Origin of the sequence: Bacillus thuringiensis, assembly GCF_001182785.1 — a bacterium.
Taxonomy (GTDB): Bacteria; Bacillota; Bacilli; order Bacillales; family Bacillaceae_G; genus Bacillus_A; species Bacillus_A thuringiensis_S.
Genome location: NZ_CP012099.1, coordinates 2,066,749 through 2,124,419 on the forward strand (window position 1 = coordinate 2,066,749; position 57,671 = coordinate 2,124,419).

Sequence of the window (57,671 nt, forward strand, 5' to 3'; positions counted from 1 at the left end):
CTGCACCAAACGTTGTAAAAGAGCGTAAATGGATAGAACAAAGTACACGTTACGGTAATTTTGAAGAAATCGGGAAAGAAGTGGTAGAAGAGATTGTTGCTGCTTATTCAGAAGAACGTGTAAATGAAACGGTTAAAGAATTATTAAATCAAGCAGGTGCTGTTGAAGTAACGGTTCAAAAGCGTGAGCCATATAAAGTAACAGAAGAGATGATGAAAGATGCTGACTGGAAAAAACGTTTTGCTGCATTAGAACAAATGGATCCTACTGAAGAAGATATTCCAGTGTTGAAGATGGCGTTAGATGATGAAAAAGTTTCGATCCGTCGTTTAGCAACAGCGTATTTAGGTATGGTAAAAGGTGATGGAGTATTGCCATTATTATATAAAGCGTTATTAGATCGTTCAGTAAGTGTTCGCCGTACAGCAGGCGATTGCTTATCAGACGTAGGTGATCCAGCAGCGATGTTCGTTATGATTAAATCTCTGAAAGATTCAAGTAAATTAGTACGCTGGCGTGCAGCGATGTTCTTATTTGAGCTTGGAGATGAAAGTGCGATTCCAGCATTAAAAGCAGCGCAAGATGATCCAGAGTTTGAAGTAGCGATGCAAGCGCGTCTAGCATTAGAGCGTATTGAAGGTGGAGAAGAAGCGAAAGGTTCTGTATGGAAACAAATGACGGAGTCTCGTAAAGGGGAATAATGTATGATTGTTTTCTATGATAGTTGGTGTCCGATGTGTACGACGGTTGCAGAACGTACGAAAAAATTAGATAAAAAAGGTAAGATGAAATTTGTTTCATTTCGAGATGAAGATGTAGTTGAGAAGTATGAGCTTTCTCAAGAACTACAAAGTAACATGGAACAAAGACTGTATATTTTTAAAAATAATAAGTGGTATGACGGCATTCAGAGCATAGATGTACTAGCAAAGGCCGTTCCATCTTATTGGTTTGCCGTTCCTTTTATAAAGCTATCTATCGTACTTGGTTTTGGGAGTAAAGTATACGATTATATCGCTAACAATAGAAAACTTGTTCCAGTGGGACATTGCCGCGGTGGGGTTTGTGAAATCCCTACAAAAAAATGAAATCAGCGTTATCTTTCTTTTGCACCTATTAATAGAGCGTGATATGATGAATTTGGAATGAAAGTTGAAGGAGAGATTACAAGATGTCAAATGCTTATGAAGAATACATGCGCCAAATGGTAATCCCAATGCGCCAAGAGTTAGTGCGTTCTGGGTTTGAAGAGTTAACTACAGAAGAAGCTGTAACAGAATTTATGGAAAATACATCAGGTACAACTTTAGTAGTTGTAAACTCTGTTTGTGGTTGTGCAGCTGGTTTAGCACGTCCATCAGCAGGTCAAGCGGTTGTTCGTGCTGAAAAACAACCTGATCATCTTGTAACTGTATTTGCAGGTCAAGATAAAGATGCTACTGCAAAAATGCGTGAATACTTCGGAGAAATTCCTCCATCTTCACCATCTATGGCATTATTAAAAGGAAAAGAAGTTGTTCACTTCATTCACCGTCATGAAATTGAAGGTGCAACTATGGACGAAATTATTACGAACTTAGAGCAAGCTTTCGAAAAGAATTGCTAAAAGAAGGGGGAGAGTAAATCTCCCTCTTTTCTTTATATAGAGGTGAAAGAATGATAGTAACAACAGCAGGAAGAACAAATAAAGAAATGACAGCATATGCAAAAAAGGTAGCGGAAGAATTAAATCGTTCTTTCATTTCACGTAATGATATACCAGTGCATAAATTACATGAGCAGTATGAACAAGATGTACTTGTCGTAGGAAAGAACCGATTAGCTATTTATCCGAAAGGTACGGAAGAATCATTTTTCTTTCATCCGAACTCAGCGATGTTTCGTGTAAAAAGGTTAATGCGTGGAGAGCACGATCCGTTTGTACAAGCTGCTAAATTAGAGAGCGGAATGACAGTGTTAGATTGTACGCTCGGCATGGCATCAGATAGTATTGTAGCTAGTTATGTTGTTGGTGAAAGTGGAACAGTAACAGGACTTGAAGGCAACGAATATATGGCTTATATCATGAGGAATGGTTTGAAAACATGGTCTTCATCCGTTTCTGAAATTGATGAGGCAATGCAACGAATTAATGTAAAGCAAACGGAGCATTTTTCATTTTTAGCGCAATGTAAAGACAATAGTTACGATGTCGTTTACCTTGATCCGATGTTTGAAGAAACTGTCATAGAATCTGACGGAATTAAAGGGTTAAAACATTTCGCTTTGTATCATGATATTACTGACGAAACAATTGCGGAGGCGAAGCGAGTGGCGAGAAAGCGTGTCGTATTAAAAGATCATTTCCGTAGTTCTAGATTTGAAAAACACAATTTTCACGTATACAAAAGAAAAAGTGCTAAGTTTCACTTTGGTGTAATTGGCCCTTGCTAATTGTTTGAAAAGATGTATAATAAGCAATAATTAATTAAATATACTGTCTGTGATGAAGAGAGTAATCTTTTTTAGAAGGAAAGCGAGCTAGGGATGGTGTGAGCCTAGTACGGAAGAAAAAGATGAAGCGCACTTCGGAGATGCTTCTTGAACGAATAGTAGAGAAAGCCGAGGCCCCCTGTCCTCGTTATAAACGGGAAAGTGGTTCGTAACGAACAACAAGGGTGGTACCACGGGTTCAAACTCGTCTCTTTTTTAGAGACGAGTTTTTTGTGTTTAAAAAATAAGGAGGTTGTAGTATGGAATATAAAACACAGTTTGCGAAAAGTTTATCGAATATTTTTGTAAATGAATTAACGCAAAATCAAATTTTAGATTTAATCGAAACACCGAAACAAGATGAATTTGGAGATGCAGCGTTCCCATGTTTTTCATTAGCGAAGCAATATAAAAAAGCACCAGCTATTATCGCAAAGGAAGTGGCGGAGAAGTTAAATGATCCGTTCTTTACAAAAGTAGAAGCCGTTGGTCCTTATGTAAATGTATTTTATAATCGTGAAACTGTAAGTGATGAAGTATTAAAGAAAATTTTAGCTGAGAAAGAAGAGTACGGTCAAAATCACTTTGGATGTGAAAAAACAGTAGTTATCGATTATTCTTCTCCTAATATCGCGAAACCTTTTTCAATGGGGCATTTACGTTCTACAATGATTGGAAATTCACTGAGACATATCGCTGAAAAATGTGGCTATGAAGTTGTAGGAATTAATTATATAGGGGATTGGGGAACACAGTTTGGAAAGTTAATTACGGCTTATAAAAAATGGGGAAATGAAGCAGTGGTGAAAGAGGATCCAATACGTGAGCTATTTAAGTTATATGTTCAGTTTCATGTAGAAGTAAAAGAGAATGATGAATTAGAAGAAGAAGGACGTGCTTGGTTTAAAAAGCTAGAAGAAGGCGATGAAGAAGCAGTTGAACTTTGGAATTGGTTCCGTCACGAATCATTAAAAGAATTTTCTCGTATTTATGAACTTCTCGGTGTGGAATTTACTAATTTTCAAGGCGAAGCTTTCTATAATGATAAAATGGAAGATTTTATTGGGATTTTAGAAGAACATGAGTTGCTTGAAGAATCAGAAGGGGCATTAGTCGTTAATTTAGAAGAAGAAGGAATGCCGCCTTGTTTAATTAGAAAATCAGATGGTGCGACGATTTATGCAACGCGTGACTTAACGGCTGCTTTATATCGTCAAAACACTTATGGATTTGATAAAGCGCTATATGTTGTTGGTCCAGAACAAAGCTTACATTTCAATCAATTTTTCACTGTATTAAAAAAACTTGGCTATACTTGGGTTGATGGTATGGAACACGTACCATTTGGCTTCATTTTAAAAGACGGCAAGAAAATGTCGACACGTAAAGGAAGAGTTATTTTACTTGAAGAAGTACTTGAGGAAGCAATCGACCTTGCAAAACAAAATATTGAAGAGAAAAATCCAAACTTAAAACAAAAAGAAGTAGTAGCAAAGCAAGTCGGTGTAGGGGCGGTTATTTTCCACGATTTAAAAAATGAGCGTATGCACAATATTGAATTCTCATTAGAAAACATGCTGAAATTTGAAGGAGAAACAGGCCCTTACGTACAGTACACACATGCACGTGCTTGCTCTATTTTAAGAAAAGAAAGTGTAGAATTTGAAACATGTACGTTTGCTTTAAAAGACGATCATAGCTGGAGTGTCGTAAAATTACTAAACAAATTCCCACAAGTAATTGAAGCAGCTTTCAATAAAAATGAGCCATCGATTATTTCGAAATATGTATTAGATGTAGCACAATCGTTCAATAAATATTACGGTAATGTTCGTATATTAGAAGAGAACGGAGAGAAAGACAGTAGACTGGCATTAGTGTATGCTGTGACAGTTGTATTAAAAGAAGGATTACGTCTACTTGGGGTGGATGCTCCTGAGGAGATGTAAAACAAATAGGTATACGTATCGTAGTAGATATGTATGCCTATTTATTTTCATAGAAAATGTGAAAGCAGAAGTTTTATTTTATTAAATCTAAACTTTTCTAGAGTTGTTTCAGGTGTAGGAATGTCCGTATTAAATGGAGAATTGTAATGTCATATATAAAAAGGAGGCGTTGAACTTGGAAACGTACGATTGGAACAGTAAACTAACGTATTTAAAAAACACAAGAGATTTAGATTACAACGACGATTATGTCCGCTTTTTAGTAAATATGGTTTGGAAGATTACTAAGCCCGTACATATTGTTGATTACGGTTGTGGGTATGGTTATTTAGGCTTATTATTAATGCCTTTACTTCCAAAAGGATCAAAGTATACAGGCATTGATAGTGGAGAAACATTATTAGCTGAAGCGAGAGAGTTGTTTCGTTTACTTCCGTACGAGTCAGAATTTCTGGAGGGAGATGCTATAGAAATTGAATTGAACGATACATACGATATAGCAATTTGTCATGCCTTCTTATTACATATGAGTTCACCAAAAACGATGCTACAAAAAATGATTCATTCAGTTAAAAGTGGCGGGAAAATAATCTGTTTTGAACCACATTGGATATCAAATATGTCTTCATACACTTTGGATGGAGAGAACCAATCGGAATTTATCCAGCTAGGCATTTTGCAGAATTTATTTGAAAGTGACACGCAGAGGAGTGGAAAAGATGGAAATATTGGTATGAAAATACCGATGTATTTAAGTGAATTAGGTGTGAAAAATATTGAGTGTAGAGTAAGTGATAAAGTGAACTTTTTAGATTCTAATATGCACCATAATGATAAACAAAGTTTGTATCATTCATTAAAAGAAGAGGGGATTGCAGGGAATCCAGGTGATAAGCAGCAATTTATAGAACGTTTAATAGACAGAGGATTAACATATGATAATGCGCTAACTCAATATGAAGCTGAACTACGATTTTATAAAATATTTCATGTGCATTCTTCTTTAGTGTATGCTCCGAATATGAAAATTACATTTGGTGATATAGTATGTTAAAAGATATGATATATAAGAATTGTTGTTTAATGTCGATAAATCGATATTCGACATATAATCGCTGATATATGTTAAGAATCGGTCGATATAATTTGAAAATCGCCGATAAAATGAAAGAATCGCTGATATATTTGAATTATCGCCAATATAATTTTATGTACTGATTTCAGCTTCTACAAGATAAAAACCGCATGTTACGTCATTCCATATAATTAAACAAAATACGGAGAAAAACAATCATTTTTACTATATTTTGTTATAAATTTGAATAATATTAATTAATACCATCCATTATAAGAGATTTTAGTTGAATACATACTATATGGTGTGTAAAATCTAAGCAAGTAGCAGTTTAAATATAAATTCGAGGTGAATGCATGCTAGATTTTAAGCAGTTAGAAGCGTGTTTGAAAGATAAGAGATTTGTAGACGGATTACAGGAAATAAATAATGAAATTGCATATATAAAAGAAACGAATACTTTATCCTATGTGAAGAAGTGGCTTGCTAATATTCCTTCGCATAAGGAGTTTGACATATTAATTCGTCTTACTGATGAAGGGCTTATGCACCAATACAGTTCATTCCTCATTCGCTACGCTTATAAAAAATTCCCAAATATGAGAACGCTCTCTTTATATTGTGATGAGTTAATTGATGAGCGGAAAATTCTTGAAGCAGAGCAGCTGTTAAAAGAAACTTTAGAAGAGAGTAATAAAGAAGAAATAGATGCCGATTTTTTAGCGAAAACATATTTTACGTTAGTACGATGTCTTTTAGAAATGAAAAGAAATGAAGAAGCGCTAATGTATATGCAAAAAGCAGAGGAGTACAGTACGCGCGTAGTGTTTGATAAATGGGGCTACGTTTATATGCATACAGGCGAATGGGAGAAAGCGGAAGAACAATTTATTGCTGGCATGCAGCATGAAGATTGTGAAGAGTTATCTACCTATTTATTATCACAATTGTATGCAAATAAAGGAGAACAAAAACGTGCGATACAGTTAATTAATGATGCGATTGTAAAGTTCCCACAAGTACCATATTTTCATTTTGAGAAGGTAAAGTATTTATTAGATTTAGAGCAATATGAAGAGATGTTAGCGGTAATAGATAACATAAATACTCAGCTGCCATATCATGCTTATAACACTTACTTTGTACATTTACGTGCAGAAGCGCTGTACAAAATGAATAAATTTGCAGATTTACAAAAGCTATTAAAAGAAGAAAAGAGTTTAAAAGAATCTTTATATCATAATTTAGAAAAAAATCCGGATGGAAAAAAGGTTCACTTGCCGATAGTTCCTATTGTACAAAAGGATAATTATTGTGTTCCGACAAGTTTAGAGATGATGTTGCGTATATGGGGAGAGACACGTACACAAGATGAAATAGCAGAGTTTATTTTTGATATGACAGGATCGAAGTTTTCAGATACTGTTTCTTATTTAGAAGAATTAGGTTATGAATATCGTTATTTTAAAGGGAATGAAGAGAATTATAAGAGACTGATTGATGAAGGAATTCCTGTTTTATTAAGTATAGATATTGAGCATGCTTCACACGTACAAGTTCTATCTGGATATGATGATACATTGCAAGCTTTCTATGTTCAAGATCCAAACTTTATAGAACCAGTTCTTGTGGAATATAGTAAATTACAAGAAAAATATCGTTATACAGGCTGTTTAGCAATCACGTTTGTTCCGAAAGAAAAGAAGGCGCAACTAGCGTTTCTAAGTGAGGAAGAAAATCGTTATTTTAAATCTATTTTTTCTCTTACGGATCATTTAGATGAACAGGATAAAGAGGGAATTAGTAACTTAGTACAATTTTTAAAAGAAACGAGCGATAATCCAAATACGTGGTTATATACGATAAAGCACTTAGATGTTGAAGTAGATAAAGAATTTATTTTATATTGTATCGATAAGTTAAAGGAAAAGTTTCCGAACTCGGACTTTGTTAAATTGCATGGTGCACAGTGTTTTATTCGTCTTCAGGAAGTAGAGAAAGCGGAGCAAATGCTGACAAGCGTTGAGAAGAAAAATAATCGTGCTTTATATCATTTAATAAACGGAAGATATGCTTTTGAGCAGGAAAGTTATATAGAAGCGATTTCAAGCTTTCGTTCATCGTTACAATTAGACGCAGATCAGCCTATTGCTTGGAGTTTTCTCGCTTTATCCTATATGTATATTGATCAATCTGAAAAAGCATTGCAATATTCACAAGTTGCGTTAGAGCGCAGTCCTGAAAGGTTCACTTTAACGAATCACGGTTTAATATTAATAGATTTAGAAAGATATGAAGAAGCATATGAAATCTTTAATGACTTGTTAAAAGAGTATAAATATGAAGCACATGTATGGTATGAACGAGCGAGATGTGCACATCAACTAGGGAAATTATATTTAGCAATAAAAGGGCTTAAAGTAGCGATTCATTTGGATAGTAATGCACCTTACATTTATACGAAACTTTCGGAAATATACGAATCTGATTTGAAGGATGAGGAAAGTACGAAAGAAATTTTATTAAACGGTATTGAGAACTGTGATGATAAAGCACCTCTTTACGTAAAATTAGGTGACTATCATTTTCAAAATGATAGCTTGGAAGAAGCAGAAGTATTGTATAAGCGTGCTTTAGAAGAAAACGATGAGGATGTTTATTCTCACTTCGGACTTACACAAGTGTATATGGCAAGAGAACAATACAAGGAAGCAAAAGAATACATTCTTGGTCTTGAGAAGCAAATTGAAAAGAGCCAAGATTTCCTCATGAATGCAGGAATGGTTTTATGGGATGCTGAACTTGAACTTGGTGGAAATGAAGAAGGGTTTAAAGTAGCGCTATCTAAGTTAGAAAATGGTATAAAGAAAAGCGATTATAATGTAGCAAGTGCGTTAGATGAATATGTGAATCGAATTAAAGGAACGGAATTTGTACAACGAGGTATAGCGTTTTTAAGAACTTTACACAAAGAAAGAAATGAAGTAAGTGAGTACGGTTGTTATGCAGGTATTTTATATGAATCTATTGGACAGTACGGCCAAGCGATGAAAAGATATAATAAGGAGATAGAACAAAAGGAAACGGCATTACCGTATTACCGAATTGGTGAAACACTTATGGCATTAGGGCAATTGACGGAAGCAAAACAAGCGTATGAAACATGTTTAGAGCTTGATGGAAATTTCGTAGGTGTACATTTACAGCTTGCGGAAATATACGAAAAAGAAGAAAACCGTTCTAAAGAACAAAGTCATATGGTTCAGGCGATGAAGGAAGAGCCGTTGCATATTAATATGGAATATTTGGCACAGCTTTCAGTAGATATGAATCTTCAGGAAGAATTGCTGACTGAACTAGAACAATTAGAGGAAGAAGTACCTGAAATATGGCGTTTAGATGCGATTGCATATGTGTACGGAGCGATGAATGAAATAGATAAAGAACAAGCACAGATTGAATACGCACTACAATTAGATGGTGAGCATATAGAAGTTCTATATCATTATGCAAAAGTATTAGTGAAAAAAAGAAATGTAAAAGCAATTGAAGTTGCAATGAAAGTAATACAAAAAGATTTTGATAATGAACGTATATTTGATGTTTATGTAAAAGCAGTAGAGCAACATAAAAAATTGTCTAACATACGAGATTTTCTTCATACGTTAAAGGTGAAAAAAGTAGAAAGAAGTACAGCATTCATGTATGCTGCAGCTGCGGTTACGGAAATATGGATTGAACGCCAGCTGCATGAACAGCCGAAACGATCTATCATTACGAGAGCTTTTTATCGTATGAAAAATCGTGCGAAAGAAATTTCAATGGTTACTATGATAATTGATTTATATGAAATCTCTTTAAAGTTAAATCCGAAAAATAGTATGGCAGCACAGCGATTTGCGCTATTTTATGAGAATGTAGAGATGAATAAAGAAGCGATAGAGATTCTGCACACGTCACTAGAAAATAAATGGGATTATGAAGTAGCGAAGCAACTTGTAAATCTTTTCGTTGAGTGCGAGGAAGAAGATATGTTAAGAGATGCTTTGGAATTAACGAAGCAAATGGTTCGAGAACTACCAGATGATTATGATACTCTTCTTCTGCAAGCACAAGTATTCTTTAAAGCAGGGGAAGAAAGAAAAGCAGAAAAGATTACCTTACAATTAACGGAGCAAACACCGTTCGTAAGTAGAGCATTTCTTGCTTTAGGAGAAATGTACCAAAGTCAAGAAAGGTTTGAAGAGGCAATTCAAGTATTAGAAAATGCTTCTATACATCATCGAAATGAAACAGTAATTCTTCTTTCTTTAGCGTCTTCATATCATGGGGCCGGCCAAACACTAAAGGCAGAAAAAATAGCAAATGAAGTATTAACAATGGATGCAAGTGATTTGTTAGCAAGATATGATCGTGCTTGTTATTTAGCACAGTTAAATAGAAATGAAGAGGCGAAGGAAGAGCTTGAAATTGTCCTTCGTGAGGATGAATCGGGATTCTTTGCTGAACTTATTGAGGATGATGAAAATTTAGCAGCATTGCGAGAATTTGAAAAGTAATTGTATAAGAATAGGGGATAAGGATAAGAATATATTTTGAATTAGTTGACAATTAGTTGTCAAATGGCATAAAATAACTTTTAATAAAGTATACAAATCTGAAGACGAGAAAGAGTAAAATAGTGAACTGTTCTCCAGAGAGCCGGTATATTGCTGAAAGCCGGTGGGCAGACGTTATTTGAAAATCATCTCCGAGGAGCCGAGGCTGAAAGTGAGTAAGCCCGGACGGATGTCTACCGTTACAAAGAACACGTATGATAGTACGTTGCTAAGCGCTATTAGTGAAAAGCTAATAGAATTAGGGTGGTAACGCGGGTAAACCCGTCCCTACTTCATAGGGGCGGGTTTTTTGTGTGCTTTTAAAACATTCAAAGGAGTGATTGTAGATGAAGAAAGTAGATGTAAAAGAGTCAGCTGTAGGGAGAGAAACACGTATTCGTAAGCAGTGGAACGAACAAAGCATTTTTGAACAATCAATTCAGAATCGAGAAGGCGCACAATCGTTTGTGTTTTATGAAGGACCACCAACGGCGAACGGTTTACCACACGTCGGCCATGCACTTGGTCGGGCAATTAAAGATTTAGTAGCAAGATATAAAACGATGGCTGGTTATAAAGTAGTAAGAAAAGCAGGATGGGATACACACGGTTTACCTGTAGAACTAGGTGTTGAGAAGCAACTTGGTATTTCTGGTAAACATGAGATCGAAGAATATGGCATTGAACCATTTATTCAAAAGTGTAAAGAGAGTGTTTTCACATATGAAAAGCAGTGGCGTGAATTCACTGAAAGTATTGGTTATTGGGTAGATATGGATGATCCATATGTAACTTTAGAGAATCCATATATTGAAAGTGTATGGCATATTTTGGGGACGATCCATGAAAAAGGATTGTTATATAAAGGACATAGAGTTTCACCATACTGCCCAAGCTGCCAAACTTCATTGAGCTCACATGAGGTTGCACAAGGGTATAAAACAGTAAAAGATTTAAGTGCAACTGTGAAGTTTAAAGTGAAAGATAGTGAAAATGAGTATTTCTTAGGCTGGACAACAACGCCTTGGACACTTCCAGCAAACGTAGCGCTTGCTGTACATCCAAATATGGAATATGTTAAAGCAAAACAAGAAGGTCATGTATACATTGTTGCGAAAGAACGTGTACAAGAAGTATTAAAAGAAAACTATGAAGTATTATCTGTTCATAAAGGCGAAGAATTATTAAACATATCTTATACAGCGCCATTTCCGATGAAAGAAGTTACAAATGGTTACCGCGTTATCGCAGCAGAGTTTGTAACGGCAGATAGTGGTACAGGACTTGTTCATATTGCTCCAGCATATGGAGAGGACGATTATAGAGTTGTTCAAAGTGAAGGATTGTCATTCTTGCACGTTGTAGATGAAAAAGGTGAGTATACAGAAGCGGTACCATTTTTGAAAGGTAAATTTGTAAAAGATTGTGACGTTGACATTGTTCGTTATTTAGCTAAGGAAGGTTTACTGTATCATAAAGAAAAATATGAACATAGCTATCCGCATTGCTGGCGTTGTGATTCACCACTACTTTATTATGCAGGAGAAAGTTGGTTAATTCGAACAACTGCAATTAAAGATACCTTTTTACAAAATAATGATTCTGTTACTTGGTATCCGGATCATATGAAACATGGACGTTTTGGTAAGTTTTTAGAAAATATGGTGGACTGGAATATTAGCCGAAATAGATATTGGGGAACGCCATTAAACGTATGGGAATGTGAAAGTTGTGATCATCAGTTTGCGCCGAAAAGCATTGCCGAATTAAGAAAGCATAGTACGAAAGAAACACCGGAAGATTTAGAATTGCATAAGCCTTATGTAGATGAAGTTCAAGTCTGCTGCGAAAAATGCGGAGGCACAATGAATCGTACACCAGAAGTAATTGATGTTTGGTTTGATAGTGGTTCCATGCCATTTGCACAATATCATTACCCATTTGAAAATAAAGAGTTATTTGAAAAGCAGTTTCCAGCTGATGTTATTGCAGAAGGAATTGATCAAACACGCGGCTGGTTTTATAGTTTATTAGCAGTCTCAGCACTGTATACAGGAAAAGTACCGTATAAACGAGTGTTATCACTAGGGCATGTTTTAGATGAAGAAGGGCAGAAAATGTCTAAAAGTAAAGGGAATGCACTAGATCCAGTTGATTTAGTAGATAAGTTTGGTGCAGATGCGCTAAGATGGGCTTTACTTGTTGATAGTGCTCCGTGGAATGCGAAGCGTTTTTCTGAAAGAACCGTACTGGAAGCGAAATCTAAATTTGTAGATACATTAGTCAATGTGTATAGCTTCTACGTTTTATATGCAAATTTAGATGAGTATAACCCGAAAGAAACGTATGATGTAAAGCGTACGAAATTGGATGAATGGGTATTATCAAGATTGCATAGTACAACGAAAAAAGTGAGAACAGCACTTGATGATTATCAATTTACGAATGCAGCTCGTGAAATTGCAGCACTTGTAGATGAAGTGAGTAACTGGTATGTAAGACGCTCACGTAATCGTTTCTGGGAATCTGGTATGAACGCTGAAAAAGCTGCTGCGTATGAGACACTTCATGAAGTACTTGTAACAATTAGTAAATTAATTGCACCATTCACACCGTTTGTCGCGGAAGACATTCATCTTAATTTAGAAGGAAGTAGTGTTCATTTAGCTGATTATCCAGTTGTAAATGAATCACTACTTCAGCCGAAATTAGAAGCGGAAATGGATGCTGTTTTACAAGTTGTTGAACTTGGAAGAAGTAACCGTAATCAGCATTCTTTAAAAGTAAAACAGCCGCTAGCAGAACTTGTATTACTTGAGCATAACGAGAATGATATGGATTGGGAATCTTATCGTGATATCGTTATGGATGAGTTAAATGTAAAAGCGTTCCATGTTGAACTCGATGAAACAAAATACACATCATATCAATTGAAGCTCAATTTTAAAACAGCAGGGCCGAAATTCGGTAAAAATGTGAATGCAGTGAATGGTTGGCTAAAACAATTATCACAAGAAGATGTACAAAACTTTGTATCAACAGAAAGAGCAGTTTACGAAGCAACACCAGGAGAAGAAGTAGTTGTAACTGCTGAAGATGTGTTAGTTGAAAAAGTTGCAAAATCAGGATTCTCTAATACGACTAACGGACAATATACGGTTATGTTAGATACGAATGTAACGGAAGAATTGTTACAAGAAGGAGTAGCGCGTGAATTCATTCGTGCGGTTCAAGAATATCGTAAACAGTTGAATTTACCAGTTAATTTACGAGTCGATGTTATTCTCGATACAGAAGAAGAACTACAACGAACGTTAACGAACCATAAAGATTTATTGGAAGAAAACTTACTCGTTAAACAATTTACATTTGGTCACTTAACGAACGAAGACGATGAACTTTCTTTAGGTGAAACAAAACTTAGAATTAAATTAAGTGCAGCTAATTAAAGGAAAAAGGAAGTTGGAATGATTCCAACTTCCTTTTTCGTATGGAGGTAAATTAACTAGCTAATTTCCTCATAATCCATTCAATAGGTCCTCTAGAAAATTTCTTTCTCCATAATACGCTAAACAAAATACTGAAAATGAAAAATACAGTAGCAAATAATAAAACGAAAAGTAGTGTTTGATGTTCCATTCTATTGAATAGAATTAATGTCCCAATCCCGATAAATACATGACTTACATAATGAGTTAATGTTAATTGACCTGTTTGTATAATGGAAGTAACAAACCAATTATTTTCATATTTTTCAGTGATATAGAGGCAAAGTATTAATATAGCAATAGCGGATCCTGTAGCTGATAAAATATATAATATATTTGGTAAAATGGGTCCTGTATTAAACAAAAATGTAGCAGCTTCTTTGCCAATGTGTGGAATGAAGTAGTATGTGAGCCCTTTTGATAAAAGTTCTATCAGTATGGTGAATGTAATACCGAGCAAGAGCAACCTATCTCTAATCTTTTTATTATGAAGATCTAATCTGCCAATTATCATACCGATTAAGAAGAACGAAAACCATGGGAAAAAAGGGTGATAACCATTAAAGAATAAATTGCGAAGAAAACCGTTTATTGTCCAGAAGTCTACATAGTTTATAAATGGAGTAGGGCCTCCCCAACCTTCGAAAGTATTGAAAGTAAGCTGAAGAGATTGTGCCAAGAGTAGGATAATAATAGATAACAAGAGTAATGCTTTTTTTCGGACTGTAATGAGTAATGCAGCAACGAAAAGGTAAACACCGTAGTAGTGTAATATATCCCCAGTCCACTCCATTACGTATAAAAATAATCCTAAAATAAATAAGAATAGTGCCCGTTTCCAGATGATTTTTCGGCTATTAGAAATTTTTATTTTTTCATTGCTAGCAACAGATGATCTAGTCATTAAAGATATGCCAATTCCAGCAAGTATAACAAACAAGGCAGAAGCTCTACCTTCAAAAAGTGACATGAAAGTTATTAAAAATGGGGGACCATTTCCTTCTGCACCTGTTATCACCATAAAATTAACAAGCAGCATACCAAACATCGCCAAGGCCCTAGCAAAGTCTAAGCCGATAATTCGTTTTTTAGTATTCAATTCAATCCCTTCTTTCAAAAATACTGTTTACAGCTTCCATCCATATTTGTCTATAATCTATATCCACATGTAACATCATAAAATTCCCGACATTATCAAGCACTAATGCTAACATATGAGCTTTTGAAACTAGATTTTTATTTTCAATCAATTGAAGCTCATTTGCTTTTGTAAGGAGGGATTCAAATCCTTGTAAATATTCTGTTTGCACAGTTAGTAATCGATCTTTGTACATATCATTTCTTGAAGATAGTAATACATATTCTTGCAACACACGATTAAAATAAGGATCGTTCTGCTGTTCATCAATTATTTTGAATCCAATTTCAATGCATTTCTCAATAAAATTTTCTTTCGTAAACTCTTCTGTATGGAAGAAGGAAGAAAACTGCATCGCAGCACATAATTCTGTGAAAATACATTCGATTAATGCATCTTTAGATTTAAAGTAATAATAAATGGACGGTTTAGCAATTCCGACTTCTTCAGCAATCATTGAATAAGTCGTTTTGGTAATACCATGTCCGGCAAACAGTCGATAGCTTGCTTCCATAATTGAAGAGAGTGTTTCTTCACTTTTGCTCATAATAAAGCCTCCTAAAAAAAGGTTATATAAATCGTATCATTCATTAATATTTTTTTCAACCTACCGTTAGGTAAAAAGTAGCCTATTTTTTACAAAGTCATTTAAAAAGTTTAAGAGTTAAGGAATTGCTTTAGAAATATATTTCTAAAGTATTGTGTTCACTTTACACATAAATATTGAGAAAATTTCACTTACCCTAAATGAAAAGGTAATAGAAGTGTTTATAGAGAATTACTCGTAGATTCAATTTTTATCCCCCCATTTTGTGGGGAATGATTGCCTAGTGGTAATGGGATAAGGTTGAGCTACTTTATTAGGGGGAGTGGTTCTATGTTTAATAAAAAAATGGTGGCAATGGCAATGACTGTACCGTTAGTAATGGGGACGATTTCTACGGTTTCGGCATTGGAAAAACAACAGCAAGTAAAGTTAGAAGCTTATTCGCCACAGAAAAAAGCAACTGAATATTTAAAAGAAAATGCTGCGCAGTATGGATTGAAAACAGACCTTTCAGACTTGCAATATATTTCTACAACAGAAACGTCAGTAGCTTCATATGTTAGGTTCCAACAAGTTGTTAATGGTGCACCTGTATTTTCAAAACAAATAACAGTTACGCTTAACGGAGAGGGAAAGGGAGTACTCGCTGTTTCTGATTATCAGCCTGTTACAGGTGTGAAGGAAGTAACGACAAAAATTAGTGAAAAAGATGCAATACAAAAATCAATGGCGTATGTTGGAGAAGCAAGTGAGCAAAATTTATGGGCTCCTACAGATAAAGAGTTCGGATATATTGTTGAAGAAGGAATTGCTCGTCCAGTATATAAAGTTGTAGTCCATTCTAATAATCCATTTGGTGCATGGGAAACATTTATTGATGCAGAAAATGGAAAGTTAATTAAAAAGGTTGATATAAACCGAAAAGCTGAAGGGTCAGGAAAAGTATTTTTACCTAACCCAGTCGTATCTAGCGGTAGTAAAGTAGGCTTAAAAGATAATAACGATGCAGATTCAACAGCTCTAACGAACCAACTGAAAACTGTTACGTTAAAAGGTTTAGATGGAACAGGATTTTTAATTGGAGAATATGTAACGATTTCTTCAAAAGCGAAAACAAAATCTACGAATTTACAATTTAACTATACACGCGCAAATGATAGCTTTGAAGATGTTATGTCGTACTATCATATCGACACATTGCAACGTTACATTCAAAGTCTAGGTTTTAAAAATATTAATAACCGTTCGATAAAAGTGAATGTTAATGGTACAACTGATGATAACTCATTCTATTCTCCATCAACAAAAGCTTTAACTTTCGGTACTGGCGGTGTTGATGATGCAGAAGATGCTGGTATTATCGCACATGAATATGGGCATTCGATTCAAGATAACCAAGTTCCTGGCTTTGGTAGTTCAGCAGAAGGTGGAGCGATGGGAGAAGGATTTGGCGACTTCTTAGGTGCTACATATGAAGATGCAGTATCGACTACTGGATATGGTAAAGCATGTGTTGGAGAATGGGATGCGACAGCTTATTCTAGTTCAGATCCAACATGCTTACGCCGATTAGATACGAATAAAGTATATCCGAAAGATATAACGAATGAAGTGCATGATGATGGTGAAATTTGGGCTCAAGGTCAATACGAAATGGCACAAGCTTTTGGCCGTGATGTAGCAACAAAAATCATTTTACAATCACACTGGTCATTAACACCAAACTCTAAATTCAGTGATGGAGCAAAAGCGATTAAGCAAGCGGATGCTCTTTTATATGGTGGACAACATGCTGCTGATATCGATCGCATTTGGGCAGCGAGAGGCATTAGTACGAATTAATATAAAAAGTCGTGGCATTAAGCCACGACTTTTTAATTTGCTTACGAACTGGTACTAGTAAATAAAGCTATATCAATGATAGTGTGAATATATCCGGATCACATTTACTTTTTAGCTTCTTTAAAAACAAAATGCTCTTTAAATTTTCTAGATTCAACTTTTTGACCATTTCGCATTGATCGGAATGGGTGTTCTTGCCATGTAATAATAACATCAACCTCATCCGTTTTTGTAGCAACAGGTAAATTAGCGTGTTCAAATCCAGTTTTTCCACTTGCTAAACGACTTTCCTTTAGGGAAAAGAGTTCATATTTCGTTTTCTTATTTGGTTCGTTGCGGAATACTTCGACGTTTACGTTATATACCTCACTATTCCCGACATTCTTTACTGAAAAATGATATGTTTGAAATTCATCTTTTTTAGCTTGAAGCATATTCTTGTTTGTTTTTTTCGGTTTATCAATATTCACTTGCCATTGATCAGAGTTTTGAGAGATTGGTAAAGATTTTGGTGAATAGGCGTATGTTTCGTTTACTACAATTAGGCAAAACAATAGGAGAAAGAAACTAATTGCTTTTTGCATATACACACCTCGCTATAAAATTTTTTATTAATATGCGTAAATGAATTTGGTTTTATGTAAAAATTGGAAAAATATTAGGGGTGTAATTTCGAATTTGATACATAAGAATATGTATTACAAAATTAACTTTTCACACTTTAGAATAAGTTAGGAGTTAGAAAATCAGAATGTTTCAAAAAAAGCTTGCATTTTATAAAACAAGGAGTTAGAATACTCTGTAAATATAAAAAGTGATGATCAGGAAAAGTACATGATGCAAAGGTCTACAGAGAGCAGCCGGTTGCTGGGAAGGTTGCGATACCGCATGATGGAAAGACACCTGTGAGTGTTGCTTTGAACGTGATTATTAGTAAAAGCAAACGGTACCTACCGTTATCAGGGCTAAGATGGTCAGTATGACAATTTGGGTGGTACCGCGGAAAAAAATCCGTCCCTATTTATAGGGGCGGATTTTTGTATTCTTTGAAAGGGGGTGAGTGACCGTGGATGATGACGATGACAACAATAACGTAAATAAATATAAAATTATTGGAGGGAAAAATAATGGATTCAATAATGAAGCGTTCACTCACAAAAGAATGTACAAATCAAAGTGGAAAGGTTGTATTACTTCAAGGATGGGTAAAAAAAATTCGGCATCTTGGAAATGTTAGTTTTTTATTATTACGGGACAGAACAGGAGTAATTCAATGTGTATTAGAAAATGAATTGGCTGGATATAAAGTTGATGTAGAAAGTGTTGTCCATGTAATCGGTGAGATAGTCGAGACGTCGAAAACAGAATTAGGTGTTGAAGTACTTGCTCATGAAGTGAAAGTAATAAACGGTGCAGAACCACTTCCATTTGAAATAAATAAAAAGAAGTTACAAGTTGGCTTAGATCAACTATTGAATGAGCGGGTACTCTCACTAAGACATGAGCGAACCGCAGCGATTTTTAAAGTGAAATCTACACTCGTTCAGAGCTTTAGTGAATTTCTTATAGAGAACGATTTCACACGTATATTTACGCCGAAAATTGTTTCGCAAGGGGCAGAAGGAGGAGCAAATGTTTTTAAGCTTCCATACTTCCAAAAAGAAGCTTATTTAGCACAATCACCACAGTTCTACAAACAAATGATGGTAGCGGGTGGGTTAGAACGAGTTTTTGAAATTGCACCTGTATATAGAGCAGAACATCATAACTCTTCCCGTCATTTGAATGAATATATATCGTTAGACGTAGAACTTGGTTTTATTCATGATTTTTATGAAGTGATGCAACTAGAAACTGATGTTTTACGATATATGTTTCAACAAGTAGCGAAAAAATGTGAAATAGAACTACAACTATTACAAATAGAAGTACCTGTTATTACTGAAATACCTAAAATTACATTGTTAGAAGCACAAGAAATTTTGAAAAGTAAGTATCGTAAAGAATCTCCTGTAGGGGATGTAGATACAGAAGGTGAAAAGTTACTAGGGAAATATGTAAAGGAAACATATAATAGTGAATTTGTTTTCATTACACATTATCCGAAAGAAGCGAGACCGATGTATACGATGCAAAATAAAGAGAATCCAGCTATTACTGATTCATTCGACTTATTATATAAAGGGTTAGAAATAACGTCAGGGGCACAGCGAATTCATAATTATGAAATGTTACTCGCTTCGTTTAAAGAAAAAGGATTACACCCAGAGAAATTTCAATCTTATTTAAATACATTCCGATACGGTTGTCCCCCGCATGGAGGTTTCGGGATTGGGCTAGAAAGGATTGTATATAAACTATTAGAATTAACAAATGTACGAGAGGCGAGTGCTTTTCCGAGAGATTGTACTCGTCTTATACCGTAAAAAGAATCTTCGCGACTATCGCGAAGATTCTTTTTTTTTAGTTCGTTTGAAAAGGTGAAAATATAGACTCTTTCTTTTGCTAATAAGCTTAGTGAAAGTGAGTTATCAATATGAACCATTTCGACAAAAAATCAATATACCCCTTGACAGTTACAAATATAACAGATATAATTCATATTAATTTCAAAAGAAAATATATTCTGAATATTAAAATGTGTTGAATAGGAGTAGTAAGGTCATGTATTTGTACAGAGAGCTATGGGTTGGTGCGACATAGTCAAATGACATCCTGAACTCGCCTAGGAGCAGTAAGGTGGAACGGAATCACATTCTTAGTAAATCTTAACGGTTAACCTTCGATATTAGGTTTGTAATCAAACGATTACTACTAAGGTGGATTCATAATGGAATCAATAAGGGTGGTACCGCGTTAAGTAAATGGCTTAGCGTCTCTTTATATAGAGATGCTAGGCCATTTTTTATTATATGGAAGAAGAAATGGAGGGTTTGTTTGGATAGGTCTATAAAATTTATTTATTTATATAAAAAGATTTAATTAGGAGGAAAATGAGATGAAACAGACGGAGCAATGGACTTCGAAATTAGGTTTTATAATGGCAGCAGCCGGATCAGCAATTGGACTTGGTGCGATATGGAAGTTTCCTTATATCGCTGGGAAGAGTGGGGGAGGAGCGTTCTTTTTAATCTTTATATTATTTACTGTTTTAATTGGACTACCGCTACTTATAGCTGAATTTATGATTGGACGCAGTACGCAGAAACAAGCAGTTGGAGCATTTAAAAGCATCGCACCAAATACAGGATGGCACTGGATCGGACGCCTTGGCGTTGGAACGTGTTTTATACTACTTTCGTTTTATAGTGTTGTAGGTGGATGGGTATTAATTTATTTATTCAGAGGAATAACTGGACAACTTATTAATCCAGGACAAAATTACGGTGCGTTATTTACTGAAACAATTGGAAATCCCACTTGGGCGATTATAGGGCATTTCGCTTTTATGTTTATTACGATTTGGGTTGTATCAAAAGGTGTACAAAACGGAATTGAAAAAGCAAGTAAATATATGTTGCCAGCATTGTTCGTTTTATTTGTCGCTCTTATTATTCGTTCGTTAACACTTGATGATGCAATGAAAGGTGTGAAGTTTTTCTTACAACCAGATTTCTCAAAGATTACTTCGGAAAGTATTTTGTTCGCAATGGGGCAATCATTCTTTGCGATTAGTATCGGGATTTCAATTATGGTTACCTATAGTTCCTATTTAAATAAAAAAGAAAGTTTACCAAAATCAGCAATAACAATTGTTGGATTGAATTTATTTGTTTCTTTATTTGCGGGTGTTGCTATTTTTCCGGCTGTATTTTCATTAGGAATGGAGCCAACAGAAGGACCTGGATTACTATTTATCGTATTACCATCTGTATTTAGTCAAATTCCATTCGGTGGATTTTTCTTAACAGTATTTCTTGCACTATTTACATTTGCGACATTAACATCGGCATTTTCTCTACTAGAGACAGTTGTTTCAGCGTTTGCAAATGGTGAACAAGAAAGAAGAACGAAATTATCATGGATGATCGGTTTCGGTATTTTCTTAGTAGGTATACCATCAGCATTATCATTTGGAGTATGGAGTGATATTACGATTTTCGGAAAGAATATTTTTGATGCGGTAGACTTTTTATCTAGTAATATATTAATGCCACTTGGAGCACTATTTATTAGTATTTTCGTTTCATTCAAAATGGAGAAGAAGGTACTAGAAGCAGAGTTTTTTGTAGGTGGTAATTATGGAAAGAAAGTATTTACTTGTTGGGCATTTTTACTTCGATTTGTAGCACCACTTGCAATAATTATCGTCTTCTTAAATGTAATAGGGATTATTTAACATTAAATGTTATAATATTCAGTGAAAAAGGGGAGGTGATGATCATAAAGGCAAATTTGATAGAATTAGGGAAATACATGAACATTAGAGGGAAAAAGCTATACGTTGAAACGCATGGAAATCCTAAAAATAAACCGGTCTTATACTTGCATGGTGGACCGGGAGAAAGTTGCTATGATTTTTCATTTCATCAAGCGGAACGTTTAAAAGATTCTTTATATGTAATGATGATAGATCAAAGGGGTGTTTGTCGCTCAGAAGAAATTACTGAGGATGAAGCTTTTGGATTAAATGATTTAATTGAAGACTGTGAGGAACTAAGAAAAGCATTACAAATTGAAAAGTGGTCTGCAATTGGACATTCTTTCGGTGGCTATTTAGCATTGTTATATGCGTCGATATATCCAAGTTCAATAGAGAAAATAATATTTGAAGGGCCAACTTTCGACTTTGCATTAACAAGTAGAGCTTTGTTGCAAAAGACAGGGCATTTATTAAAAAAGCATGGAAAAGAAGAAGTAGCAAAAGAGTGCATTGCTTATTCATCTAGCAATGCTAGTTCAGAAGAGTTGTTAGAAGCTTATATAAGATTAAGCGCTGAATTAGAAGAAAAAAGAATGGAGATTTACAATTATAAGGAAGATGAAACAGACTATAGTTTATATAGTGATGAAGAGTGGGAAGTATTTTCAAATCGTTCTCAAACTCATTTTGATAGATTAAAATTAGAGGGTGCATGTCATAAATCATTATTATATAAAATAAAAGAAGTACAGAATCCAATGTTATTAATTGAAGGAAAACATGATGTAGTAACGTGTGAAAAACAAATTGAAATATTTAATAAAGATGCTCAAAACGGTAAGTGTATCGTATTTGAAGAGAGTGGTCATTCACCTCACTATGAGGAAGCAGATAGATTCGCAGAAACAATTATTCATTTTTTGAAATGAAGAAAAGGGTGCTTCTATAAATGAGAAGCACCCTTTTTAAATTTCTGGATAAGCGATTGTTATGTTAGGCCATTTAATTTGCCAATTCTTTTTTATAACTCTATTTTTGTACATATGTATACGTTCTTTTGTTTCAAGAAAATGAGCTGTTGGTTTCACTTGTAGTGAAAGTACATCTTCGATTCCGCATGGAGATGCTAATATAATATTGTTTTGGTCATCTAATGTAACTCCTAATGCCGTTGCTGTTTCAGGAAATTTAGAAATAGCATCAACAGAAGAAGAATATGGCGGCATGTTATTCATTACATGCATACGAGCTTGATTTTTTATTGACCAAGGGATAGTGGCATCCATATTCATTAGTTTCGTTTCTAATAACTTTTCATATGTTTCGTCTTTATGTAGACAATCGTAATAAATAACATCTACATCAGGCGTATCTGTTCTTATTTCGTAGTTGTGTAAAGTATCCCAAATTTTAGAACGAACAAAGCCGGCACAAACCCACCAATCAGGTAGCTCTAGTGATTTTGCCATTTGTAATACAGTCATCATCCATTCGTCGTTTTCTATTAAGCGAATGATATCTTGTTCTGTTTGTATAGTCATTTGTTATCTCACCTGCTTTTTTTAGAGTGTGGATTTAATTCATAAGCTTTATAATCCATGTGATCCAGTAAGCACCTGGTATGAATAACAGTTGAGCTAGTAATGTACCAAAAAGTCTAGAAATCATTAGCCAAGCATACATTTTACTCATTGCTTCAGCACCTTCTTCTGATTGAAGAGCTCGCTCTGTTAAAAGAGCAATACGTGGATCTAGTAGCACTGTTAATAAAATAGTAGCAAAACCATTAATAAGACCAGAAGCTGTAGTGGCTTTTGTTGCGAAAGCTGGAATTAAAAAAGAAGCATATAGTGCGGAAAGAACCCCCGCTGTATAAATTGCAGTAGCGAACATGTTAATAAGCATTATACGCTTTGGAATACCGCCGATACGCAATCTATGAATCATTTCTAACTTTGGAAAGCGGACATATTTTTTTGTGTACTTTAATTTTTGAATGTTATTCGTTTTCATCATTCGAATGAAAGAACCGTCTGTTTCAAAGTTTTGAATGACATATCCAAATAGTTTTGTCAAAGTTGGATACAGTATAATCGCAAGCAATGTACCGATAGAAGCAGATAATAGTACAAGACGTATAATATGCTCTAAATCAATAGAAGGATCTTGTTTTGCTTCGTCAACAATCCCGCCAAGTAAAAAGGCTTGTAGTAAGTTTGATGTTCTTGAAATGAGTAATACGATTCCTACGACGGATAATGCGACAGCAATCTTCTTTAAACGAACCCCGGCTAATCGAATACTATAAGAGCTTGTTTCAACTGCGTGGATCACAATTGTGAAAGCCATTATAAAAATTAACGTAATTGACATTTGTTTCACCAGTTTCTATTAAAATAATTGTAACTTTTTTACTGTATCATATCTATCGTATTTTGTAACTGAAAGTATGTGACATATGGAAATTGATTTTTCGAAAAAATAGATAATGATAGTATAATAGGTAGAAGTGGAAGAGATGTTAGCACTTATTTATACAGCAAATTAAGTGGAGGAATGAAACATGTATAAAACATTTCTATTTGATTTAGATGGAACTTTAACGGATCCGAAAGAAGGGATTGTAAACTCGGTTTTATATGCATTAAAAAAAGTAGGAATTGAAGAAGTACATATAAGTGAGTTAGATTCATTTATAGGTCCTCCTATTCAGCAATCATTCATAGAGAGATATAATATGAGTGAAGGAGAGCTTGAACGTGCTGTTTTTTATTTCCGTGAGTATTTAAAGCAGCGTGGATTGTTTGAGAATAATGTATACGAGGGGATTCTGAAGCTCTTGCAACAATTAAAAAGTTCAGGGAATCGCATATTTGTAGCAACTTCAAAGCCCACTGTATTTGCGAAACAAGTTATAGAGCATTTTCAATTGACGAATTATTTCGAAGATATCATTGGAAGTAATTTAGATGGTACAAGAATAAAAAAAGATGAAATAATTGCTCATATTTTACAAACAAATGAAGAACTAAATAAAGAAGAAATGATAATGATCGGTGATAGAAAGCACGATATAATAGGTGCGAATCAGAATGGAATTGCTTCAATTGGTGTTTTATATGGCTATGGCTGTGAGAAAGAACTGACTGAAGCTAGTGCGACTTACATAGTGAAAGATGTTGAAGAACTGTATCATTTTTGTGTAGAAAAAAGTTTAATAAATTAGTAAATATAGATGCTAGCAATCCCTTTATAACGTATGATGAGGAATTCGTTTCTGTTTAAAGGGATTTTTCATATGTAATCGAATATTTATAATTAGACATTTTTAGCATGAAAAAATTGTATGAATAAGAGGAGGGATGTCAGAATTAAAAGATTAGTAGAAGTTTATCAATAAAATTTAGAATATTCTGTTTAATGGAGGGGTAAAATTGGAGTTAGTTATTATATTATTAGCACTAAGTTTACTTATGTTCGTAGCATACAGAGGCTTTTCTGTTATTTTATTCGCACCGATATTTGCATTATTTGCAGTATTTTTGACAGAACCTAGTTATGTATTACCTTTCTTTTCTAATATCTTTATGGAGAAAATGGTTGGATTTATAAAGTTATATTTTCCTGTGTTTTTATTAGGAGCAATATTTGGAAAAGTAGTGGAAATGTCAGGAATTGCGGATTCTATTGCAAAAACGATTATTGAGTTAGTTGGTGAAAAACGTACTGTATTAGCGATTGTATTAATGGGGGCTATTTTAACGTATAGTGGTGTTAGTGTGTATGTAGTAGTGTTTGCTGTTTATCCGTTCGCAGCTAAGTTGTTTCGACAAGCTAATATTCCAAAACGTTTAATCCCTGGAACGATTGTTCTTGGAGCAGTAACGTTTACAATGGATGCACTACCTGGATCACCACAAATTCAAAATGTAATACCTACAACATTTTTTAAAACAGATATTTATGCTGCACCGATACTTGGGATTGTAGGAGCAATTTTTGTTCTTACATTAGGTTTACTATATTTAGAGAGTAGACGTAAGAAGGCAAAAGCGGCAGGTGAAGGATATTTTGGTTTTAATGACGGAAATACTGAAATGGCAGCATCTTTGCAATTAGAACAAAAAAATATGCCATTAATTAATAACATTGAAATCACAAGAGCACAACAACTTATTGCATTTATACCACTTATTTTAGTAGGTGTAATGAATAAAGTGTTTACTATTATGATACCGAAGTGGTATCCAAGCGGTTTTGATTTTTCTGCAATTGGTATGAAAGCATTTGGAAAAGTAGAATTAAGTGCAGTAGTAGGAATTTGGTCTGTAGAATTGGCACTTATTATAGGGATCTTAACAACGTTATTATTATATTGGAAGCGAGTAGTAACAGGTTTCCAAGCTGGATTGAATACAAGTATTGGTGGAGCGCTACTTGCAACGATGAATACAGGAGCTGAGTTTGGATTCGGTGGTGTCATTGCAGCACTTCCAGGCTTCGCAATTATGAGAGATGGTATCTCTGCTACTTTCACAAATCCGTTAGTGAATGGTGCAGTAACGACGAATATTTTAGCTGGAATTACAGGCTCTGCATCAGGAGGTATGGGAATAGTTTTAAGCGCAATGGGAGATAAATTTATTGCAGCGGCCAATCAATTTGATATTCCATTAGAAGTTATGCACCGTATCGTATCAATGGCATCAGGAGGAATGGATACACTACCGCATAACGGGGCTATTATTACTATTCTTACAGTAACAGGATTAACACATAAACAGTCCTATAAAGATATATTTGCTATCACAATTTTGAAAACGGTTGCTGTATTTTTAGTTATCGCGTTCTATACTTTAACAGGACTCTATTAAACATTCGAATCGTAAAGATTCATCAAATCGATAATTTATATCATAAAATATTAATTAGGATAAGAAGGGGTGGAGTACTTGCAAGAAGTTTCTGAGTTTCGTATGCCAAAGTCGGTATTATATGGAAGGAATTCGCTTGAAAAACTGGGGGAACAATCAAAAAAGTTAGGGAAAAGAGCTTTTATAGTTACTGATACAATTATGGAGAAATTAGGATATGTTGAAAAGTGTATACAACAACTAAATAAGAAAAGTATTACTGTTAGTACATATAATAAAGTAGATGCTGAGCCTACAAATATACACGTGTTAGAAGTGTTATCTCTTTGTAAAGAGGAAAAGTGTGATTTTATTATCGGTATTGGTGGTGGAAGTTGTATTGATGCTGCGAAAGCAGTAGCGGTTTTATATACAAATGGTGGAGAAGTTGAGGATTATGTCCAAAAGGATATTGATATAGAAAACAATCCACTACCACTTATTGCAATTCCAACAACTTCTGGTACTGGATCGGAAGTTACAAGTGTAGCAGTAATTACGAATAAAAAAACAGATGTAAAAATGATGATGAAGCATCCTAGTTTTATACCGAAAGTAGCAATTATAGATCCAGTTTTGACAAGTTCATTACCACCACAAATTACGGCAGCAACAGGAATAGATGCATTATGTCATGCGATTGAAGCGTATATTTCTAAAGTTTCACAACCACTTACAGATGTACTTGCTCTTTCAGCTATTGAAAGTATTATGAAATATTTACGTATAGCATATGAAGATGGACGTAATATGGAGGCAAGAGAAGCGATGATGATTGCTTCCTTACAAGCTGGAATTGCATTTTCTAATGCATCAGTTACATTAGTTCATGGAATGTCAAGGCCAGTGGGAGCATTATTTCATGTACCGCATGGTATATCAAATGCCATACTATTACCTACAGTGTTAGAGTTTACAAAAACAAGTGCAATGAAAAGGTTAGCAAAAATTGGACGTAGTTTAAATAAGGATTTGTATTCGAATTCTGATGAGGAAGTAGCAGACTACATGCTTGGTGAAATAAAAAAACTTTGCTTTGATCTTCGTATTCCAAATTTAAAAGAATACGGAATCGATGAAATTGAATTTGAAAATGCTATTTCTAAAATGGCATCAGATGCAATTGAAAGTGGTAGCCCAGCTAATAACCCACGTGTTCCATCATATGATGAAATCAAAGAGCTGTATCGAGAGTGTTTTAATTATAAGTATAAAGAATTTATAAAAACATCAGATTATTAATTTCAGAATATTCTATAAAAATTTCCTTGGAAATGAAAGTAGAATTATTCTTTATTATTTCCATATTTCCGTTAAAACAAGACTTTATATTCCAAACTTAAAGTCTTGTTTTATTATATATAATATACATAATAAAATATTGTTATTAGTTTCATAAAAATAGTTTAGGTAGGTGTTTGTATGAAAACGATAGGTCTTATAGGTGGTATGAGTTGGGAATCAACTTCTGAATATTATCGAATTATTAATGAAGAAATAAAAGAGAGATTAGGAGGGCTACATTCAGCAAAATGTTTGATTAATAGTGTGGACTTTGAAGAGATTGAAAGATTCCAGTCTAGAGGAGATTGGAATGGAGCAGGTGAAGTTTTAGCGAATGCGGCGTATTCATTACAGAAGGGAGGAGCAGACTTTATAATCATTTGTACAAATACAATGCATAAGGTAGTTGGAAAAATAAAGGAGAAAATTGATATTCCAGTCTTACATATTGCCGATGCAACTGCAAAAGTAATTAAAAGAAAAGACATTCAAAAGGTTGGTCTGCTTGGAACTAAATATACAATGGAGCAAGATTTCTATAAGTCACGTATTGAAGAGCATGATATAAAAGTAATAGTACCATCAGGAACAAATAGAGAAAAAGTAAACGAAGTAATATATACAGAATTATGTTTAGGAAAAATAGTATTTCAATCTAGAGAGTATTATAAAAGGGTTATAGAAGAATTAGTACAAGAAGGAGCACAAGGAATTATATTAGGTTGTACGGAAATAGGTTTATTAATAAAACAAGAAAACGTATCAGTCCCGATATTTGATACGACCCATATACATGCAATTGAAGCAGTCAAGGTAGCTTTAGATAAATAGATTATAATTATATTATGTAAACTTAATTCATATATCTGGAAAACATTCAGAAAATATTTTATAATGTAAGTGGTTACATTTAAGGGGGAATGCGTATGTTTTCAGTTCAACCAATCGCATTTGTACATAATGAAAGAAAGGAAATAAAAGATGATGAGTGGGGAGAAGTAAGATCCCGTATAACTTTAACTGAAATGTATGCAGAAGAAAGTATACAAGGGATTGAAGATTTTTCCCATATTGAAGTTGTTTTTTATTTTCATAAAGTAACTGACGAGCAAATTCAGTATTTTGCTAGACATCCTAGAAATAATAAAGATTATCCTGAAGTAGGTATTTTTGCACAGCGCGGAAAAAATCGCCCGAATCGCATAGGTGTAACAATTGTAAAGGTGATCAAAAGAGAAGGTAAATCAATTATTGTTGAGGGATTAGATGCTATTAATGGTACTCCTATATTGGATATAAAACCAATAATGAAAGAGTTTATGCCGAAAGAAGAAATACACCAGCCTAAATGGGCAACGGATATAATGAGACAGTATTGGAAGGGGAATGGAGTAAAATGAGAATATATGAGGCAACAATTGCAGATTTAGATGGACTAGCATCAGTTTTTAATAACTATCGCATGTTTTATAGGCAGGATTCTGATTTAGAAGGTGCAAAAGTATTTTTACGAAATCGAATTGAGAAAAAAGAGTCCGTTATTTTCGTAGCAGTTGAAGACGGCGAATATATTGGGTTCACACAACTATATCCATCATTTTCTTCCATTTCAATGAAAGAATTATGGATTTTAAATGATTTATTTGTACAAGCGGCGAAGCGTGGAGCCGGAACAGGTAAAAAATTATTAGAAGCTGCTAAAGAATACGCATTAGAGAATGGAGCAAAAGGTGTAAAATTGCAAACAGAGATTGATAATTTATCAGCACAACGATTATATGCTGAAAATGGTTATTTGAGAGATAATCGTTATTTCCATTACGAATTAACGTTTTAAAAAATTAAGTTGAAAGAGACATTTTCAAGAAAAAGAATTTCTTTGTAATGAGAAATTCTTTTTTATTTTTTCCTAAATTAAACATAATGAAAACGATATTTATTTATTGTTAAACAATAAATAATGTGATAAAATTATGTTATCATTAAATAAATGAGGTATTGTAAATGAATCTTAAACGAAGTTCAACAACGTTCTTAAAAGTAATTATTTTTCTTGTTGGAATTGCAGTACTTGCTTTATGCATATTTTTAGTGCCGGAAATGGCGAATTTCGCAGCGAATTTGTATCCTAATATTACTCTGATAAAATATCTTGTTTTCATTGTGATGTATGGAGCAGCTGTGCCTTTTTACGTTGCTCTTTATCAGGCTTTCAATCTTTTACAGTATATTGACGAGAACACAGCGTTCTCGGAATTATCTGTAAAGTCGTTAAAGAATATAAAGCGCTGTGCAGTTACAATCAGTGGTTTGTATGTATTGGGTATGCCACTTTTTCATTTTATAGCGAAAAAAATGGACCCTCCTATTGGGTTAGTGGGACTTATTATCGTTTTTGCTTCGCTCGTTATCGCTGTTTTTGCTGCTATTCTTCAACGCCTTCTACAAGAAGCAATTAACATAAAATCAGAAAATGATTTGACGGTCTGAGGTGGCGGATATGACAATTATTATTAATATTGACGTCATGTTAGCAAAACGAAAGATGAGTGTAACGGAGCTTTCGGAGAAGGTTGGAATTACGATGGCGAATCTTTCTATTTTGAAAAATGGGAAAGCAAAAGCGGTTCGTTTTTCAACATTAGAAGCGATATGTAAAGCTTTGGAGTGTCAGCCAGGGGATATTTTGGAGTATAAAAACGATGAGAATACTCAATAAAAAAAGATAACAAATGTAAATAATAGAAGTCAATAAAGAAGGGATAGCCACTAAGCTAATCCTTCTTTATGTTAATTGCTGTTAGTAATAAAAAATATAATTTGAATTGCAATGTTTGCGTATCAAAAGGGAACTTGCTACCTTTTGAGGTAATCCGTTTTGTGGAAGAAAATTATTTGCCAAAAAGGATATTTTAACTATGATTTAAATTATTTTGAGTGCATCAAAATCTTCATTTGTATTATAGTTGATTTAAAACCCAGTTTGTTGCATCTTCAAAGTTATCTGCAATGTAGTTTGGTTCAATATGTGCCCATTTGTCTCGGTACGTATGCAAAGCATCATACCCAGCTCCTGTTCGGACTAGAATCGTAGTCGCATTTACTTTTTCTCCTGCAACAATATCAGTCCAGCGATCACCAACTACAGCACATTGTGTTAAATCAAGCCCATGTTTTTTTGCTGCTTTAAGCAGCATGCCTGTACTTGGTTTACGACATTCACAACCATCACCGTGTTTATGAGGACATACATAAATATCATCAAAACCGAAGCCTTCTAATTCTTGTACAAAATCGGCTACAGTTGCTATTCCATCTGCGATACCAGGTTGATTTGTGAAAGAGAAAATTTTTATATTTTTAGCTTTTAGTTTTTGCAAGGATGTTTTTGTGAATGGAAATAATGTAAAAGATCCCGGATAATGTATTGTAGTGTCACCACCAATTGTACCGTCACGATCAATGAAAATTGCTTTAATGTTTGTCATAGTTATAGTCCCTTCAATTATAAGTAGTTTAGAAATGTTTTACAAATCGGTAGCCATTTACTTCATAACCTAATTTTTTGTAAAAAGGATGAGCTTCTACTCTTTTTGTTCCACTAACTAGCCATGTGCCAATGCAATTATGTTTCTTTGCTAATTGCTCTGCATAATCCATCAACACTTGTCCAATGCCTTTCCGTCGTATGTTAGAATCGACGCTAATAATTGAAATCTCTCCATAACGTGTTACATCTTCTAAATTTTCACGTATACGAAATCCAAGCAATCCAAATATAGCTTCTTCTTCTTCGTAAACATATAAAAAATCAAACGGACTCATTTGTACGAATTGTAATCGATTGTTCATATCTTCATAGGAAATAGAGGAACCTTTTAATTCTTTCGTTAAAGAACAAAGTGCGTCTATATCATCTATCGTTGCTTCACGAATTTGAAAAGACATATTATCCACTCCAATAAAATGTAATCAAACATTTAATATTCTGTTAAAAAATGTTTTTTCCTGCTATGAAAATAAATATTTTATAATGATATATAGATAGTTATATGTTATTCTTTTCCTTGATTGTATTGGAAATGGAAAGAGGGGAAAGACATGTTAGAAGTAAATATCCGCTCAGCTGGATATGAAATAGGCGAAGAAACAATTCATGATATAGCTTTTTCTATCGAAAAAGGTGAACTAGTTGCTCTTATTGGAGCAAATGGTGCTGGGAAGAGTACGACGATAAAAACGATGCTCGGATTACTTGTAAATATGGACGGTGAAATATCATTCGGTGAAAAGAAAAATCCGTATGCATATGTGCCAGAACATCCAACATACTATGATTACTTGACGTTCTGGGAACATATTGAATTATTAATGGCTGCTCGTGGAAGTGAAATGGGAAACTGGGAAGAAAGAGCGGAACAATTATTACATACTTTTCGAATGGATAAGCATAAACATGAGTATTTATCAAAGTTTTCAAAAGGTATGAAACAAAAATCGATGCTAATATTGGCGTTTTTAACTGAGCCAGATTTTTATATTATTGATGAACCCTTTATCGGTTTAGATCCAGTAGCTACGAAAGAGTTTTTAACTTATTTATATAAAGAAAAAGAGCGTGGGGCAGGAATTTTACTTTGTACGCACGTATTGGATACGGCTGAAAAAATTTGTGAAAGATTTTTACTCATTTCACAAGGTACATTAGTCGCAGATGGACATTTAGAATCTATTCAAATGTTAGCGGAAATGCCTGGTAGCTCATTACTAGACTGCTTTGATATAATTGTAAGGCGTGAACAACATGATTAAACAACAATTTTATAAAAGATTACGCCATGAGCTCCGGCGGAAGTGGAAGTCTATACGTTCGGTAACAGATTGGACAGTCGCGTTATATATTATTATTCCAATACTTATATTTATGGGAATCTATTATAGGTCACTATGGATAAATGAATTATCAATGGAAGAGACGATTTATTTCGGATTAGGATTACTAGCATTTTATCTAGTAACATATCCGAGAGGAGTTCGTTCATTTTTTGAGCAAGCGGATAGTTTATTTTTAATTTCGTATGCAACACATATGCGAAAATTAGTCCAGTATGGCATGATGTACACATTTATTCGAATAGCGATAACGAATATAATAGTGGTCGTTATTATGTTACCGGTGTTGATGAAAAGTATCGAGGTAACAGAGATACAAGTCCTATTATTTTGGGTATTCTTTACTATATTTCGATTTATGTTGTCGTTGTTAACGAGATTTATTCATGTACATGTGGGGAAACGATGGGTTTTATGGATTATAAAAAATGTAGTATTTTCTATGAGCGTGTCCTTTTTGGGAATTAGTTTATTTTTTATTTATAAAAATCCATTTTATTCAATTCTATTTATCGGTTTAGTAATTTTCTTAAGTAGTGTATTAGTAAAAGAGAAAATGAATTATAAAAAGTTCTTTTTTAAAGAAATCGAGAAAGAAAAGGAGGAAAGCATGCGCTGGACGAGCGGAATTATGCAAGTTGGTGGTCATGCGGCTAAACCGAGTAGTTCGAATAAAAAACCGTGGATGTTTCCGCGCTCTAAAAGACTATTAGGAAAAAAAGCTGATTCTCGTATTGTCGAATCTTTTTTGAAAGAATTTTTCCGTACAAGTACTGCACGAATATTTTATATTCAAATTGTATGTATCAGTACTGCAAGTATAATTATGACTCCAAGGTGGATTACAGCTATTATTCTCGTATTTGCTGTAGTTGCAATTTCTCGCTATGCACGTGATTATTGGAATGAATTTACGAATAAGATGTTTCTTCATTTATATTGTGATGAAGGGAAATTACTTTTGTTAAGATGGAAGGCAGATCGTTATTTACTACTACCAGCAATACTTTTATATGTAATAGTTATACTTTTCCAGTTTTATTTATTGCCAGCTGTGATCGGTGGCATTATTTTTATTTTATTAATTGTATGGATTGTATTTTTACCATTAAAAAAGAGCCATTGACGGCTCTTTTTCTAGTCTGTAACACATTGATAAATAAAATATACTAAAACGAGTATGCTTGCGGCGGAATACATGACATCTAAAGTCATTCAAGTGCCTCCTCAATATTGTGGTATTAATATTGTATGAAATCTTACAATTTCATATTCAAGTGAAAAATATGTGAACGTTAACAAAATTGTAAAGTGCAAAAATTATAATCATTTTGTATAATAGAAGAAACCACCGTTATATAAAAAAATAATGAGTGAAAGGGGAGGGAACATAAATGCCAAATTGGTTTAGAAAAACCTTAGTCGCATTAATTACCGTATTTACATTTGGTTTAGTGACGCCTCCTTCCATATTGCTTGATAATGCCAAAGCTGCGGACAAGCCTACGAGCACAGCTGGGCAACAAAATTTGGAGAGTACGTCCTATACATATGAAGAAACGAATGACAGGTTAACCACCGATACTTTTATTACTTATGCGATGCAAGAAGCAGAAAAACAGTCGATGCAAAAGTTTGGTACTAAAATTGGCCCAGTAATTGAAGATGAATTTAAAGATGTAATATTACCAAAGATTGAAGAGGCAATTGCTGAACTTGCCAATGATGTACCAGAGAAGTCATTGCAATCATTAGCGATTTCTCAAAGACCAGCTGGTGGAAATAATGAAAAGATTTTTCACGTCTACGATACGAAAACAGGAAATGACTTATTGCGTTTCCATGTAAGAAGAGATCATCCACCGCAAGATGGTTATTATTTTAATTTCCACTATCATCGTTTTGATGATGGATACTCTGGACATCATGAGTTAGGGAATATTTATTGGAATACGAATGTACCGCCAAAATGGCTTTCTTAAAAAGAACAAGAGAAAATCTTGTTCTTTTTTATTTTTATAGAAGGGACAGACAACTATGTTGTTGAATAACATAGGTTTAGAAAAAAGAAGCAAAAGGAGTATGGAGATGCAAAAATACATTGTTTTTGACTTTGATGGCACATTAGTAGATTCACAAAATATATTTGTACCGATTTATAATCAACTTGCTGAAAAACATGGGTATAAAGCAGTAAAGGAAGAAGAAATTGAACATTTACGTAAATTAACGATGCCAGAGAGATGTAAACAACTCGATGTACCACTGTATAAATTACCGATATTAGCGTTGGAGTTTTATAAATTATACCAGCCTGCTATAAAAGATCTCGTTTTGTTCCATGGAATGAAGGATGTATTAGATGAACTACATAAAAAAGAATACGGTATTGCGGTTATATCATCTAACTCGGAAGAGCATATTCGAGCATTTTTACAAAAGAATGATATAGAAAATATACAAGAAGTGTATTGTTCTAAAAATTTGTTCGGTAAAGACAAGATGATAAAAAGATTTTTAAAATCGAAAAAAAATAACTGAGAAAGATATGTTATATGTCGGTGATGAACAGAGAGACGTAGTAGCATGTAAAAAGGCTGGGGTAAACGTAATTTGGGTATCTTGGGGATATGATGTTATTGAAACAGTGAAAAAAGACGCACCCGATTATATGGTTCATAAGTCGATGGAAATTGTGCAAGTAGTACAAGGAGCGTATTCTTAATATGAATACACTTCGAGCAGGTATTCATCATATTGAATTTTGGGTAGCAAATTTAGAGGAATCCATTTCTTTTTATAATAAGCTGTTTTCAATAATTGGATGGAGAAAATTAAATGAAGTAGCATATAGCACGGGAGAAAGTGAAATATACTTTAAAGAAGTAGATGAGGAAATCGTAAGGACGTTAGGGCCTAGACATATTTGTTATCAAGCTATTCATAGAGAAGTAGTTGATGAAGTAGCAGATTTTCTTTCTAGTATGAAAGTGAAGGTAATACGTGGTCCAATTGAAATGAATCATTATTCAGAAGGGTACTATACGATTGATTTTTACGATCCGAATGGATTTATTGTAGAAGTAGCCTATACACCAAATGCAGAAATGTAAGGGGAATAGATATGAAGATAATTACAGCACGGCAAAACAATATACAAATTGTAAAAGATGCAGCGAATATTGAAGAAATTTCTAAAGGTTTCTCTCCAGATAAGAAATATGTAATTACGAATGCAAATAATGAAAAATATTTATTTCGGACAGGAGATATAAAAGAGTATGAAAGAAAGAAAATAGAGTTTCAAATTTTAAATGAAATGGTAAAACGTAACGTACAGGCACAAAGGCCAATTGAAATAGGTATATTGGAAGAAGAAGGTGTATGCTATAGTATTTTTTCATATTTAGAAGGGGAAGATGCGAAGAAGCTATTGCCTACGTATTCACCAAAAGAACAATATGATATTGGCATAGAGGCAGGAAAAGATTTAGCGAAAATGCATACATATGAAGCGCCTAATGATATACTTCCATGGTATGAAAGAGCAATGAAAAAACATAGTAAATATTTAGAAGCATACAAAACATGCGGAATAAAAATAAAAAATGATAATAAAATTATTAAGTTTATAGATGAAAATGAAATGTATGTAAAGGATCGCCCAAATCGATTTCAACACGATGATTTTCATTTAGAAAATATAATTGTACGGGATGGGAATTATGTAGGTGTAGTTGATTTTAATGGTTATGACTGGGGCGATCCACTGCATGATTTCGTGAAAATTGCACTATTTGCAAGGGACATTAGTATTCCGTATTCAATCGGACAAATAGAAGGATACTTTAATAGGAGAATACCAGAAGAGTTCTGGAAATTATATGCGGTGTACGTTGGCATGACAGTTTTCTCATCAGTTGTCTGGACATTAAGAGCAGCACCACATATGTTGGATGATACGTTAGAGCGTCTTCATATTGTATTGGAAGATCATAAAAACTTTGAGTTATTAAAACCAAGTTGGTTTCAACCAGATAAGATTGATATGAAATAGAAAAGGTAGGTGTGATTCGCACCTACCTTTATTTTTTACCATTCTTCATTTTGAAGTAGTTGTAATGCTAACTTTAAATCCACATCTTCTTGTATATGTTCCGGAGTCCATGGGATATGTATATGAGGTTGTATTCCAATTCCGGACATTCCTTTGCCTTTATCTATAATAGAAAGCCGTGAAGTAGGATAGTAAAGAGCGAACGTACCAGCCCATTCCATTACTGCTAAATTAGAATAATCATTTAAACCAGCAGTAGGACGACCTATTACTTTTACTTTCGGTGATTTTTTTGTTGCTTCTACAAAAGAATCACCAGAGCTTCCACATGTAACATCTGTTAATACGGCTACTCTACTTGGTGTTGTTCGTCCGTGTATTTTCAAAGTTTGAAGTTCTTTTGGTAGTCCAGATGTATCAAATGTAACAAGGCCCTTTTTATAATTCTCTTTTAAATCGTGAATAAACATATCGGTGACTAACTTTGAAAGGTCGTCTGAAGAATCATAATCTTCTTCGAAGTCTTGCATTCGTAAATAATAATTTCGTTCTGTATGATTTAATTGCATTGTATTTGAAGAGTCGAAAAGAGAAATTTCTTTGTCTTCAAATAAGTAAGGAAGTATGTTGAAAAATGCATCATCACTTCCACCACGATTCAATCGCACATCTATAATTAAGTTTTGAAAAGAATCCAGCTCGTTTTTGTATGAGTCGATTAATTGATTAATAGCTGCAGCATTTGCAAAGTCAGTTAAAGTAATTAAGAGTGTATCTTTATTGTACTTTTTTAATGAATAGATAGGTGTGTATTCGCTTTGTTTATATTTTTGTAAAGAAATGGTTTCGGTTACTCCATCTTTATCTATAAGTGTACAATTTGATGATTTTAATAAAACATAGTCCCATTTTTCACGCTCATATGTATTCTCATTTACATACTTTTTATACTTTATTAATAGCTCAGGAATTTTCATATTATCTAATGCAACGATAGTTTGTCCTTTTTTCACTCTTTTTTCTTGTGAAGTAGATGTAATATATAGGTGATCTTCGTATCTTTTCACTTGGAAGCCAACACTGTTAAGAGGTTGATCGTTAGAGCTCATTTTGAAAAACATATGATTGTCTTTGAAGTCTAATAAGTAATCATTTACAATTTCAGTGAATTGTACTGGTGTTAAATCTCTGTGCTTCTCTAGTTGCTCAATTGTTTGTAAATATGTAGTAGGATCATCCCATCCTTTTTTATCAATACAACCGGAATAATCGTGATGAGTAATCGAAACAACTTCTTTGAAGATTTCTGTGTACAATGCTTTTCCTCCTTATAGTTTAAATAACTAAATAAAAGGATTCCTTGTTCTATACGTAAAATCCTTTATTTGGATGAGAATATAAAAATAGAGGGAAGTGTATCTTCCCTCTATTAAAATAATTATTTAATTTTCTTAAATGTAAGCGGCTGAGTACTTAATGTAGCTGGTACATGTAACTGAAGGGATGGGAATTTACCACTTACATTCATTTCATAAGCGAATAATAAGCTCATTTTCATTTGGAATAAGTCAACTTTTGCAGAGAAGATGTCGTAATGATGATGCCCTAATTGAATATCCATTTCCATAAATTGTACATATAACGAATCATCTCGTTTGTATACTTGTAATGTTCCGTATGCAGGATGTTCAAAAGTACCAGTATAATCCTCTAACTTGTGCGAAGGTGTAGTCCCTTTAATTTGTTCAGGGAGCGATTCAGTTGCTTCTTTCATCATTTCCTTCATTTTTTTAGTATCTTCTACAGCACGTTTATGCCAATCAATGGATTCTAATTCAAGTAGTTCGTCATAAATTTGATTAGCGAGATAAGTAGGAAGTAATGTTCCTCCAGCATTCGTTAAAATGACAAGGCCTATGTTTTCTGTTGGTATGAATGAAACAAGTGCTGAAAATCCATCGATATTACCGCCATGATGAATTACTTTTTTACCACGATAAGCGCTAATAAACCAACCAAGACCGTAACTATTTAATGGAGATTCAGGGAGTGATAAAACGGGTTGGTCTGGAATTGAATTGTGTGGTGTATACATTTGTTGTAATAATTCAGAGGAGATTAATTCATGATCTCCAAATTTTCCTTCGTTTAAGTGGAGAAGTACCCAATTTGCCATATCTTCAATTGTAGAATTAATACACCCAGCAGCGCCAACTGTATCGATGTTACGGAATGGAACTACTTTTATTTCACCGTCATTTTCAATGTAAGGTAAAGCGTAATCATCTGTAGTTTGTGAATCGTTAACAGAGAAGTTTGTATGTCTCATATTTAAAGGTTCTAAAATATGTTCTGTAGTATATTGCTCCCACGTTTGATTTGTAATGTTTTCAACAATGCAGCTAATTGTTGCATACATTAAGTTGTTATATAGAAATGCAGTCCGGAACGGTGCATCAAGTGGTAAATGTTTTATTTTTTCAACGAGATCTTGTCGAGATAAGGAAGAGTTGTACCAAAGAGCATCATGACGACTCACTCCAGTTCGATGAGAAGCTAAATCCCGTCCTGTAACTTGTGAGCTAGCAAGTAGTTCAGATAAAGTAAAGTTAGGTATATAAGAATGGATAGGAGTATCCCAATTAAACTTTTTTTGCTGTGCTAACAAGCTTAATGAAAGTGTGCCAAACGCTTTCGTTGAGGAACCGATTGCGAACCGGGTATTCGGTGTAACAGCCTCTTTTGTTTCTATATTACGATAGCCGAAACCTTCTGAAATAATAACTTCACCGTCTTTTATAACAGCTACAGCAGCACCAGGAACATTTAAATTCTTCATCATTTTTTCAACCGTTGTTTGTAAAGAAGTCATAACAGGCGTTTCAATTTTAGACATACTTCTAACCTCCAAATATAAATTTTGTTCTACCGCACTATACTTTCGGTAATAGAAAATGAAAACCTTTTTAAATTTGGAAAGTTAATAATTTTGTAAGAATTAGCGGAAGAAATTTTATTAATTAGGATTATTAAATTTACCATTTTTCATGTTATGATAAATTGCATATACGATTGAAAGAAGGTTTTCCTACATATGAAACATGCTGAAAATGACTACTTAAATTTATGCCGCCATGTAATGGAACATGGTACGAAGAAAGAAGATCGTACAGGGACAGGAACTGTATCTGTATTTGGATATCAAATGCGTTTTGATTTGAGTAAAGGATTTCCTTTATTAACGACAAAAAGAGTACCATTTCGCCTTGTAGCAAGTGAACTACTTTGGTTTATGAAAGGTGATACAAATATTCGCTATTTATTGCAGCATAATAATAACATTTGGAATGAATGGGCGTTTAAGAGCTGGGTAGAAAGTGATGAGTATACTGGTCCTGACATGACGGATTTTGGTCTTCGCTCACAACAAGATGAAGAATTTAAAGTACAGTACGATGAGCAGATGGAATTGTTTAAAAAGAAAGTTTTAGAAGATGATGATTTCTCAAATAAATATGGTTATTTAGGAGACGTTTACGGTAAACAGTGGCGAGCTTGGAAAACGACAGCTGGTGAGACACTTGATCAATTAAAAGATGTAATTGAAATGATTAAAAAAACACCAGACTCACGTCGTTTAATCGTTTCTGCTTGGAATCCTGAAGACGTACCAAGTATGGCATTACCCCCTTGTCATACATTATTCCAGTTTTATGTAGCGGACGGAAAGCTTTCTTGTCAGCTATATCAAAGAAGTGGTGACATATTCCTTGGAATACCATTTAACATCGCAAGTTATTCACTACTAACACATCTAATTGCACATGAATGTGGTCTTGAAGTAGGGGAATTTGTTCATACAATTGGTGATGCACATATTTATACAAATCATTTTGAACAAGTAGAAAAGCAATTGGCACGTGAACCACGTCCATTCCCGAAACTTACATTAAATCCAGATGTGAAATCTGTTTTCGATTTTGAAATGGAAGATTTAACGATTGAAGGATATGATCCACATCCAGCAATTAAAGCACCGGTTGCAGTATAATTGTAGAGGAGATGAAAAAATGATTGTTTCATTTATGGTCGCAATGGACGAAAATAGAGTAATCGGTAAAGATAATAATTTACCTTGGCGTTTACCGAGTGAATTACAATACGTGAAGAAAACAACGATGGGTCACCCGCTTATTATGGGAAGAAAGAACTATGAAGCGATTGGTAGACCGCTGCCTGGAAGACGTAATATTATTGTAACTCGTAATGAAGGATATCACGTTGAAGGATGTGAAGTTGTTCATTCTGTAGAAGAAGTATTCGAACTATGTAAAAATGAAGAAGAGATTTTTATTTTTGGCGGAGCGCAAATTTACGATCTCTTTTTACCTTATGTAGACAAGTTATATATAACAAAAATCCATCATGCATTTGAAGGAGATACATTCTTCCCAGAAATAGATATGACAAATTGGGAAGAGATTTTTGTAGAAAAAGGTTTAACGGATGAAAAAAACCCGTATACGTATTATTACCACGTATATGAGAAACAACAATAATAAAAAAGATTGATGTGAGAATTCGCATCAATCTTTTTATTTATATTCACCAATATAAGTTTATAGATGAGATTCGATAGTGCTATAATGATAGGTAGCATGTAAAAAATGCTAAAATTTGCAAAAGTACTAATATAGAAAGAGGAGGAGAATGGATTGAGAAAGATATGGGGGATTCTTTTTCTTTGCTTAACATTCATGTTAGTTGGATGCGGTAAAGAAGAAAAACCACAAGAAGCGTTTGATACATATGTAAAAGCATGGAATAAACAAAAATTTGCAGATATGTATGATCAACTATCAAAAAATGCAAAAAAAGATATTTCAAAGAAAGAGTTTACTGAGAAATATGAAAAAATTTATTCTGGTATCGAAGTGAACGACTTAAAGGTAGAAACAGGGGAAGTAAAAGAAGATAAAAAAGATGAAGGCCCTGTTCCTTTTAAAGTAAGCATGGATACAGTTGGTGGTAAAGTTACTTTTGGCCATGAAGCAAAAATGGTGAAAGAAAAAGATGGAGATAAAGAATCTTGGAAAATAGATTGGACTCCTGATTTTATTTTCCCTGGCATGACGAAAGATAGTAAAGTGCGTATGCAGACGACACAGCCAAAACGTGGTGAAATATACGATCGTAATGGAAAAGGTCTTGCAACGAATGGGAAAGCTTCTGAAATTGGAATAGTTCCAGAAAAATTAGACGATACTGCTCCGCAAACGAAAGAGACAGTAGCGAAGTTGTTAAATATGACTGTAGAAGAAATTGATCAAAAATTAGCTGCTAAATGGGTAAAACCAGGGTATCTCGTACCAATTGGAATTTTGCCTGAAGGGGCAACGCAAAATACGTATATTGATTTAGCAGGTGTTTCAACAAAACCTGTAAATGTTCGTACATATCCATTAGGGGAAGCGGCAGCTCATCTAACTGGTTATATCGGAAAGGTAAATGCTGAAGATTTAAAAACGCTTCAAAAGAAAGGCTATCAAGCTGATGATCCAGTTGGTAAAGCTGGTTTAGAGCAAGTATTAGAGGAAAAGCTACGCGGTAAAAAAGGTGGCCGTGTCTTTGTAGAAGATGCACAAGGAAAAGAAATTAAAAACTTGGCAAAAACAGATGCTGTTGATGGAGAAAACGTAACTTTAACTATTGATAGTGCTGTTCAAGAAAAAACTTACAATGAAATGAAGGGCGAAGCTGGTTCAAGTGCAGCAATTAATCCGAAAAGTGGAGAAACAATTGCACTAGTAAGTAGTCCAGCATATGATCCTAATTTAATTGCACGAGGAACATCGAAAGCGCAACGCGAAGCTTGGAATAATGATCCGAAAAAACCGATGACGAATCGCTTTACACAATTATCGGTACCAGGTTCTGTATTTAAACCAATTACAGCTGCAATTGGTCTTGAAACGAAAACGATCGATCCAAAAGAAGAGTTAAAAATTGAAGGGTTAAAATGGACAAAAGATTCTTCTTGGGGTAATTATTATGTAACGCGTGTGAAAGATGCAAATCCGATTGATTTTGATAAGGCGATGAAATACTCGGATAATATTTACTTCGCACAAGAAGCGTTGAAAATCGGAAAAGACAAGTTTATGAGTGAAGCGAAAAAATTTGGATTCGATGAGAAACTACCAATTGAATATGGATTCCCTGCTTCTAAAATTGCAAATGACGGTATTAAAAATGATATTCAAATGGCAGATACAGGATATGGACAAGGACAAGTATTAATGACTCCTCTTCATTTAGCTTTAACGTATGCGCCAATTGTAAATGATGGAACGATTCCATCACCGTATATTATTAAAACAGATAAACAACCAAAAGCTTGGAAAGAAAATGTAATTTCTAAAGGAAATCAGGATATATTAAAAACTGCTATGACGAAAGTAATTAATGATCCGGATGGTACAGGGAAAATTGCTAAGATTGATGGAATGACTCTTGCTGGAAAAACAGGTACAGCGGAATTAAAAGTATCTAAAGAAGCCGAAGGAAAAGAACTAGGCTGGTTCGCTGCATTTGATTTGAATTCGCCAGATATGGTCATTACAATGATGATTGAAGATGTAAAAGGTAGAGGCGGAAGTAACATTCCAGCTGAAAAAGTAAAACATGTTTTTCAAAAATAATATGTAATAAAAGGCTACCTCTATAATTTATAGAGGTAGCCTTTTTGTATGAGAATTCTTAATATCTGTATACTAAATTTTAGAGAAACAAAATAAATCATTAACTTACGAAAAAAAAGTAGCTATTTTTTATTGACATTGATTAAAACTTTTTGTATTATACTTACATAAGGTAAGTTATTAACTTTTAAAAAACAAATCTTGAATTAAAGATAAAGAGAGAAAAGGGAGAGAATACAATGACAAAAGTACTATTTATCACAGCAAATCCAAATTCAGCAGAAGGTTCTTTCGGAATGGCAGTAGGGGAAGCTTTCATCGAGGCTTATAAAAACGAGCATCCACAAGACGAAGTTGTAACAATTGATCTATTCAATACTACTGTACCAGCAATCGATGCAGATGTATTTGCTGCTTGGGGTAAATTTGCAGCAGGTGAAGGCTTTGAAACTTTAACGGAAGCTCAACAACAAAAAGTAGCAGCAATGAACACAAACTTAGAAACATTTATGCATGCAGATCGTTATGTATTCGTAACTCCAATGTGGAACTTTAGCTATCCACCAGTAGTAAAAGCATACTTAGATAACGTAGCAATCGCAGGTAAAACATTCAAATATACTGAAAATGGTCCAGTTGGCTTATTAGAAGGTAAAAAAGCACTTCACATTCAAGCAACAGGTGGCGTATATTCTGAAGGAGCATACGCAGCTGTAGACTTCGGACGCAATCACTTAAAAACTGTATTAGGATTTGTCGGTGTAAATGATACTGATTATATTGCAGTTGAAGGTATGAATGCAAACCCTGAAAAAGCACAAGAAATTAAAGAAGCGGCAATTGCTAATGCTCGTGAATTAGCAAAACGTTTCTAATATAGAATGCTTAAAAAGTCCGAACACTTGATGTTTGGACTTTTTTTCTTCTTTTTCCTTCGTTTGTCTAGTATAATGAAGGTCGGAATGATAATAGGTGGGGGTTCTGTATGATTCAAACGTTTTTTAAAATCTTTTATTTAATTTTAATTGTAATTGCGATTACACCGAGAATGTGGCGTCTTAAAAGACAAGTAAATACGATGGCGCCAAAAGAAAAAGATAATGCTGTGTACAAAACGACAAATTGGTTTGGTAAGAAAATGGTACGTGTAGCTGGAGGGACAGTAGAAGTGAAAGGGCTTGAAAATGTTCCGAAAGACAAGCCGGTACTAGTTGTAAGTAATCACCAAAGTAATATGGATATCCCTGTTTTACTAGGTTACTTAAATAAACCAATTGGATTCGTGTCAAAAGCAGAGATTAAAAAGTTCCCAGTTGTACCAACTTGGATGGAACTTATGAATTGTGTATTTATGGATCGTAGCGATCGTCGTCAATCTCTTAAAGCAATTAAAGATGGAATCGAACTATTAAAGAATGGACATTCTATCGTAATTTTCCCAGAAGGAACGAGAAGTAAAGGTGGCGAAGTTGGAGAGTTTAAGGCTGGTAGTTTCCATCTTGCAGTAAAGTCAGGTGTAGCAATTTTACCTGTAACGTTAGATGGTACATATAAGATGTTTGAAGCGAATGGAAATCGTATGAAGTCAGCTCATGCAACAGTAACAATTTCTAAGCCGATTACACCTGAAGAGTATGCGAATATGGATATTAAAGAATTAACGAAGCATACACAGGAAGTTATCGCATCACAATTACATAAGTAATAAAAAAGGTTTCAGTTTACTATAAGCTGAAACCTTTTTTATTATGCTGTAGGTAAGACGTAAAAGAGTACACAGAAGAACATCATCGCACTACCACCTAAAACGAACAGGTGCCATATGGCATGGTTGAAAGGTAGCTTTTCCCAAAGGAAGAATATAGCTCCGACAGAATATAAAATTCCACCTGCTAAAAGCAGTGAAAAACCATGTCCAGTTAGATTTTCATAAAGTGGTTTAATGGCAACGATTATGAGCCAGCCCATAATGATGTAACATAAAGTTGATGCCTTTATAAAGCGACGTACAAAGAAGATTTTGAAGACGATACCTCCGATTGCAAGTGTCCAAATTATAGCAAGCAACGTCCATCCTAATGGGCCACGAAGTGTAATAAGTAGAAAAGGAGTATACGTGCCAGCAATCAATAAGTAAATGGCTGAATGATCTAAAATAGTAAATATTTTTTCTACTTTAGGATGATGAATGCTATGTAGCAATGTTGAAAACAAGTACAGTAAGAACATGCTTACACCATAAACAGTAAATGCGACTACAGCTGATGAGGTACCGTGCTTAGAAGCATGAATAATCAATATGATTAAGGCAGGGATGCTTAAAATGGCACCGATACCATGTGTAATTGCATTTGCAATTTCTTCTTTTACAAATTGGGTCATTCGTGTCATTTTTTCAGTCATAATGCAAATCCTTTCTACTATCATAAAATAATATGTCATTTCCCTTACCATATCATACACAAGAGCAATAGAAAATGAAATTTGTATAATTGATTATATTTTTGAATTTTTTTGACAAAAGGCAATGGATTTGTTGACGTTTTCAAACTTTTTTGACAAAATAAAATTATGTAATAGTAGGACAAGGAAACTACTAATAAAGGGGATGGGGAAATGTTTTCAAATATTGGCTTTCCAGGGTTAATTTTAATTTTAGTAGCAGTACTCATTTTATTTGGACCTAAAAAATTGCCGGAAATCGGGAAGGCTTTAGGGGAAACGTTAAAAGAGTTTAAAAAATCAACGAAAGAATTGACAGATGACGCATTTCAAGAAAAGGAAAAGAAAGAAAAACTGTAATGTATTTTCCTTGTAATGGATAAATAAAGTGTGGTGAACGAGATGGAAGATCGGGAAATGAGCGTAGTAGAACATATTGTTGAGCTTCGAAAAAGAGTAATATATACGGTGTTATCCTTTGTACTATTTTTAATTATTGGATTTACTTTTACAAAGGATATTTATTTTTGGCTTGTAAAAGATTTACCAATGAAATTAACTGTTCTCGGTCCAAGTGATGTATTGTGGATTTTTTTCTCGATTGCTACAGTATTTGCTATCGTTTGTACAATTCCTTTTGCTGCTATACAAATTTGGTTATTTGTAAAACCGGGTTTACATCCAAATGAACAAAAGATGACAATAATGTATATACCGGTATTGTCTATATTATTTATCGCAGGTTTATGTTTTGGATACTTTATTGTAATGCCGTTTCTATTTCACTTTTTAACTACAATAGGTAATGAAATGTTTAATACGATGTTTACGACAGAAAAGTATTTTCATTTTGTACTTAATTTAACAGTTCCATTTGCTGTGATTTTTGAATTGCCAGTCGTTGTAATGTTTTTAACTAGTATTGGAATACTTACGGCGGAATTTTTAATAAAAATAAGAAGATATGCATACGTAGCATTGATTATCATTGCATCTTGCATATCACCGCCTGACTTTTTATCTCATAGTTTAGTTGCGGTGCCGCTTATTTGTATTTATGAAGTAAGTATTGCTTTATCAAAGGTTGTTAGTAAGAGAAAAAAGAAAAGAGAAGAAATGCAGTCGAAAAGTGCCTCGTTATAAAGGCACTTTTTTATTTATTTGTTATACTATAGCTATAAACGTATACAATATATAGAAGAAAAAAATTATAGAATCTCCAAAATTTAGACAAACTTTGCGCTTTTATAAGCTTATACTAAATGTATTAAACAATTGATGGATAATGAGATTCCCGTCTCAGGGATATTTAGGACGGGAAGATGGATTAGGTGGAGATGAATAGAGTATAAATCTTCTAGCCATAAGGACTACAGAAATCATATAAGTCTGATTTTACTCCACTTTAAACAACGTCTTACAGCGCAAAGTAGAGGAAGTTCAAAAATCCAATGAAAAAGAGGATTGATATTGTGATTACGAAAAGTTTTTATTTCACTCATTCAACAGGGGATTGTATTAAAATATTCGAAATCCCTGTCCTACAGGCACAGCATCCATTATCGTTTCTAATTCAGTCTCGTCTTCAATTATTTATTGCAAAAATTCAAAAACAAAAACATCCAAGATTTTCATATTCTTTCCGTGAATATTTACAAAATTGTTTGAAGTGGAACGATTATTTAAATGTATATAAAACAAATACTCTTGAAAAAAATGCATGATATAGAGTAGAGACAGGGTTAGGAGCTCTGTCTTTTTCATTTTAGATATAAAAATATAATTAATTTGATGAAATTTCGTTCCAAATTGTTGAAAGCAGTGGGAATACTAGTATAATAACAAGGAGAGCGTATTGGAAAGGGAAGAATATAATATGCAAAAAATTAAAATTGTAACAGATTCAACAGCAGATTTATCACAAGAGGTAATCGAGAAGTATGACATTCATGTTCTACCATTATCAATCTCTGTAAATGGACAAACATATTTAGATCGCGTTGATCTACAACCAGATGAATTTATTGAAGAAATGCTTAAATCAGAGGAACTACCAAAAACATCACAACCAGCAATGGGTACATTTGTAGAAATGTATGACAAGTTAGGCGAAGATGGAAGTGAAGTACTTTCCATTCATATGACAAGTGGAATGAGTGGTACTGTAGCAACTGCAAATAGTGCTGCATCAATGACCGATACAAAAGTAACAGTTGTTGATTCTCAATTTATTACACATGCTTTAGCATATCAAGTAATTGAAGCTGCAAAAATGGCAAATGAAGGACGCTCACTAGAAGAAATTTTAAAACGTGTAGATGAAGTAAGAAAGAATACTCGTTTATATGTAGTAGTAGATACATTAGAAAACTTAGTGAAGGGTGGACGTATCGGTAAAGGAAAAGCGTTTGTCGGTTCGCTACTTAATATAAAGCCAATTGCTAGTCTTGAAGACGGTGTTTATAATCCTGTAACGAAAGTTCGTAGCCAAGGCCAAATTGTAAAAACATTAGCTAAGTTATTTGAGCAAGATACAGCTGGAAAAGTTGTAAAGGCTGTTGCAATTCCGCATGCGAAAGCAATTCCTTTAGCTGAAAGTATGAAAGCAGCGGTTGAAAAAGTGAGTGGGTTTGCTCAATCAGAAATTTTCTATACAACGCCTATAATTAGTACTCATACAGGTCCGGGTGCAATCGGGTTTATGTATTTAGCAGAGTAATAAAAAAGCTACTTGAAAATATATTTCAAGTAGCTTTTTTATGTAAATAGAAAGTAAGAAATAAGAAGAGCTATACAGGCACTACCGCTAATGATATAGCGAGTCTGTAAATATTCATTCATAGAAAACACCCTTTATCCCGCTATTTGCGGACAGTAAAACTCCCACCTCAAAATTTAGCTGGAGCAAAGAGGTTAGGTGGCGGGCTGTCCGTAAAAGCCCGATTGGTGAAGGTTAATAATCAGTGGGGATAAAGAAACTCCCACTGATTAAAGTTTCTTTATAGGATTTTCTATATTATATGTTGGATATAGAAAATCAGTCGTTACGTTACACATGTAAAATTTCAATTTTTTCATTTACTTGCTTATCTTTTGTTGCGTTACTATAAATAAAAGTTTGGCCTAAAAAGAGTACATGCAATTGTTCCCATGGTAACATGCGCAAATTCCAATTATTTCGAAGTCTAGTTATTGCTTCACGAGGTGTTTCATCGGCGAGTGCAAAAGCTCCGTAATGCATCGGTATAAAATGCGTAGCGTTTAAATCTAAATAAGCTTGCACAGCCTCTTCAGGTGAAACATGAGATACTTTCATAAACCATTCTGGTTCATAAGCGCCAATGGGCATAAGAGCAATATCAATTAAAAAGCGTTCACCAATTTCTTTGAAACCTTGGAAATAGCCACTGTCACCACAAAAATATATGGTTTCCATAGTCGTTTCATTATCAATAATCCATCCGCCCCAGTGAGACGTATTCATATCAAATAAGAATCTTCTCGTCCAGTGCTGAGCAGGTACGAAGTGAAAAGAAACTTCGTTAATTTTCGTACTTTCCCACCATTTATACTCTTCTACATGTTTAAATTTCTTACGAGTAAATAATTGTTTTAATCCAATAGGTACAAGATATAGAACATCATCATTCAACTGACGAAGAGTTGAAAAATCTAAATGATCATAATGACCATGTGAAATAAGGAAAATATCAATTTTAGGTAGTGCTTCTATAGAGAGTCCAGGTTCTGTAAGTCTTGGAACTAGCTTTAATTTATTGGCCCATACTGGATCTGTTAATATATTAAGTCCATTCGTTTGGATTAGAAAAGTAGAATGCCCAATCCATGTGATAGTCGTTTTTTCAACATTACTTTGCAAAAATGCACTTTGTTTAACGGGTGATTGTTCTACTAAGAAAGAAAAATCTTTTTTGTTTTGCTTTCGCTCTTTACGCCAGCGTAAAAAAGAGCGAATTGATTTTTTTGTACTAACATTATCCATATTTTCATAGCGCTTTGCCATGAACATCACCTCATTTAAAATCGTTGTATTTGTATTGTACCGAAATGTTGTTAAGGAATACAGTGTAAAACATGGATTAATGTTTAAGGAATTGTTAAAAAATAGGGAGAGATATTTACAAAAGTAACAATAAAATTAGTTTTATCACTTCGATTTATAGAAATAATAGTAAAAAAATATATTTTGTCTAGTAATTCGCTTGAAATAAAGAAGTAACATACGTAAATTCGTACGATTTCGTGAACAAATGTAGTAAACAATTTTCTCGTAGTGTTAACTTTTGTTATTATAAACATAACCTATTTAAATTTAGGATAGAGAAAAGAGGTTTATAAATGAAGCGTTATCAAAAAATAATTGGTCTTATGGTTGTATTTTGTCTCTTTGTACTTGCTGGATGTAGTGAATCAGGTTCAAAGCTTCGTAAACCATTAAATTGGGATTTAGAAACTTTCCAATTTACAAATCAAGATGGAAAGCAATTTGGTACAAAAGATTTAAAAGGGAAAGTTTGGGTTGCAGATTTTATGTTCACAAATTGTCAAACAGTTTGTCCACCAATGACTGCAAATATGGCCAAGCTGCAAAAGATGGCAAAAGAAGAGAAGATAGACGTTCAGTTTGTTTCATTTAGTGTAGATCCAGACCTTGATAAACCAGAAAATCTGAAAGCTTTTATTCAAAAGTTTACAGAGGATACTAGTAACTGGAATTTATTAACGGGATATTCGTTAGAAGATATTACAAAGTTTTCAAAAGATAATTTCCAATCACTTGTGGATAAGCCGGAGAACGGTCAGGTCATGCATGGTACATCATTTTATTTAATTGATCAAAACGGAAAAGTAATGAAAAAGTATAGTGGCATTAGTAATACGCCATACGAAGACATTATACGTGATATGAAGCGATTAGTGGATTAAAAATAAGGGTGCATAGCACCCTTATTTTTTTTGCATTAGTCTATGGATAAAATGTCATGTTGCTGGGGAAGTTTCGGCGCCCGAATTTCTAATACGCCGTTTTGATAAGAAGCTTTCGCTGCTTTTTTATTAATTGAATACGGCAACTTAATCAATCTTGATGCTTCTGAAATGGAACGTTCTCGGCGATAATAGTTATGGGATGTTTGTTCTTCTTCTTCCTCTTCGAGTATCTCTTCTTTTACAGAGACTTTTAAGTATTCACTTTGTATTTCAATTTGGATTTGTTCTTTTTGTATACCTGGTAGTTCAGCTGTAACAACGAGTTCTTCACCAACTTCATATAAATCTACAGGGAATGTTAATAAACGGTTTCCTTTTTGGAAAAAATGATTTAAATCAGCGATTACATTGCGAAGAGGTGTTTGCTCGAAGAAATCATCAATTTGCTTTAAGTAATTACGAACCGGTGGGCGAGAAGAATCTTTTTTTTCTTCACTCATGGTATTCCCTCCTAGAAATCAATTTGCAATATCATATGACAAAAGCGGAGAAAGGTGAGTGTCTAGTTTTCATGTTTTCATAAAAAATTGTTAAAAATGTGAAATGGAGTGATTTTTTTATAGTTTTTGGTCGCCATATTCAGTTGATTATGCTAGTATAAATAGGGTTGATATAGTAGTATAGAAACAGAATGAAAACCGAAAGAGGGTAAGAAGTATGTGTGGTTTTGTAGGATGTTTATGTGAAAACCCTAGAGAGTTTTCAGAAACAGAAAAACATCAATTTGAAAATATGAACACGATGATTTTCCACCGCGGTCCAGATGACGAAGGATATTTTCGTGATGAACATGTACAATTTGGCTTCCGCCGTTTAAGCATCATTGACTTAGAGGCAGGACATCAGCCGCTAACTTATGAAAATGATCGATATGTAATTATTTTTAATGGTGAAATTTACAACTATGTAGAATTACGTGAAATGTTACTTGAAAAAGGTGCAACGTTTGCAACACAATCTGATACAGAAGTTATCATTGCATTGTATGCACATATGAAAGAAAAATGTGTAGACTATCTTCGTGGTATGTTTGCATTTATGATTTGGGATCGTGAAGAGAAGAAACTTTTCGGTGCACGTGATCACTTCGGTATTAAACCTTTATACGTCGCACATCAAGGTGATACTACATTCTTCGCATCTGAGAAGAAAAGTATTATGCATGTGATGGAAGATAAAGGAGTTAATCCAACGTCACTACAACATTACTTTACGTACCAATATGGTCCAGAGCCAGAAACATTAACAATTGATGTTAATAAAATTGAGCCTGGTCATTATTTCGTAAAAGAAATCGGTAAAGAGATGGAAATCCATCGCTACTGGAAACCTTATTTCAACGCTTCAAGCGCAACGAAAGAGGAGCATATCCAAGCAATTCGTGATGTGTTATACGATTCAGTAAAAGTGCATATGCGCAGTGATGTACCAGTAGGTTCATTCTTATCTGGTGGTATCGATTCATCTATTATCGCTTCTATCGCAAGAGAAATGAATCCAAATCTTTTAACATTCTCTATTGGTTTTGAGCAACGTGGTTTCAGTGAAGTTGATGTTGCCAAAGAAACTGCTGAGAAATTAGGCGTTAAAAACCATAACGTATTCATTTCAGCGAAAGAGTTTATGGATGAGTTCCCAAAAATCATTTGGCATATGGATGATCCTTTAGCAGATCCAGCAGCTGTACCATTGTACTTCGTTGCAAAAGAAGCACGTAAGCATGTAACAGTTGTTCTTTCAGGTGAAGGTGCAGACGAGCTATTTGGTGGTTATAACATTTATCGTGAGCCAAACTCACTAAAAATGTTCTCTTACATTCCTAGCCCAGGTAAGAGTGTTCTAAAAGCATTAAGTGGTGCTCTTAAAGAAGGATTTAAAGGTAAGAGCTTCCTAGAGCGTGGATGTACGCCAATTGAAGAGCGTTACTATGGAAACGCGAAAATCTTCCGTGAAGAAGAGAAAGTTGAATTAATGAAGTATTACAATGAAAGTGTTAACTATATGGATATCACGAAACCATTGTATAACGAGATTAAAGATTATGATGATGTAAGCAAAATGCAGTACATTGACATGTTCACATGGTTACGCGGTGACATTTTATTAAAAGCTGATAAAATGACAATGGCAAACTCATTAGAACTTCGTGTACCGTTCTTAGATAAAGAAGTATTCGATGTTGCATCTAAAATTCCAACTGAATTTAAGATTGCTAACGGAACTACGAAAGCTATTTTACGTGAAGCCGCACGCGGAATCGTTCCAGATCACGTATTAGATCGTAAAAAACTTGGATTCCCAGTACCAATTCGTCACTGGTTAAAAGATGAAATGCATGATTGGGCTATCAATATTATAAACGAGAGTAAAACAGAGCATTTAATCGACAAACAGTATGTATTAAACTTACTGGAAGCACATTGTGCAGATAAAGGCGATTATAGCCGTAAAATTTGGACTGTACTTGCGTTTATGGTATGGCACCAAATTTATGTTGAGCATAAATACGATACGAATAAGTTCCATGAAGAAACAAAACGTGCGTATAGCTTAGTTTAATTAGAAAAACCTTAAGATCGCATACGGTCTTAAGGTTTTTTTCATAAATAGGAAGTATTATTGATACAATAATAGTAAAAGGATGGACAACATATGATTACGTTTGAGAAAGTTTCTGTAGAAAATGAAAGCGTTGTTAAAGAAATGTTTAAATCGCATAGTTTAGGTGAGAAAAAGGTACAGTACTGTGTGAAAGTTGATGATACATATATTGGTGTAATAGATTATAGTGTTCAAGAGGAACGAGCTGTTTTATCACAGCTAATTATTCATTTTGATTACCAAGGTTACGGTTATGGTACAAATACGTATTTTACATTTGAAGAAATGATGAAACAAAGAAATGTGAAAGAAATAAAAGTGCTACAAGAGGGATTAACAGAAAAGGCGAAGTCTTTCATAGAGAGTTTTGGCTTTACTTCAGAAGATGAAGCGTATGTGAAGAAAATATAACGATGATTATTTATGTAATACAATAAATATAAGGCAGGTGGATGTATGACGATGACTGCTGGTCTTGTCTTAATTGGAGTGTGCTTTATAGTAGCAGAACTATGTCATATAATCATTCGGAAAAGAATGATTAAGAAAAGAAAGCCGTATGAATTACAATACGTCCCTGTCTTTTTCATTATATTTTGTATGCTTAGTACATTACAAAATATAATGAACTTTCCACCACTTGTGAATGTTTTTTTAAAGTTTGGTTTACTTTATAGTGGTGTTGGAATAGCACTTTTATTTATTTTATTTTGCATACGTTATATTCACTATCAATCGTATATATTTATTTTAAATTGGTTAAAGCAAGATGATAGAAACCGCCTTACATAAGGCGGTTTTTTAATTTGCGATTGTAACAGAACTTGTACATTTCACATAAAATAGGACGAGTAGCAATGCTAACATATTACAAGAAAGGGGCAGGGTAGTAAAATGAAACTTGTTATAGACGCAGGGCACGGTGGATATGATTCTGGTGCTGTTGGTAATGGCTTAGTAGAAAAAAACTTAACACTTCAAATTGCTAGACGCGTTCGAGACATTTTAACGGTAAATTACCCAATTACAATTAAAATGACACGTGATAGTGACGTGTTTATTTCTTTATCGGAACGTGCTAATATTGCTAATGCTTTTGGTGCGGATTATTTTATTTCATTTCATATTAATAGCGGCGGGGGTACAGGTTTTGAAAGCTATATTTATAATGCGTTATCCAACAGCAGCACTGCATATGCAAAGCAACAAAAGATGCATACAGCAGTAAATCCTGTATTAACAAAATACGGTCTTCGTGATCGAGGAGCAAAAAAAGAAAATTATGCGGTATTAAGAGAAACCGCAATGGATGCAATTTTAACAGAGACTGCCTTTATTGATACAACGTTTGATGCAAATTTATTAAAAAATCCACAATTTATTGAAGATCTAAGTCAAGCGTATGCAAATGGAATAGCAGCTATTTTTGGAGTAGCTCCAAATCCACAACCACCTAACCCACAACCGACACCTCAAACGAAGGGAATCGCTTATATCCTTGGGAAAAATGTAAATTTAAGAAATGGTCCATCAACTTCTTCCTCAGTTATTCGTCAATTAAATTCTCCAGAATCTTACGTTGTATATCAGGAAAGTAACGGATGGTTAGATTTGGGGAATGGACAATGGGTGTATAATGATCCTTCTTACATTAATTTTGTAAAGACAAGCAATAGTGATGGAAGTCCGATTGGGGTTGCATATATACAAGGGATGAATGTAAATTTAAGAAGTGGTCCATCAACTACATCTGCAGTTATCCGTCAATTAAATCCTCCAGAATCTTATTTAGTATATATAAATGAAAATAGTTGGTTAAACCTTGGTGGAAATCAGTGGGTATATAATGATCCATCTTATATTAAATATACTCAATATTAGGAATTAAAACGATAATACAATATGGATGCGTATCTTTGTTATGTATAACTCAGATACGCATTGTAATAACAACATAAATTTTTATACTTATACACTATGTTTTAAAAAGAAACATTAGAAAAGCGGATAGAATCGAAATGGTATATATTAAAAAAGTTTTCTGATATACATTGACAATGTATGTAGTATACATTAATCTTTAATTGTTAATGATAATCGATTTCATCTAGGGAGGACATATGATACATACTAAAAAACTAATTATGTTCTGCATTATGATACTCATGGTTGTAATTGCAGGATGTAGTAAAGAAGAGAAAAAAGAAAATGATATATCAGTGAAAGCAAAAGATTCATATACAGTAAAGCATGTAATGGGCGAAACGACAGTAAATGGTACACCTAAAAAAGTTGTTGTTTTAACAAATGAAGGTGCAGAGGCTCTCCTAGCTGTGGGTGTAACGCCAGTGGGGACTACGAAACCACGTGCTGGTGATGAATGGTATCCTCATGTAGCGAAAGAGTTGAAAAATACGGAAGTTGTAGGAACTGAACGTGATATTAATTTAGAAGCAGTAATGAAGCTTAAGCCAGATTTAATTATCGGAAATAAAATGCGTCACGAAAAAATATATGATCAGCTAAAAGAAATCGCACCAACTGTTTATGCAGAAACATTACGCGGTGATTGGAAAGAAAACTTTACGCTTTATACAAAAGCTGTAAATAAAGAAAAAGAAGGGCAAAAAGCTCTTGATGATTATAAAAAACGTATTGAAGGAATGAAAGAGAAGTTAGGCGATAAATTGAATTCTAAAGTTTCTATTATTCGTTTCGTGCCAGGTGATGTTCGTATTTATCAAAAAAACTCATTCTCGGGAATTGTTTTAAATGATATTGGATTTAAACGACCACCATTACAAGATAAAGATGATTTTGCGATAAAAGGAATTACAAAAGAGCAAATTCCAAATATGGACGGAGACTACTTATTCTATTTCACGTCTGATAAAGATGCAGATAAGAATAATGAAGGAAATTCGTTAGCAAAGGAATGGACAGAAGATCCACTCTTTAAGCAACTTCAGGCTTCTAAAAATAATAAAGTATTCCAAGTAGATGAGGTAATCTGGAATACAGCAGGCGGTATTAAAGCTGCGAACCTTATGTTAGATGACATTGAAAAATATTTCCTTAAATAAATGATTAAATACATCACTTTTACGAAGTGATGTATTTTTTGTTTGTGAAAATACAGAAAATTCCTTCTTTCAGGGTGACATAAGTTGTACAATAAAATCAATCATGTGATAAAGGAGTGGGGAAGAATGAAAGCTACTCATAAAGATTGGATCTTGTTTAATGGAAGAATGATTAATACGAAGGAAGAACAGCCGATGGTCGCATTAGAAGAACGTGGTTTCCAATTTGGTGATGGTATTTATGAAGTATTTAGACTATACGATGGAAAGCCTCATTTATTAGATTTACATTTGGAACGATTCTTTAACTCTATGGCAGAAATAAAACTAATTCCACCATTTACGAAGGAAGAATTAGTGGAAGAGTTACATCAAATGATTGAAAAAAATCAATTTCAAGAAGATGGGAATGTATATTTACAAATATCAAGAGGTGTACAACCACGCAATCATGTATATGAATCAGATTTACAACCGACATATTTTGCAAATCTTGTTTCGTTCCCAAGACCAGTGGCTTCAATGGAGTCAGGGATTAAGGTAACAGTAGAAGAGGACATTAGGTGGAAGTTTTGCCATATAAAATCTTTAAATTTGCTTCCTAATATTATGATCAAAAATAAAATAAATGAACAAGGGTATCAAGAAGCAATATTAGTACGGGATGGTATTGTGACTGAAGGGTGTCATTCCAATTTCTTTATCGTGAAAAATAATAAGTTAATTACACATCCAGCGGATCATTTAATTTTACATGGTATTACACGTCACTACGTGATTACATTAGCGAAAGAGTTACATATCGAAGTAGAAGAACGAGAGTTTTCATTACAAGAAGTATATGAAGCTGATGAGTGCTTCTTTACAGCGACGCCACTTGAAATATTCCCAGTCGTTCAAATTGGTGATGAACAGTTTGGAGCTGGTGAAAGAGGACCAATTACGAAAAAATTACAAGTTGCATATGAAGAGAGTATTCATTTGTTTAAAGTGACAAATTAATCATGAAGAAAAAAGCTGGTATTCTTCCGGCTTTTTTTCATGATATAATTCAAGCGTAGGACAAGTTTTGAAAACGCTGTAAAAAGGGGATTTAATATATGAATTATGAAGATTTTAAAGAAGTAATTCACGGAAGACGAAGTGTTAGAAAGTTTACAGATCAAGAAGTATCTATTAATGATATAAAAGAAATAATTGATTGTGCTCGTTACG

At 34.0% G+C, this 57,671-nt stretch carries 54 protein-coding genes, 1 pseudogene and 4 other annotated features (2 of these 59 only partly in view); of the genes and pseudogenes, 43 read left to right on the top strand and 12 right to left on the bottom strand.

The window, feature by feature from the left end; genetic code table 11:
* The 8 genes from AC241_RS10840 to ileS all read left to right on the top strand — a co-directional run.
* Positions 1-701, top strand: partial view of a conserved virulence factor C family protein gene (locus tag AC241_RS10840; protein WP_016081817.1) — the 3' portion only. 427 nt of this gene lie to the left of the window's left edge; only the last 701 of its 1,128 coding nucleotides appear in the window; its start codon lies beyond the left edge, outside the window; the stop codon is at positions 699-701.
* Between the two features lie 3 nt (positions 702-704).
* The gene (locus AC241_RS10845; RefSeq protein ID WP_016081816.1) at positions 705-1,088 is read left to right on the top strand and encodes a thiol-disulfide oxidoreductase DCC family protein; all 384 of its coding nucleotides are present in this window, start codon (positions 705-707) and stop codon (positions 1,086-1,088) included.
* 83 nt (positions 1,089-1,171) lie between these two features.
* Positions 1,172-1,606: a BrxA/BrxB family bacilliredoxin gene (locus AC241_RS10850; protein WP_000063706.1), complete on the top strand. Its 435-nt coding sequence runs from the start codon at positions 1,172-1,174 to the stop codon at positions 1,604-1,606.
* Positions 1,607-1,656: 50 nt separating this feature from the next.
* A complete protein-coding gene (locus AC241_RS10855; RefSeq protein WP_050843404.1) occupies positions 1,657-2,433 on the top strand; it encodes a class I SAM-dependent methyltransferase in 777 nt (258 codons plus the stop codon).
* A gap of 40 nt (positions 2,434-2,473) precedes the next feature.
* Positions 2,474-2,688, top strand: a binding site (T-box leader).
* A gap of 44 nt (positions 2,689-2,732) precedes the next feature.
* Entirely contained in the window at positions 2,733-4,421 is a 1,689-nt protein-coding gene (gene argS / locus AC241_RS10860; RefSeq protein ID WP_050843406.1) for an arginine--tRNA ligase, read from the top strand.
* A 175-nt stretch (positions 4,422-4,596) separates the two neighbouring features.
* A complete protein-coding gene (locus AC241_RS10865; RefSeq protein WP_050843408.1) occupies positions 4,597-5,475 on the top strand; it encodes a class I SAM-dependent methyltransferase in 879 nt (292 codons plus the stop codon).
* A 377-nt stretch (positions 5,476-5,852) separates the two neighbouring features.
* A complete protein-coding gene (locus AC241_RS10870; protein WP_050843410.1) occupies positions 5,853-10,055 on the top strand; it encodes a bacteriocin-processing peptidase family protein in 4,203 nt (1,400 codons plus the stop codon).
* A gap of 92 nt (positions 10,056-10,147) precedes the next feature.
* Positions 10,148-10,387, top strand: a binding site (T-box leader).
* A gap of 54 nt (positions 10,388-10,441) precedes the next feature.
* Positions 10,442-13,543 carry an isoleucine--tRNA ligase gene (gene ileS / locus AC241_RS10875; protein WP_050843412.1) on the top strand — a complete coding sequence of 1,034 codons (3,102 nt, stop codon included), beginning with the start codon at positions 10,442-10,444 and terminating at the stop codon, positions 13,541-13,543.
* Positions 13,544-13,595: 52 nt separating this feature from the next.
* Here the strand turns inward: ileS and AC241_RS10880 are convergent, their stop codons facing one another.
* On the bottom strand, positions 13,596-14,681 hold the full coding sequence (locus AC241_RS10880; protein ID WP_050843414.1) for a DUF418 domain-containing protein: 1,086 nt from the start codon (positions 14,679-14,681) through the stop codon (positions 13,596-13,598).
* A gap of 1 nt (position 14,682) precedes the next feature.
* On the bottom strand, positions 14,683-15,267 hold the full coding sequence (locus tag AC241_RS10885) for a TetR/AcrR family transcriptional regulator (protein WP_000045218.1): 585 nt from the start codon (positions 15,265-15,267) through the stop codon (positions 14,683-14,685).
* Positions 15,268-15,597: 330 nt separating this feature from the next.
* On the opposite strand from AC241_RS10885, the gene AC241_RS10890 reads away from it, so the two are divergent.
* Positions 15,598-17,109 carry a M36 family metallopeptidase gene (locus AC241_RS10890; protein WP_000482274.1) on the top strand — a complete coding sequence of 504 codons (1,512 nt, stop codon included), beginning with the start codon at positions 15,598-15,600 and terminating at the stop codon, positions 17,107-17,109.
* Between the two features lie 104 nt (positions 17,110-17,213).
* Here the strand turns inward: AC241_RS10890 and AC241_RS10895 are convergent, their stop codons facing one another.
* Positions 17,214-17,693: a hypothetical protein gene (locus AC241_RS10895; protein WP_048564443.1), complete on the bottom strand. Its 480-nt coding sequence runs from the start codon at positions 17,691-17,693 to the stop codon at positions 17,214-17,216.
* Between the two features lie 224 nt (positions 17,694-17,917).
* Positions 17,918-18,131: a binding site (T-box leader), on the top strand.
* Positions 18,132-18,236: 105 nt separating this feature from the next.
* On the opposite strand from AC241_RS10895, the gene aspS reads away from it, so the two are divergent.
* The 3 genes from aspS (at position 18,237) to AC241_RS10910 (ending at position 22,401) form a co-directional block, all read left to right on the top strand.
* A complete protein-coding gene (gene aspS / locus AC241_RS10900) occupies positions 18,237-19,535 on the top strand; it encodes an aspartate--tRNA(Asn) ligase (RefSeq protein WP_048564442.1) in 1,299 nt (432 codons plus the stop codon).
* Positions 19,536-19,743: 208 nt separating this feature from the next.
* Positions 19,744-19,992 (top strand) — a binding site (T-box leader).
* A gap of 115 nt (positions 19,993-20,107) precedes the next feature.
* Positions 20,108-21,448, top strand: coding sequence for a sodium-dependent transporter (locus AC241_RS10905; protein WP_048564441.1), 1,341 nt, complete (start codon positions 20,108-20,110; stop codon positions 21,446-21,448).
* A gap of 38 nt (positions 21,449-21,486) precedes the next feature.
* Positions 21,487-22,401, top strand: coding sequence for an alpha/beta fold hydrolase (locus AC241_RS10910; protein ID WP_080990769.1), 915 nt, complete (start codon positions 21,487-21,489; stop codon positions 22,399-22,401).
* Between the two features lie 36 nt (positions 22,402-22,437).
* Here the strand turns inward: AC241_RS10910 and AC241_RS10915 are convergent, their stop codons facing one another.
* Together AC241_RS10915 and AC241_RS10920 are read right to left on the bottom strand one after the other, a co-directional pair.
* Positions 22,438-23,013, bottom strand: coding sequence for a nucleotidyltransferase family protein (locus AC241_RS10915; protein ID WP_016081803.1), 576 nt, complete (start codon positions 23,011-23,013; stop codon positions 22,438-22,440).
* A 34-nt stretch (positions 23,014-23,047) separates the two neighbouring features.
* Positions 23,048-23,845, bottom strand: coding sequence for a lipid II flippase Amj family protein (locus AC241_RS10920; protein ID WP_016081802.1), 798 nt, complete (start codon positions 23,843-23,845; stop codon positions 23,048-23,050).
* A 190-nt stretch (positions 23,846-24,035) separates the two neighbouring features.
* On the opposite strand from AC241_RS10920, the gene AC241_RS10925 reads away from it, so the two are divergent.
* The 8 genes from AC241_RS10925 (at position 24,036) to AC241_RS10960 (ending at position 30,388) form a co-directional block, all read left to right on the top strand.
* Positions 24,036-24,698, top strand: a complete 663-nt coding sequence (locus tag AC241_RS10925; protein WP_050843416.1) for an HAD family hydrolase — start codon at positions 24,036-24,038, stop codon at positions 24,696-24,698.
* A 208-nt stretch (positions 24,699-24,906) separates the two neighbouring features.
* On the top strand, positions 24,907-26,346 hold the full coding sequence (locus AC241_RS10930) for a GntP family permease (protein ID WP_050843418.1): 1,440 nt from the start codon (positions 24,907-24,909) through the stop codon (positions 26,344-26,346).
* Between the two features lie 78 nt (positions 26,347-26,424).
* A complete protein-coding gene (locus tag AC241_RS10935; protein ID WP_050843420.1) occupies positions 26,425-27,627 on the top strand; it encodes an iron-containing alcohol dehydrogenase in 1,203 nt (400 codons plus the stop codon).
* Between the two features lie 180 nt (positions 27,628-27,807).
* Complete coding sequence (locus AC241_RS10940) at positions 27,808-28,500, top strand: aspartate/glutamate racemase family protein (RefSeq protein ID WP_043936555.1); 693 nt, start codon at positions 27,808-27,810, stop codon at positions 28,498-28,500.
* A 95-nt stretch (positions 28,501-28,595) separates the two neighbouring features.
* Positions 28,596-29,069, top strand: coding sequence for an SAM-dependent methyltransferase (locus AC241_RS10945; protein ID WP_000493252.1), 474 nt, complete (start codon positions 28,596-28,598; stop codon positions 29,067-29,069).
* The gene (locus tag AC241_RS10950; RefSeq protein ID WP_001223866.1) at positions 29,066-29,506 is read left to right on the top strand and encodes a GNAT family N-acetyltransferase; all 441 of its coding nucleotides are present in this window, start codon (positions 29,066-29,068) and stop codon (positions 29,504-29,506) included. Before AC241_RS10945 ends, AC241_RS10950 begins: the two co-directional genes overlap by 4 nt.
* A 167-nt stretch (positions 29,507-29,673) precedes the next feature.
* Positions 29,674-30,159, top strand: coding sequence for a DUF2975 domain-containing protein (locus AC241_RS10955; protein WP_050843422.1), 486 nt, complete (start codon positions 29,674-29,676; stop codon positions 30,157-30,159).
* Between the two features lie 10 nt (positions 30,160-30,169).
* Entirely contained in the window at positions 30,170-30,388 is a 219-nt protein-coding gene (locus AC241_RS10960; protein ID WP_000152534.1) for a helix-turn-helix domain-containing protein, read from the top strand.
* Between the two features lie 241 nt (positions 30,389-30,629).
* Here AC241_RS10960 and AC241_RS10965 read toward each other — a convergent pair whose 3' ends face one another.
* Together AC241_RS10965 and AC241_RS10970 are read right to left on the bottom strand one after the other, a co-directional pair.
* Positions 30,630-31,157 carry an HAD-IIIA family hydrolase gene (locus AC241_RS10965; protein ID WP_000181784.1) on the bottom strand — a complete coding sequence of 176 codons (528 nt, stop codon included), beginning with the start codon at positions 31,155-31,157 and terminating at the stop codon, positions 30,630-30,632.
* 28 nt (positions 31,158-31,185) lie between these two features.
* Positions 31,186-31,617, bottom strand: coding sequence for a GNAT family N-acetyltransferase (locus tag AC241_RS10970; protein ID WP_000009776.1), 432 nt, complete (start codon positions 31,615-31,617; stop codon positions 31,186-31,188).
* 153 nt (positions 31,618-31,770) lie between these two features.
* Here AC241_RS10970 and AC241_RS10975 point away from each other — a divergent pair, with 153 nt between their 5' ends.
* The 6 genes and pseudogenes from AC241_RS10975 to AC241_RS11000 all read left to right on the top strand — a co-directional run bounded on the left by AC241_RS10975 (position 31,771) and on the right by AC241_RS11000 (position 36,619).
* Entirely contained in the window at positions 31,771-32,481 is a 711-nt protein-coding gene (locus tag AC241_RS10975) for an ABC transporter ATP-binding protein (RefSeq protein ID WP_050843424.1), read from the top strand.
* Positions 32,474-33,688 (top strand): ABC transporter permease, encoded by a 1,215-nt coding sequence (locus AC241_RS10980; RefSeq protein WP_050843426.1) that lies wholly within the window; start codon positions 32,474-32,476, stop codon positions 33,686-33,688. Before AC241_RS10975 ends, AC241_RS10980 begins: the two co-directional genes overlap by 8 nt.
* A 268-nt stretch (positions 33,689-33,956) precedes the next feature.
* Entirely contained in the window at positions 33,957-34,544 is a 588-nt protein-coding gene (locus AC241_RS10985; protein WP_016081794.1) for a YpjP family protein, read from the top strand.
* A gap of 106 nt (positions 34,545-34,650) precedes the next feature.
* A pseudogene (locus tag AC241_RS10990) lies at positions 34,651-35,287 on the top strand (HAD family hydrolase).
* Position 35,288: 1 nt separating this feature from the next.
* The gene (locus AC241_RS10995) at positions 35,289-35,675 is read left to right on the top strand and encodes a VOC family protein (RefSeq protein WP_029442206.1); all 387 of its coding nucleotides are present in this window, start codon (positions 35,289-35,291) and stop codon (positions 35,673-35,675) included.
* Positions 35,676-35,686: 11 nt separating this feature from the next.
* Positions 35,687-36,619: an aminoglycoside phosphotransferase family protein gene (locus AC241_RS11000; protein ID WP_016081792.1), complete on the top strand. Its 933-nt coding sequence runs from the start codon at positions 35,687-35,689 to the stop codon at positions 36,617-36,619.
* 35 nt (positions 36,620-36,654) lie between these two features.
* On the opposite strand, the gene AC241_RS11005 is transcribed toward AC241_RS11000, so the two are convergent.
* Positions 36,655-37,935: a S41 family peptidase gene (locus tag AC241_RS11005; protein ID WP_050843428.1), complete on the bottom strand. Its 1,281-nt coding sequence runs from the start codon at positions 37,933-37,935 to the stop codon at positions 36,655-36,657.
* 122 nt (positions 37,936-38,057) lie between these two features.
* On the bottom strand, positions 38,058-39,515 hold the full coding sequence (locus tag AC241_RS11010) for a serine hydrolase (RefSeq protein WP_050843430.1): 1,458 nt from the start codon (positions 39,513-39,515) through the stop codon (positions 38,058-38,060).
* Between the two features lie 198 nt (positions 39,516-39,713).
* On the opposite strand from AC241_RS11010, the gene AC241_RS11015 reads away from it, so the two are divergent.
* The 5 genes from AC241_RS11015 (at position 39,714) to AC241_RS11035 (ending at position 45,025) form a co-directional block, all read left to right on the top strand.
* Complete coding sequence (locus AC241_RS11015; RefSeq protein WP_050843433.1) at positions 39,714-40,670, top strand: thymidylate synthase; 957 nt, start codon at positions 39,714-39,716, stop codon at positions 40,668-40,670.
* Positions 40,671-40,689: 19 nt separating this feature from the next.
* Positions 40,690-41,178 carry a dihydrofolate reductase gene (locus AC241_RS11020; protein WP_016081787.1) on the top strand — a complete coding sequence of 163 codons (489 nt, stop codon included), beginning with the start codon at positions 40,690-40,692 and terminating at the stop codon, positions 41,176-41,178.
* A 156-nt stretch (positions 41,179-41,334) separates the two neighbouring features.
* Positions 41,335-43,320, top strand: coding sequence for a penicillin-binding protein 3 (gene pbpC, locus AC241_RS11025; protein WP_048564125.1), 1,986 nt, complete (start codon positions 41,335-41,337; stop codon positions 43,318-43,320).
* Between the two features lie 239 nt (positions 43,321-43,559).
* Positions 43,560-44,195, top strand: a complete 636-nt coding sequence (locus AC241_RS11030; RefSeq protein WP_000170028.1) for an FMN-dependent NADH-azoreductase — start codon at positions 43,560-43,562, stop codon at positions 44,193-44,195.
* A 110-nt stretch (positions 44,196-44,305) separates the two neighbouring features.
* The gene (locus AC241_RS11035; protein WP_000616582.1) at positions 44,306-45,025 is read left to right on the top strand and encodes a lysophospholipid acyltransferase family protein; all 720 of its coding nucleotides are present in this window, start codon (positions 44,306-44,308) and stop codon (positions 45,023-45,025) included.
* A 41-nt stretch (positions 45,026-45,066) separates the two neighbouring features.
* On the opposite strand, the gene trhA is transcribed toward AC241_RS11035, so the two are convergent.
* Positions 45,067-45,723, bottom strand: a complete 657-nt coding sequence (trhA, locus tag AC241_RS11040) for a PAQR family membrane homeostasis protein TrhA (RefSeq protein WP_029442213.1) — start codon at positions 45,721-45,723, stop codon at positions 45,067-45,069.
* Positions 45,724-45,936: 213 nt separating this feature from the next.
* Between trhA and AC241_RS11045 the strand changes: the two genes are divergently transcribed.
* From AC241_RS11045 to AC241_RS11060, 4 genes are all read left to right on the top strand, one after another.
* Entirely contained in the window at positions 45,937-46,122 is a 186-nt protein-coding gene (locus AC241_RS11045; protein WP_000492442.1) for a twin-arginine translocase TatA/TatE family subunit, read from the top strand.
* Positions 46,123-46,164: 42 nt separating this feature from the next.
* Positions 46,165-46,905 (top strand): twin-arginine translocase subunit TatC, encoded by a 741-nt coding sequence (tatC, locus tag AC241_RS11050; protein ID WP_000390119.1) that lies wholly within the window; start codon positions 46,165-46,167, stop codon positions 46,903-46,905.
* 329 nt (positions 46,906-47,234) lie between these two features.
* Positions 47,235-47,486, top strand: a complete 252-nt coding sequence (locus tag AC241_RS11055; protein ID WP_000629012.1) for a DUF2535 family protein — start codon at positions 47,235-47,237, stop codon at positions 47,484-47,486.
* A gap of 152 nt (positions 47,487-47,638) precedes the next feature.
* Positions 47,639-48,481 carry a DegV family protein gene (locus AC241_RS11060; protein ID WP_050844829.1) on the top strand — a complete coding sequence of 281 codons (843 nt, stop codon included), beginning with the start codon at positions 47,639-47,641 and terminating at the stop codon, positions 48,479-48,481.
* A gap of 330 nt (positions 48,482-48,811) precedes the next feature.
* Here AC241_RS11060 and AC241_RS11065 read toward each other — a convergent pair whose 3' ends face one another.
* Positions 48,812-49,786, bottom strand: coding sequence for an MBL fold metallo-hydrolase (locus AC241_RS11065; RefSeq protein ID WP_050843435.1), 975 nt, complete (start codon positions 49,784-49,786; stop codon positions 48,812-48,814).
* A gap of 335 nt (positions 49,787-50,121) precedes the next feature.
* On the opposite strand from AC241_RS11065, the gene AC241_RS11070 reads away from it, so the two are divergent.
* Entirely contained in the window at positions 50,122-50,709 is a 588-nt protein-coding gene (locus AC241_RS11070; protein ID WP_000833332.1) for an SCO family protein, read from the top strand.
* A gap of 35 nt (positions 50,710-50,744) precedes the next feature.
* On the opposite strand, the gene AC241_RS11075 is transcribed toward AC241_RS11070, so the two are convergent.
* Complete coding sequence (locus tag AC241_RS11075) at positions 50,745-51,212, bottom strand: Hsp20/alpha crystallin family protein (protein ID WP_016081782.1); 468 nt, start codon at positions 51,210-51,212, stop codon at positions 50,745-50,747.
* 217 nt (positions 51,213-51,429) lie between these two features.
* Between AC241_RS11075 and asnB the strand changes: the two genes are divergently transcribed.
* From asnB to AC241_RS11110, 7 genes are all read left to right on the top strand, one after another.
* Positions 51,430-53,331 carry an asparagine synthase (glutamine-hydrolyzing) gene (gene asnB, locus AC241_RS11080; RefSeq protein WP_048564123.1) on the top strand — a complete coding sequence of 634 codons (1,902 nt, stop codon included), beginning with the start codon at positions 51,430-51,432 and terminating at the stop codon, positions 53,329-53,331.
* A gap of 93 nt (positions 53,332-53,424) precedes the next feature.
* Positions 53,425-53,784: a GNAT family N-acetyltransferase gene (locus AC241_RS11085; RefSeq protein WP_016081781.1), complete on the top strand. Its 360-nt coding sequence runs from the start codon at positions 53,425-53,427 to the stop codon at positions 53,782-53,784.
* 51 nt (positions 53,785-53,835) lie between these two features.
* Positions 53,836-54,165 (top strand): hypothetical protein, encoded by a 330-nt coding sequence (locus AC241_RS11090; protein WP_048564122.1) that lies wholly within the window; start codon positions 53,836-53,838, stop codon positions 54,163-54,165.
* A 102-nt stretch (positions 54,166-54,267) separates the two neighbouring features.
* On the top strand, positions 54,268-55,254 hold the full coding sequence (locus tag AC241_RS11095) for an N-acetylmuramoyl-L-alanine amidase (protein WP_029442216.1): 987 nt from the start codon (positions 54,268-54,270) through the stop codon (positions 55,252-55,254).
* 239 nt (positions 55,255-55,493) lie between these two features.
* A complete protein-coding gene (locus AC241_RS11100) occupies positions 55,494-56,456 on the top strand; it encodes an ABC transporter substrate-binding protein (protein WP_050843437.1) in 963 nt (320 codons plus the stop codon).
* A 126-nt stretch (positions 56,457-56,582) separates the two neighbouring features.
* Positions 56,583-57,458 carry a D-amino-acid transaminase gene (gene dat / locus AC241_RS11105; protein ID WP_050843439.1) on the top strand — a complete coding sequence of 292 codons (876 nt, stop codon included), beginning with the start codon at positions 56,583-56,585 and terminating at the stop codon, positions 57,456-57,458.
* A gap of 98 nt (positions 57,459-57,556) precedes the next feature.
* Positions 57,557-57,671, top strand: partial view of a nitroreductase family protein gene (locus tag AC241_RS11110; RefSeq protein WP_016081776.1) — the start only. 533 nt of this gene lie beyond the right edge of the window; only the first 115 of its 648 coding nucleotides appear in the window; its start codon is at positions 57,557-57,559; its stop codon lies off the right edge, out of view.

Coding starts and splice junctions, on each gene's coding strand:
- AC241_RS11020 (WP_016081787.1), top strand. CDS start 40,690: ATGATTGTTTCATTTATGGTCGCAATGGACGAAAATAGAGTAATCGGT.
- argS (WP_050843406.1), top strand. CDS start 2,733: ATGGAATATAAAACACAGTTTGCGAAAAGTTTATCGAATATTTTTGTA.
- AC241_RS10985 (WP_016081794.1), top strand. CDS start 33,957: ATGCCAAATTGGTTTAGAAAAACCTTAGTCGCATTAATTACCGTATTT.
- AC241_RS10945 (WP_000493252.1), top strand. CDS start 28,596: ATGTTTTCAGTTCAACCAATCGCATTTGTACATAATGAAAGAAAGGAA.
- AC241_RS11010 (WP_050843430.1), bottom strand. CDS start 39,515: ATGTCTAAAATTGAAACGCCTGTTATGACTTCTTTACAAACAACGGTT.
- AC241_RS10920 (WP_016081802.1), bottom strand. CDS start 23,845: ATGTCAATTACGTTAATTTTTATAATGGCTTTCACAATTGTGATCCAC.
- AC241_RS10970 (WP_000009776.1), bottom strand. CDS start 31,617: ATGTCTTTTCAAATTCGTGAAGCAACGATAGATGATATAGACGCACTT.
- AC241_RS10850 (WP_000063706.1), top strand. CDS start 1,172: ATGTCAAATGCTTATGAAGAATACATGCGCCAAATGGTAATCCCAATG.
- AC241_RS10870 (WP_050843410.1), top strand. CDS start 5,853: ATGCTAGATTTTAAGCAGTTAGAAGCGTGTTTGAAAGATAAGAGATTT.
- AC241_RS11060 (WP_050844829.1), top strand. CDS start 47,639: ATGCAAAAAATTAAAATTGTAACAGATTCAACAGCAGATTTATCACAA.
- AC241_RS10950 (WP_001223866.1), top strand. CDS start 29,066: ATGAGAATATATGAGGCAACAATTGCAGATTTAGATGGACTAGCATCA.
- AC241_RS11090 (WP_048564122.1), top strand. CDS start 53,836: ATGACTGCTGGTCTTGTCTTAATTGGAGTGTGCTTTATAGTAGCAGAA.
- AC241_RS11085 (WP_016081781.1), top strand. CDS start 53,425: ATGATTACGTTTGAGAAAGTTTCTGTAGAAAATGAAAGCGTTGTTAAA.
- asnB (WP_048564123.1), top strand. CDS start 51,430: ATGTGTGGTTTTGTAGGATGTTTATGTGAAAACCCTAGAGAGTTTTCA.
- AC241_RS10925 (WP_050843416.1), top strand. CDS start 24,036: ATGTATAAAACATTTCTATTTGATTTAGATGGAACTTTAACGGATCCG.
- AC241_RS11100 (WP_050843437.1), top strand. CDS start 55,494: ATGATACATACTAAAAAACTAATTATGTTCTGCATTATGATACTCATG.
- AC241_RS10980 (WP_050843426.1), top strand. CDS start 32,474: ATGATTAAACAACAATTTTATAAAAGATTACGCCATGAGCTCCGGCGG.
- AC241_RS10955 (WP_050843422.1), top strand. CDS start 29,674: ATGAATCTTAAACGAAGTTCAACAACGTTCTTAAAAGTAATTATTTTT.
- AC241_RS10965 (WP_000181784.1), bottom strand. CDS start 31,157: ATGACAAACATTAAAGCAATTTTCATTGATCGTGACGGTACAATTGGT.
- AC241_RS10910 (WP_080990769.1), top strand. CDS start 21,487: ATGATCATAAAGGCAAATTTGATAGAATTAGGGAAATACATGAACATT.
- AC241_RS11095 (WP_029442216.1), top strand. CDS start 54,268: ATGAAACTTGTTATAGACGCAGGGCACGGTGGATATGATTCTGGTGCT.
- AC241_RS10960 (WP_000152534.1), top strand. CDS start 30,170: ATGACAATTATTATTAATATTGACGTCATGTTAGCAAAACGAAAGATG.
- ileS (WP_050843412.1), top strand. CDS start 10,442: ATGAAGAAAGTAGATGTAAAAGAGTCAGCTGTAGGGAGAGAAACACGT.
- AC241_RS10845 (WP_016081816.1), top strand. CDS start 705: ATGATTGTTTTCTATGATAGTTGGTGTCCGATGTGTACGACGGTTGCA.
- dat (WP_050843439.1), top strand. CDS start 56,583: ATGAAAGCTACTCATAAAGATTGGATCTTGTTTAATGGAAGAATGATT.
- AC241_RS10915 (WP_016081803.1), bottom strand. CDS start 23,013: ATGACTATACAAACAGAACAAGATATCATTCGCTTAATAGAAAACGAC.
- AC241_RS10940 (WP_043936555.1), top strand. CDS start 27,808: ATGAAAACGATAGGTCTTATAGGTGGTATGAGTTGGGAATCAACTTCT.
- AC241_RS11070 (WP_000833332.1), top strand. CDS start 50,122: ATGAAGCGTTATCAAAAAATAATTGGTCTTATGGTTGTATTTTGTCTC.
- AC241_RS10855 (WP_050843404.1), top strand. CDS start 1,657: ATGATAGTAACAACAGCAGGAAGAACAAATAAAGAAATGACAGCATAT.
- aspS (WP_048564442.1), top strand. CDS start 18,237: ATGGATTCAATAATGAAGCGTTCACTCACAAAAGAATGTACAAATCAA.
- AC241_RS11065 (WP_050843435.1), bottom strand. CDS start 49,786: ATGGCAAAGCGCTATGAAAATATGGATAATGTTAGTACAAAAAAATCA.
- AC241_RS11075 (WP_016081782.1), bottom strand. CDS start 51,212: ATGAGTGAAGAAAAAAAAGATTCTTCTCGCCCACCGGTTCGTAATTAC.
- AC241_RS10905 (WP_048564441.1), top strand. CDS start 20,108: ATGAAACAGACGGAGCAATGGACTTCGAAATTAGGTTTTATAATGGCA.
- AC241_RS10975 (WP_050843424.1), top strand. CDS start 31,771: ATGTTAGAAGTAAATATCCGCTCAGCTGGATATGAAATAGGCGAAGAA.
- AC241_RS10895 (WP_048564443.1), bottom strand. CDS start 17,693: ATGCAAAAAGCAATTAGTTTCTTTCTCCTATTGTTTTGCCTAATTGTA.
- AC241_RS10995 (WP_029442206.1), top strand. CDS start 35,289: ATGAATACACTTCGAGCAGGTATTCATCATATTGAATTTTGGGTAGCA.
- tatC (WP_000390119.1), top strand. CDS start 46,165: ATGGAAGATCGGGAAATGAGCGTAGTAGAACATATTGTTGAGCTTCGA.
- AC241_RS10890 (WP_000482274.1), top strand. CDS start 15,598: ATGTTTAATAAAAAAATGGTGGCAATGGCAATGACTGTACCGTTAGTA.
- trhA (WP_029442213.1), bottom strand. CDS start 45,723: ATGACTGAAAAAATGACACGAATGACCCAATTTGTAAAAGAAGAAATT.
- AC241_RS11035 (WP_000616582.1), top strand. CDS start 44,306: ATGATTCAAACGTTTTTTAAAATCTTTTATTTAATTTTAATTGTAATT.
- AC241_RS11030 (WP_000170028.1), top strand. CDS start 43,560: ATGACAAAAGTACTATTTATCACAGCAAATCCAAATTCAGCAGAAGGT.
- AC241_RS11015 (WP_050843433.1), top strand. CDS start 39,714: ATGAAACATGCTGAAAATGACTACTTAAATTTATGCCGCCATGTAATG.
- AC241_RS11045 (WP_000492442.1), top strand. CDS start 45,937: ATGTTTTCAAATATTGGCTTTCCAGGGTTAATTTTAATTTTAGTAGCA.
- AC241_RS11000 (WP_016081792.1), top strand. CDS start 35,687: ATGAAGATAATTACAGCACGGCAAAACAATATACAAATTGTAAAAGAT.
- AC241_RS10885 (WP_000045218.1), bottom strand. CDS start 15,267: ATGAGCAAAAGTGAAGAAACACTCTCTTCAATTATGGAAGCAAGCTAT.